The following is a 56,115-nucleotide window of genomic DNA, read 5'->3' as shown; positions in this document are numbered from 1 at the left end:
TCTGAAAGCAGGTTTTGATGACCGGAACGTAATGCGCGATCCGCCCATTGCGCCAGCAGCGTTGCCCAACTGTCCGGCAGGCTCTGCGAAGGGCTGTCCGGCACGCTGGTTTCGAACAACTCGCCTGGCAAATCCTGAATCAACACTTCCTGGCCTGCGGCCATAACCGTTAACCAGCGGCAGGTGTTTTCCAGCTGGCGGACGTTACCCGGCCATGCCAGACGCGTTAACGCGGTTTCGGTTTCCGGGTGCAGTTGTTTCGTTTCCACGCCCAGTTCACGGGCGGCGACTTGCAAAAAGTGGCGTGCTAAACGCGGAATATCTTCCCGGCGTTCACGCAGCGGCGGCAAATGAACGCGGATCACATTCAGGCGGTGAAACAGATCCTCACGGAATTTGCCCTCCTGAACGCGCTGTTCCAGGTTCTGGTGTGTGGCTGCGATAATACGGACATCGACCTTCACTGGCGCATAGCCGCCAACGCGATAAAACTGGCCATCGGCCAGCACGCGCAGCAACCGAGTCTGCACATCCAGCGGCATGTCGCCTATTTCGTCCAGAAACAGTGTCCCACCATCGGCTTGCTCAAAACGTCCCTGACGAATTGTATTCGCGCCGGTAAACGCCCCTTTTTCGTGACCAAACAGTTCCGATTCAATCAAATCCTTCGGAATGGCGGCCATATTGAGGGCGATAAACGGCGCTTTCACACGCGGACTGTGGCGATGCAGCGCATGAGCCACCAGTTCTTTACCGGTCCCCGATTCACCATTAATCAATACGCTGATCGACGAGCGCGACAGGCGACCGATAATGCGAAACACATCCTGCATCGCCGGTGCTTCACCGATGATGTCAGTTGTCGGGCCGCTGGCCTGCACATTGCGCGGCTGCTGCTGTTCCTGATAATGGCTGATAGCGCGCTCAACAAGCGCAACGGCTTCGTCGATATCAAACGGTTTAGGCAGATAATCGAATGCCCCTTGCTGATACGCGCTTACCGCCGCATCAAGATCGGAATGCGCGGTCATAATGATGACCGGGAGCATCGGATGGCGCTGTTTGATCTGTTTCAGTAACGCAAGACCATCCATCCCTGGCATACGAATATCCGAAAGCAGTACATCCGGGGTTTTGGTGGTGAGTGCGTCTAGCACTTCATTGGCACTTTCAAACGTTGTACAACTCAAGCCAGCTCCGGTGAGCGCGCGTTCCAGCACCCAACGGATGGAGCTATCGTCATCAACGATCCAGACTATCCCTCGTTGCATAAACACCTCTACTTCCGAATAGGCAGAAATACCGAGAATTCGGTATGGCCTGGCCAACTGGTAAATTCAATTTTGCCAGAATGTTGATCAATCAAACTGCGTGCGATAGATAACCCCAGCCCGGTACCGCCTTCGCGTCCGCTCACCATCGGATAGAACAACGTATCCTGCAGGTGCGACGGAATACCCGGGCCGTTATCTTCCACATCTATTCTCGCCGCGAGGCGATAACGCACACCGTGCAGCGTCAGCTGGAAGGCAGTACGGGTGCGCAGAATAATTTCGCCCCCTTCCGGCCCCAGCGCCTGCAAAGCGTTACGCACAATATTCAGTAAAACCTGCTCGATTTGGTCGGGATCGTGCGCGAGCTCCGGCAAACTTGGATCGTAATCACGGGTTAAGGTGACATTCTCCGGTAGCTCCATCGATACCAGTTTCACTACACGCTCAGCCACTTTGTGAATACTTTCGGTAACGTGCATCCCCGGTTGTTGCGGCCCTAACAGGCGATCAACCAGGTTACGCAAGCGGTCAGCCTGCTCGATGATCACTTTGGTGTATTCCAGTAACGCTGGATCGGGTAGGGCTTTGCTCAGCAACTGCGCCGCGCCGCGTAAACCGCCAAGCGGGTTTTTAATTTCATGCGCCAGACCGCGTACCAGATCGCGTGCCGCAACTTGTTGCGCATGCTGGAGCTGCTCCTGGCTGAGACGGCGCTGGTTATCCATCGGCGCCATTTCAAGCAGAATCAAACCATCCGGCAGACGCTGCGCCGTCAGCGAAAGAATGTGCGAGCGCCCGTCAATAACGAGGGTCACTTCGTTATCGGTAAACCCCTGCCCGGCATGCAAACTTTCCCGCATCAAATCGATGTTCAGTGAAAAGTAACTCAGCAGTTCGGGGAGCGGTGTGCCGAATAACTTACGAGAGCTTTGCGCCAGCAGTTGCTGTGCCGCAGGGTTGGCATAATGTACCGCCAGGTCGTCATCAACCAGCAAGATGCTGTTGATCAAAGAATTGAGGATCTGCCCAGCATCGGGCAGCACGCCGCTTGCCATTTAGCAGTCTCCCGGAGGTGTGCACCAATTTAGTGCAGTATAGCGTTTTATTGATAAAAAGCGCGTTAGATCAGGTTGTTGGTGGAGAAAAAAGCCCATCCAGGGATGGGCTAAAAGTTCCACGGCAACTAAAAATCCTCTGGCATCTTTCTCACCGTAGCGGCGTTGGCTGCCCTCATTAGCCCGAATCACTTATAGACTAAGCTCATCGGGACTCATTCGGTTGCCACCTTGCTGCGACAAGACTTCTACCGAGTCTTAATTATTAAACGCTGTAGTACAGTTCGAACTCTACCGGGTGCGGCGTCATGCGAACGCGGTCGTTCTCTTCAATACGCAGCGCGATGTAAGCATCGATAGCGTCGTCGGTGAACACGCCACCAGCAGTCAGGAACTCGCGGTCAGCATCCAGCGCGTTGAGCGCTTCTTCCAGAGAGCCTGCAACCTGCGGGATCTCTTTCGCTTCTTCAGCCGGCAGGTCATACAGGTTTTTGTCCATCGCTTCGCCCGGATGGATTTTGTTTTTAATGCCATCCAGACCGGCCATCAGCAGCGCTGCGAAGCACAGGTACGGGTTAGCAGCCGGATCCGGGAAGCGAACTTCGATACGGCGCGCTTTCGGAGAAGCCACCACCGGAATACGGATAGAAGCAGAACGGTTACGTGCAGAGTAAGCCAGCATTACCGGCGCTTCATAACCCGGGACCAGACGCTTGTAAGAGTTGGTGGTCGGGTTAGACAGGGCGTTGATCGCTTTTGCGTGTTTGATTACGCCGCCAATGTAGTACAGCGCCATTTCAGACAGGCCAGCGTATTTGTCGCCAGAGAACAGGTTCGTGCCGTTCTTGGACAGAGACATGTGGCAGTGCATACCGGAACCGTTATCACCGAACATCGGTTTCGGCATAAAGGTCGCGGTTTTGCCGAAGCGGTGGGCAACGTTGTGCACCACATATTTGTAAATCTGAATTTCGTCCGCTTTTTTGGTCATGGTGTTGAAGCGGGTAGCCACTTCGTTCTGACCAGCCGTTGCCACTTCGTGGTGGTGAGCTTCAACAACCAGGCCCATCTCTTCCATCACCAGACACATGGTGGAACGCAGATCCTGTGATGAATCAACCGGCGGAACCGGGAAGTAACCGCCTTTCACTGCCGGACGGTGACCTTTGTTACCACCCTCGTATTTGGTGGAGGTGTTCCATGCGCCTTCGATATCGTCGATAGCGACGCTGGAACCGGAGATGGAGCTGCCGAAACGTACGTCGTCGAACAGGAAGAATTCCGGCTCTGGCCCAAACAGAACGGTGTCTGCCAGACCGGTGGAGCGCAGGTACTCTTCAGCGCGTTTAGCGATGGAGCGCGGGTCACGATCGTAGCCCTGCATGGTGCCTGGTTCGAGGATATCGCAACGAATGATCAGCGTAGACTCTTCGTAGAACGGGTCAATGACAGCGGTAGTCGCGTCCGGCATCAGCACCATGTCTGATTCGTTGATGCCTTTCCAGCCACCAATCGAAGAACCATCAAACATTTTACCTTCTTCAAAGAAGTCGGCGTTTACCTGATGGGCTGGGATAGTGACGTGCTGTTCTTTACCTTTGGTATCGGTGAAGCGCAGATCGACAAACTTCACTTCGTGCTCATTCAGCATCGTCAAAACGTGTTCAGCGGACATACTTAAACTCTCCCGGATTTGTCATTGTCGTCGTGGTAACGAGGTCTTCTAATTACTACGTAAGCTGGCGTAGTTATCGTACAATCGTTAAAGCGAAATCTATGCCAACTTTTAAATGCCCCTAAAAAGGCGTTATCATGCACGGTATAGTGCAAAAGGGCTGCACCATGATGGTTATGTTGCACCAATATAGTGCCTTTATGTGAACATTGGGCACTATATTGGTGCAATTTTCGTTAAATGCCCCTTTTAACGCTCCGTGAAAGCGATCACAAAGCAACTCTGCAATACTTGTTTGCGGAGGATGTTTGTGATCCTGTTTAGTCCTTCGATTAATACGTGTACAATAACGCGCTATTTCTAATGCCTGAGGCAAAGTTGTGATCGAAAATCTGCGTAACATCGCCATCATTGCTCACGTTGACCATGGTAAAACGACCCTGGTTGACAAGCTGCTGCAGCAATCCGGTACGTTCGACGAACGTGCTGAAACTCAAGAGCGTGTGATGGACTCCAACGATTTGGAGAAAGAGCGTGGGATTACCATCCTCGCTAAAAACACCGCTATCAAATGGAATGATTACCGTATCAACATCGTTGATACCCCAGGGCACGCCGACTTCGGTGGTGAAGTTGAGCGTGTGATGTCCATGGTCGATTCCGTGCTGCTGGTGGTTGACGCATTTGACGGCCCTATGCCGCAAACGCGTTTCGTGACCAAAAAAGCATTTGCCCATGGCCTGAAACCGATTGTGGTAATCAACAAAGTTGACCGTCCTGGTGCGCGTCCGGACTGGGTTGTCGATCAGGTATTCGACCTGTTCGTTAACCTGGACGCGACCGACGAGCAGCTGGACTTCCCGATCGTTTACGCTTCTGCGCTGAACGGTATCGCGGGTATGGACCACGAAGACATGGCTGAAGACATGACCCCGCTGTACCAGGCGATTGTTGACCATGTACCTGCTCCGAACGTCGATCTCGACGGCACTTTCCAGATGCAGATTTCCCAGCTCGACTACAACAACTATGTTGGTGTAATCGGCATCGGTCGTATCAAGCGCGGTAAAGTAAAACCGAACCAGCAAGTCACTATCATTGATAGCGAAGGCAAAACCCGCAACGGTAAAGTCGGCAAAGTGCTGACCCACCTGGGGCTGGAGCGTATCGATAGTGAGATCGCAGAAGCCGGCGACATCATCGCGATCACCGGTCTGGGCGAGCTGAACATCTCCGACACCATCTGCGATCCGCAGAACGTCGAAGCGCTGCCGGCACTGTCTGTTGATGAACCGACCGTAACTATGTTCTTCAACGTCAACACCTCTCCGTTCTGTGGTAAAGAAGGTAAGTACGTGACTTCACGTCAGATCCTCGACCGCCTGAACAAAGAGTTGGTGCACAACGTTGCGCTGCGCGTTGAAGAGACCGAAGACGCTGACGCATTCCGCGTTTCCGGCCGTGGTGAGCTGCACTTGTCCGTGCTTATCGAGAACATGCGTCGTGAAGGTTTCGAAATGGCGGTTTCCCGTCCGAAAGTTATCTTCCGCGAAATCGATGGCCGCAAACAAGAGCCGTTCGAAAACGTCACGCTGGACGTTGAAGAGCAGCACCAGGGTTCTGTGATGCAGGCGCTGGGCGAGCGTAAAGGCGATCTGAAAAACATGAATCCGGACGGCAAAGGCCGCGTACGTCTCGACTACGTGATCCCAAGCCGTGGTCTGATCGGCTTCCGTTCAGAGTTCATGACCATGACTTCCGGTACCGGTCTGCTGTACTCCACCTTCAGCCACTACGACGATGTTCGTCCGGGTGAAGTGGGCCAGCGTAACAACGGTGTGCTGATCTCCAACGGTCAGGGTAAAGCGGTTGCGTTCGCACTGTTCGGCCTGCAGGATCGCGGTAAGTTGTTCCTCGGTCACGGCGCGGAAGTTTACGAAGGCCAGATCATCGGTATTCACAGCCGTTCTAACGACCTGACGGTAAACTGCCTGACCGGTAAGAAACTGACCAACATGCGTGCGTCTGGTACAGACGAAGCTACGGTTCTGGTTCCGCCGATCAAGATGACCCTGGAGCAAGCTCTGGAATTCATCGATGACGACGAACTGGTAGAAGTGACCCCGCTCTCTATCCGTATTCGTAAACGTCACCTGACGGAAAACGACCGTAAACGCGCAATGCGCGGAGCGAAAGAAGAGTAATCGCTCTTTATTTACTTGTGAAAAAGCCGCTGATTTTCAGCGGCTTTTTTTATGTCTGTATCTTCTTCGCGTGAAGCCGCGAACTATTCAAGTCAGAACTTTCCCGCTACAGTTAACTCTCCACGGCTGGCAAGGAGAGAGAAATGCTCTATATCTTTGATTTAGGTAACGTGATTGTCGACATCGACTTCAATCGGGTGCTGGGTGTCTGGAGCGATTTTAGCCGTGTGCCGCTGGCGACCTTAAAGCAGAATTTCACCATGGGCGAGCCGTTTCATCAGCACGAACGAGGGGAAATCAGCGACGAAGATTTCGCGAAAGCGCTGTGTCATGAAATGGAACTACCGCTCAGCTACGAGCAGTTTTCTACCGGCTGGCAGGCCGTGTTTGTCGCGCTGCGCAAAGAGGTCGTCGACATCATGCACAAACTGCGTGAGCAGGGGCATCGGGTCGTCGTGTTATCGAATACTAACCGTCTGCACACCACGTACTGGCCGGAGCAATATCCGGAAATTCAGGCGGCGGCTGACCATATTTATCTTTCCCAGGAGATGGGGATGCGTAAGCCCGAAGCGCGAATTTATCAGCAAGTGCTGGCGCTCGAAGGTTTCTCTGCCGAAGATAGCGTCTTTTTCGACGACAATGCGGATAACATCGCCGGTGCGGAACAACTGGGCATAACCAGTATTCTGGTGACGGATAAAACGACCATCCCGGACTATTTCGCGAAACAGCTATGCTAAAAAATCTGCGGCATCATGCAAAACATCGCACGCGCCCGCTTGTTGCCTGGTTGCGGTTGCTATGGCGGCGCATTGATGAAGACCATATGACGACGCTGGCGGGGAATCTCGCCTACGTCTCTTTGCTTTCGCTGGTGCCGCTGATCGCCGTGGTGTTTGCATTATTCGCTGTTTTTCCTATGTTTTCTGAAATTAGCGTCCAGTTGCGCCACTTTGTGTTTGCCAATTTCATTCCCACCACCGGCGATGTGATTCAGAACTACATTGAGCAGTTTGTGGCGAACTCCACCAAAATGACGGCGGTTGGCGCATGCGGGCTGGTGGTGACATCGCTGCTGCTGATGTACTCCATCGATTCGGCGCTAAACACCATCTGGCGCAGTACGCGTGTACGCCCGCATGTTTATTCATTTGCCGTCTACTGGATGATCCTGACGCTCGGCCCGCTGCTGGCGGGTGCCAGCCTGGCGATAAGCTCCTACTTGCTGTCGCTGCGCTGGGCCAGCGAGCTTGATAGCGTGATTGATGATGTGCTGCGCATATTTCCGCTGATCCTGTCGTGGCTCTCTTTTTGGTTGCTGTACAGCATTGTGCCGACAACCCGCGTGCCGAACCGCGATGCGATTGTCGGCGCGTTTGTCGCCGCACTGCTGTTTGAGTTCGGTAAAAAGATTTTTGGTCTCTACATCACCATGTTTCCGTCTTACCAGCTCATTTATGGCGTGCTGGCTGTCATCCCCATTTTGTTCCTCTGGGTCTACTGGACCTGGTGTATCGTCTTGCTTGGCGCAGAAATAACTGTCACTCTCGGTGAATACCGAAAACTCAAAATAGCCGCACAGCAAGAAGAAGCAGACCAACCATGATTGCATTAATTCAACGTGTTTCCCGCGCGAGCGTTAGCGTGGCGGGTGAGGTGACGGGCGAAATCGGCCCTGGACTTTTGGTGTTGTTGGGCGTCGAAAGAGAAGACGATGAACAAAAAGCGAACCGCCTGTGCGAGCGCGTGCTGGGGTATCGTATTTTTGGCGACGCGGAAGGGAAGATGAATCTTAACGTCCAGCAGGCTGGTGGGAGTGTGCTGGTGGTGTCGCAATTTACGCTGGCGGCGGATACAGAACGTGGCATGCGTCCGGGGTTTTCCCGTGGCGCTGCGCCGGAAAAAGCCGAGGCGCTGTACCACTATTTTGTTGAACGTTGCCGCAGCCAGCAAATGGAAACGCAAACCGGGCGATTCGCTGCCGATATGCAGGTTTCGCTGGTCAACGACGGCCCCGTCACGTTCTGGTTGCAAGTATGAGCCAGCTTGCGGCGTGGCCCCTGGTTACAAGAGAGAGTGCTGCTATGTACCACCTTCGCGTACCGCAAACGGAAGAAGAGTTAGAGCTCTATTACCAGTTCCGCTGGGAAATGCTGCGTAAACCGCTGCATCAACCGAAAGGTTCCGAGCGTGATGGCTGGGATGCGATGGCACATCATCAGATGGTTGTCGACGAAGAGGGCAACATTGTCGCTATCGGTCGGTTGTATATCAACGCGGATAACGAAGGGTCGATTCGCTTTATGGCGGTCCATCCGGACGTGCAGGAAAAAGGCCTTGGCACATTGATGGCGATGACGCTGGAGTCCGTGGCCCGCCAGGAAGGGGTGAAGCGCGTGACCTGTAGCGCCCGTGAGGATGCGGTGGCGTTCTTCGCGAAACTCGGGTTCGTCAATGAAGGGGAAATCACCGCGCCGCAAACCACGCCGGTACGCCACTTTTTGATGATCAAACCGATCGCCACGCTCGATGATATTCTGCATCGCGGCGACTGGTGCGGGCAGTTGCAGCAGGCCTGGTATCAGCATATCCCGCTGAGTGAAAAGATGGGTGTGCGTATTCAGCAGTACACCGGGCAGAAATTTATCACCACCATGCCGGAAACCGGCAACCAGAATCCGCACCACACGCTGTTCGCCGGTAGCCTGTTTTCCCTGGCGACGCTCACCGGTTGGGGGCTGATCTGGCTGATGCTGCGTGAGCGTCATCTCGGCGGCACCATCATCCTTGCCGATGCGCATATTCGCTATAGCACGCCGATCACCGGTAAACCAAGCGCGATTGCCGATCTTGGCTCGCTAAGCGGTGATTTGGACCGTCTGGCGCGCGGGCGCAAAGCGCGCGTTCAGCTACAGGTTGAGCTGTTTGGTGAAGATAAGCAGGGTGCGATCTTCGAAGGCATTTATATCGTCTTGCCCGCCAAACCCTTCGGCTCGTTCGAAGAGGGCGGTAACGAGGAAGAGTAAGCCGCTGCGCGCCTGACGATACAGGCGCGCAACGTCCTGCGAACCACCCCTACTGCGCGAAGAAAAACCACGCGATTTTGATCAACCCATCCTGCACTTCATAGACGGCCATATTTTCAATGACCGACTCGCCGATGCCGTAGATTTTTTCGTGATCGAACACCTTATTGCCCATCACCGTGCGCGAGAGCAACTCGGCGCGTAATGCCGGGTTGTTAAAGCGATGCGCAGCATAAAAGGCACGTAATGCTTCGAGCCCTTGCAGCGACGGCTCAGTGGATGGCAAGCGATACGCGATAAAATCGTCGCTAAAACAGGCGGTAAACGCCTCAATATCATGGGCATTGTAAGCAGCAAACTGCTTTTCCACAGGACTTACGACAGACATCGGCTCTCCTTTTTTCACGCGGTTATATCCTGGCCACCCGTGCGGCCACGTCTCGTATCGCATCTTTTGCGCTTTGGCTGATCCCGGCGAGCTGGAAGAAGCCATGGATCACGCCCTGATATTGTGAACAAGTGCAGGTAACGCCCTGCTCGGTCATGTGCTTAAACAGTGCTTCGCCCTCATCACATAACGGGTCGAACTCTGCGGTAATGATGTGTACCGGCGGCAGACCGGAAAAATCATCGCGCCACAGCGGGCTGACATCCGGCAACAGGCGATCGGTATCGCCAAGATACATTTCATAGCCTGAAAGCAGCGCCTCGCGGGTAATCACATAATCGGAACCGTTAAAGGTATAGCTATCAAAATAGGCGGTGGCATCGAGCATCGGGTAAATCAACACCAGTTGCGCCGGTTGCCATGTCGCCGCAGCTTTCAGCCGTAGCGCCGTCACCAGCGCCAGGTGACCGCCTGCGCTATCCCCCGCAAGCGTGATACGTTTTCTGTCGACACCGAGTTTTTCGGCGTTTTTCCACACGATATCGGCACCAGATTGCGCATCATCATGTGCGGCAGGCCAGCGATGTTCTGGCGCTAACCGATATTGCACAGCAACAACCCGGCAGCCACTATAAAAGGCCAACTGACGCAATTGCTTATCGTGCGTGTCGAAGCCGCCGCTAATAAAACAGCCGCCGTGGTAGTAAATCAACGCGGGAAGATCACCGCTGGCGTTCTGCGGCGAAAACAGACGAAACGTCATGCCTTCAAGCGTTATATCTTCAACCTGAACGCGCGTTTCCGTTTCCCCTGCCAGCACGGTGCTGGCGACATATCCACTGCGCCGGTCATCAATACTCTTCGCCCGAGCTGACGGGCGACCGGCGGCAATAAAGTCGCTCACCAGACCGGCAATACCTTTTTCCAGTGCCATTCCGCTAACCTTTATCTGTATAAATATCCAGCCTTTATAGCCTGGTTTAACCTGAATGGGAACGGTGATTTTTAACGCCAGCAGGCGTGAGAAGAGGGCAGGGGAAAGTGAAAACGGCTGATAACCCTTGCCTGGAAGGCAAGGGCTGGAGGCGATTATTCCCCTTCGCCGGGGAATAAAAACGGGTTGATGGAGCTGCGGGCGAAGCCTTCCTGCTCCATGCGGGCATCTAACACCAGCGAGGCCAAATCGTCCGCGACCGGCTCGACGTTCGGGTCTTTTTCCTGATACAGGATCTTCAGGTAAGTGCCGCAGTCGCCGCAGCTTTCCGCTTTGATTGCTGCCTGCTCGTTATCCAGCGACCAGTAGTGTAAATCGCGGGTCTGCTCGCAGTTGCTGCATTTGACGCGCACCACATGCCACTCGGTTTCACACAGGTTGCAGTGCAGATAGCGCAACCCTTGCGTCGTGCCAATATGCACCATGCTGGAGACCGGCATTGATCCGCACACCGGGCAGAACTGGCGCTGTTCACCATATTCCGCGCGTGCTTTGCCGGGGATCAGGCTGGCCATTTGCGCCCAGTAGAGCGACAGCGCAGCCCAGATAAAAGGCGCTTTATCGCTGCTAACGGAGGCGAAATCAGCGGCAAACAGCGCGCTGGCCATCGCTTCCAGTTCCTGCGCAGAGGCCTTTTCCAGATTCTCAATGACCGCCAGCGCCGGGCCGCTCATCTCCGGCTTCAGCTCGGCGATCAGCGAATGCAGCAGTTTGTGCCAGTGCGCATCGCGCGGCAGCACATGAATGTCCAGCGGCGGTTTGCCCTGTTCAGCGGCCTCTTTAATGCGCGCAGTCAGGTCGATGTGCAGGGGGTGGTCGTAAAGCACCACTTCCTGGGCATGGGCGATAAGCGCAGCAAAACGCAGATAATCACCCAGCGGGTTACTCTCTGCCAGCTCACGCAAACGCTCTGCGCGGCGGTTATAGAGATTTTTCAGTCTGGGGAATAATAACGGCGGAATAACTTCCGCCGTGCGTTTATCGCTCTTCTCCAGCTCATCTTGCGGGATTATGCGAATACTCATTCAGTCGATTTTTCCGTTGTCTTGCGAACTTCCCGGTACCAGCGCGGGTGATGTTTCTTCGCCCACGAACTGGTAACCCAGCCTTCCACCATTGCGGTTATCGTGCCTTTTACCCACAGGGCGGCGTAAATGTGCACCATAATAACCACAATTAACGCGACCGCGGCAAATGAATGCACCATCAACGCTAATCGGATCACCGGAATGGGAAACGCTGGCGCGAAGTAAGGGCGCCAGATAACCACGCCGCTTACCAGTAGCAACACCAGGAAAATAATCGCCGCCCAGAAAACACATTTCTGACCGAAATTATAGCGCCCGGTGTCACCCACTTCCTCATTGACGACGATCTTACGAATATTCTTCGCCCAAAAGATATCATCCCTATTGATGAGGTTATGGTGCCAGTAGCGGAAAAACATGATTATAAACGACGCGAACATCACCACGCCGACAAACGGATGGAGAATGCGCGCCAGCTGCGGCGTACCCAGAATCCCCATCAACCAGTTGAAGGAGGGGAAGAAAAACCCCAGCCCGCTCACCGCCGCCAGCACGAAGCAGAAGGCGGTGACCCAGTGGTTGATGCGCTCTGGCGCCGTGTAGCGCACGATGGTGTCACGTTTTTTCATTTGCGCACCTCGTCTTTCTCTTCATGCAGGTTATCGTCTTCCTCTTCTGCGCGGTTCGGACCGACACCGACATAATGGAAGATGCTGGCAGCGAAGGTCGCGGCAAAGCCGACCGCCGCAAGAGGTTTCCAGATACCTTTCCAGAACTTCACGGTAGAGCTGATTTCCGGGTTCTCCGGCAGACCGTGATACAGATTCGGCTTGTCGGCATGATGCAGCACATACATCACGTGCGTACCGCCAACGCCTGCCGGATCGTACAGGCCCGCGTTGTCGTAACCACGGGTTTTCAGTTCCGCCACGCGCTCGCCGGCCAGCGTTTTCATATCCTCTTTAGAGCCAAAGTGGATAGCGCCGGTCGGGCAGGTTTTCACACACGCCGGTTCCTGGCCCACGGTCACGCGGTCAACACACAGCGTACATTTGTAGACGCGGTTGTCTTCCGGGTTCATGCGCGGCACGTCGAACGGACAGCCGGCGATGCAGTAACCGCAGCCGATGCACTGTTCGGACTGGAAGTCGACAATGCCGTTGGCATACTGAATGATAGCCCCTTCTGACGGGCATGCTTTCAGACAGCCTGGATCGGCGCAGTGCATGCAGCCATCTTTACGGATCAGCCACTCCAGTTTGTCGTTCTGTTCCACTTCCGAGAAGCGCATGACCGTCCACGATTTGGCGGTCAAATCCGCCGGGTTGTCGTACACCCCGACGTTATGCCCCACCTCATCACGAATGTCGTTCCACTCGGAACAGGCCACCTGACAGGCTTTACAGCCAATACAGGTGGTGACGTCGATAAGCTTCGCCACTTCCTGCTGGTGATCCCGCGCCTGCGGCGCGGGAGTGAAACCATTAGTCGCGGAACGACGGATGATGTCTTGCGATTGATAAGCCATAAGTCGTCTCCGTTACACCTTTTCCACATTCACCAGGAACGCCTTAAACTCCGGCGTTTGGGTGTTCGCATCGCCGACAAACGGCGTTAACGTGTTGGCGATAAAGCCTTTCTTCGCCACACCTTCATAACCCCAGTGGATAGGAATACCGATGGTATCGACTTCCTTACCGTGCACGTTGAGCGTGCGAATACGTTTGGTCACCACCGCCTTGGCTTTGATATAGCCACGGTTGGAGGAGACGCGTACCGTATCGCCTTGCGTGATGCCCAGCTTGTTCGCCAGTTTCTCGCCAATTTCCACAAACTGCTCCGGCTGCGCGATTGCGTTAAGCAGCGCGTGCTTGGTCCAGTAGTGGAAGTGCTCGGTTAAACGGTAAGTGGTACCGACATACGGGAACTTATCCGCTTTACCCATCGCTTCCAGATCGCCTTTAAACACGCGGGCGGCCGGGTTGGAAACCACTTTCGGGTGCAGCGGGTTGGTGCCCAGCGGCGTTTCAAACGGCTCGTAATGTTCCGGGAACGGCCCTTCTGCCATCTTATCGAGCGCGAACAAGCGGCCCATGCCTTCCTGCTGCATGATAAACGGCCCAACATTGCTGCCAGGTGCGGCAGCGCTGTAGTCCGGAATATCCACCCCGCCCCATTTCGCACCGTCCCATTTCAGCAACTGACGCTTCGGATCCCACGGGTTGCCCTGCGGATCAGCGGAGGCGCGGTTATAGAGAATGCGGCGGTTAAGCGGCCATGCCCATGCCCAGCCCAGCGTATTGCCGAGGCCCGATGGGTCGGCGTTATCGCGGTTCGCCATCTGGTTGCCTTTCGGCGTCCAGCTCCCGGCGAAAATCCAGCAACCGCTTGCGGTGGTGCCGTCATCGCGCAGGTGAGCGAAGGTGCTCAGTTGCTCGCCTTTCTTCGCCAGCACGGTGCCGGTTGCCGGATCGATAATATCCGCCAGCGCTTTACCGTTGCTTTCCATGGCCACTTCTTCCGGCGACGGGTTTTCCGGCGTCGAGTAGTTCCAGGTCATGTTCAGCACCTGTTCCGGGTTGGCGCCGCCTTCTGCCGCGTACATTTTACGCATGCGCAGGAAGATGCCCGCCAGGATCTCGCCGTCGTTCAGCGCATCGCCCGGGGCGTCCGCGCCTTTCCAGTGCCACTGCAACCAGCGACCCGAGTTAACGATAGAACCGTTCTCTTCCGCGAAGCAGGTCGATGGCAGACGGAACACCTCGGTCTGAATTTTCGACGGATCGACGTCGTTAAATTCGCCGTGGTTCTGCCAGAAATTCGAGGTTTCGGTATTGAGCGGGTCAATGGTCACCAGGAACTTCAGTTTCGACAGTGAGGCGACAACTTTATTTTTGTTCGGGAACGACGCTACCGGGTTAAAGCCCTGGCAGATATAGCCGTTGACCTTGCCCTGGTTCATCATGTCGAAGTACTGCAGGACGTCGTAACCCTTGTCCCACTTCGGCAGCCAGTCAAAGCCCCAGCTATTTTCCGCTGTCGCTTTGTCGCCAAAGAAGGATTTCATCATCGAAACGAAGAATTTCGGGTAGTTGCCCCAGTAGTTCACCTGGCCTTCCAGCAACGGTTTTGGCGTATTGGCGGTCAGATAGGTCTGGAGATCGGTCTGTTTTTCATTTGGCAGCGTCATATAGCCCGGCAGGCTTTGTGACAGCAGGCCAAGATCCGTCAGCCCCTGGATGTTGGAGTGACCGCGCAGGGCGTTCACGCCGCCGCCTGCCATCCCCATGTTGCCCAGCAGCAGCTGAATCATCGCCATGGTGCGGATGTTCTGCGCGCCAACGGAGTGCTGCGTCCAGCCAAGCGCATACAGGAAGGACGCGGTTTTATCACGGGCGCTGGTTTCGGCGATGTATTCACACACCTTCAGGAAATCCGCTTTTGGCGTCCCGCAGATGTCTTCCACCACGTCCGGCGTATAGCGGGAGACGTGCGCTTTCAGCAGGTTCCATACGCAACGCGGATGGGTGAGCGTGGTATCGCGTTTGGCGAAACCTTTCTCATCCAGTTCGTAGTTCCAGCTGGTTTTGTCGTATTTACGTTTTTCCGCGTCATAGCCGGTGAACAGGCCATCTTCGAAGCCAAAATCTTCACGCACGATAAGCGTGGCGTTGGTATAGGCCTCGGTGTATTCGCGCTGATATTTTTCGTTGGTCATCAGGTACAGCAACACGCCTGACAGGAAGGCGATGTCAGTACCGGAACGAATCGGCGCATAGAAATCCGCAACAGAGGCGGTACGCGTAAAGCGCGGATCGATAACAATCAGCTTCGCGCCATTGTGGATCTTGGCTTCCATCGCCCAGCGGAATCCCACCGGATGCGCTTCTGCCGCGTTCCCCCCCATCACAACGATAAGGTTGGCGTTTTTCATGTCGACCCAGTGGTTGGTCATCGCACCGCGACCAAAAGATGGAGCAAGACTTGCTACCGTTGGTCCGTGTCAGACACGCGCCTGGTTGTCGACGGCTAACATGCCGAGTGCGCGGGTGAATTTTTGCGTTAAATAGCCGGTTTCATTACTGGATGCGGATGCGCACAGCATCCCGGTGCTCAGCCAGCGGTTGACGGTCGTCCCTTCTGCGTTTTGCGCAATATAGTTGGCGTCACGATCCGCTTTCATTAATTTGGCGATGCGGGTAAAGGCTTCATCCCACGAAATTTGTTGCCACTTATCCGAGCCTGGTGCGCGGTATTCCGGGTATTTCAGGCGGCTTTCAGAGTGGATGAAATCCACCAGACCTGCGCCTTTCGGGCACAGCGCCCCACGGTTTACCGGATGATCGGGGTCACCCTCAATATGGAAGATTGACGCTTTGGCGTTTTTTGCTCCATCGCCGAGGCTGTACATCAACAGCCCACAGCCGACGGAACAATATGTGCAGGTATTCCGGGTTTCGCGGGTGCGCAGCAGCTTATACTGCCGTGTTTCCGCGAGCGCAACACTCGGGGCAAAGCCCAGCGCCGCTGCCGTGGTTCCTGCCATACCGCCAGCGCAGATCTTAAAGAACTGCCTTCTGCTGACCTGCATGGTTTGCTCCTGGTTCGACATTACTCTTATCGTTTTTTTCTTTGCGGTGCTTTTCGCAAAGGTTCAGAATTGCTGCTAATCCCTCATATCCAGGGGGATTAGCAACGAAGAATACCACAATGTAGGTATGCTTATTCTGACGTGAAGGATTCAGAACTGCTGCTATTCCCTCTTTTCCCCAAGGGATATGCGCGGAGAATACCATAATGTCGATACGCTTGTTCGATAACGGTTAAGACAAAGTGAACGATTTGCAGACAAAAAAGCACAAAAATGCAACATCAGTCACAGGAGCCCGCGAGGTTAGCCTGTGGAAACGCGTTGATTTGCAACATGCCGTGCCGGATATGCTGGCGGAAGAAGTGCCTGTCGCGCTGGTGTACAACGGCATTTCGCATGTGGTGATGATGGCATCACCCAAGGATCTTGAACTCTTCGCGATCGGCTTCTCCTTATCCGAAGGGATTATCGAAAACGCATCAGACATTTACGGGATGGATGTGGTCCCCTCCTGCAACGGCCTTGAAGTGCAAATTGAGCTCTCTAGCCGCCGTTTTATGGGCTTAAAAGAGCGGCGACGCGCGCTGGCCGGGCGCACCGGTTGCGGCGTATGTGGTGTCGAGCAGCTCAATGACATTGGCAAGCCCATCGCGCCGCTGCCTTTTACCCAAACCTTTGATTTACAGGCGCTGGATGCCGGTCTGGCGCACTTAACCGATTTTCAGCCTGTCGGGCAGCTCACCGGCTGCACGCACGCCGCCGCCTGGATGCTGCCATCCGGTGAGTTAGCGGGGGGGCATGAAGATGTCGGGCGTCATGTGGCGCTGGATAAGCTGCTTGGTCATCGCGCCCGTGAAGCGCAAGCCTGGGCGAGCGGTGCGGTGCTGGTTTCCAGTCGCGCCAGCTATGAGATGGTGCAAAAGTCGGCCATGTGCGGTGTCGAAATCCTGTTTGCCGTCTCCGCCGCCACAACGCTGGCGGTGGAAGTGGCGCAGCGCTGTAACCTGACGCTGGTGGGTTTTTGCAAGCCAGGCAGGGCAACAATCTATACCCATCCGCAGCGATTAATGGGTGTATAGATTAGTCAAAAAAATTGAATTTTGAGAACAAATCCTTCCGCTTTTTGTTGTGAGTAAACAGGACTACTCTTTATTTCATCGAGGCACGGTGCCTCACTCCAACAAATTAACGTAAGGGTTTATATCATGAAAAGCATCAAAACTTTTGTCGCAGTTATCGCCCTGGCTACTTCTTTTGGTTCTTTCGCTGCCCAGTCCGTGACCGCAACTGATTTAACGCTGAGCGGTGCTGAAGCAAAAATTGCGGCACAGGCTCAACAGGCTGGCGCATCTTCTTACCAGATCACTGAAGCGTATACCGGCAACCAGGTTCACATGACCGCCGAACTGAACAAATAAGTCACGTTTTCCTGTCGAAAGAGCGCCTGCGGGCGCTTTTTTTTGCTTTTTAGCCAGCCTGCCGGGTGAGCCGCCAGTACGACACCAGCGTACTGAGAATGAAGGCGCTCTCCATGGCAACCGCCACGGGCGATCCGATCACCATATTATTCACCAGCCAGCAGCCGCTACCGCAGAGGGTGAGCCGCCGCATACTTTTTGCCGCCGGGTGAAAAGCGGCGCTGGTCATCAGCAGGCTACCGAGCAGCGGTAAAACATCGGTGGGTTGCTGCCAGCTTAGCGCGCTGCACAGGCAGGTTGCGACAATAAACCCATTTTTCATTTTCCGCGCGGTCGTCATGATGGCGGTGAGATAACGGCATGCGGCCAGCGCCATCAAACTTGCGGCTACGGGCGCGTTCAGCAAGCAGAAATGTACCGCCAGCAGGCTGGTGGAGGCGGCAAGTATCGCCAGGGTTATCCGCCGGCGGGCAAACTGAAACGCCAGCAAATCAAAAATGAAAGAAAAGCCAGCCAGCATTTGCGACAGCCAAAAAGCGCTCATCATCGTTTCCTCTACGGCGTGATGGCGGCGATGGTAGCGGCCTGGCGGCGGGCTTTCGTTAACCTTTGTTAAGACGCGCGCGGATGCGCGACAGGCTCACCGGTGAGATGCCGATATAACTGGCGAGATCTTTTTGCGTTAATTGTGCTTCCCATGCGGGAAAATGGGTTTGCACATAGCGATAGCGTTGCTCCGGGTTATTGAGCAAAAACATCTGTTCCTTCTTCTCTTTAAAGATCAGTTGCTGGCGCAGGAGCGCTATTTTTGCCACCTGATGTTCTTCTTTTTCCAGTAAACGCAGCGGTACTTCGCTGAGCACGCCTGGCGTCAGCATTTGCAGGCTGTAATCCGCCACGCTACCGGTTAGCCAACTGAGATAGAGAAAACAGCACTCACCGGGAAAATAAAACTCCTTTACGCGCTCGCTCCCTTCCGGCGAATGCCAGACCGCACGCGCAATACCTTCGTGCAGCACAAACATTTTTTGCTGGAGATCACCCTGTCTGAGCAGGGTTGTCGTCGGGCGGATTTGCACTGTTTTCTGACCGACAAGGAGGGGGGCTAACCAATCAGCTATCATGCAGATCTCTATTGTTCATTAATTTTGACAAAGAATGGCAAATCATTCCGCTTTTTGTTGCGAGCAAACAGGACTACTCTTTAATTCATCGAGGCACGGTGCCTCACTACAACAAATTAACGTAAGGGTTTATATCATGAAAAGCATCAAAACTTTTGTCGCAGTTATCGCCCTGGCTACTTCTTTTGGTTCTTTCGCTGCCCAGTCCGTGACCGCAACTGATTTAACGCTGAGCGGTGCTGAAGCAAAAATTGCGGCACAGGCTCAACAGGCTGGCGCATCTTCTTACCAGATCACTGAAGCGTATACCGGCAACCAGGTTCACATGACCGCCGAACTGAACAAATAAGTCACGTTTTCCTGTCGAAAGAGCGCCTGCGGGCGCTTTTTTTATTTCTGCGATGGGATGATAGCGTATTATCGGGGATGTAATTGTGTTCAGTAATTACCCAAAGTGTTTTAAAAATATCCCTATCTTATTGAAATGCCCGATGGCATATAAGAAATGTCGTCGGGCATTATTATTATGGGTGAGTTAAATTCACATTCTTATTATTACAGTGCGTTATCAATAATAATATTACGCGGTAAGCGAATTATTAATTATATGTGTAGTTAACAATAATCTGGCTTGACTGGCCATTGACTGTCACCATTCTACCGGTGCCATTTACGCGGGCATATAAACTGAACGGTTGGTTCGGTGCGAGATTATAAGGTGTGAAGTCAATATTACCTGAACGTGCATCAGAAATATCCCTACAGTTGTTACCGTTGTTATAGCATAAATAAACCTGCATTCCAGCCGGGTAGGAACTGTAAGCCCAGGTGTAATAAACCATGCCAACTTTACCAGTTGAAGGTGTTCCGGCTGTAATCGGGAACGTCTTGTTATACCATTGGTTTTTTACTGAGATTGATGGTGCAAGCATTGAGCCGATGGACGTGCCGCCCGTTGCAAATGCGCTTGAAGAGATAAACATTAAACCTGATAAAGCCAGCAGGATCGATTTCCGTTTCATTTAAAGCCTCATTAAAGAGTAAGCTAACTAATATCCATGATATTTAACTTAAATCATGGGAATTATTGAGTTGCCCTGCGTGAATACAAGGCAACTCAATAATTCTTATTTGTCAGCCATAATTTCCTTTTGCCCGTGGAAAACTAGATAATATATTTATTTTTGTCAACGTTTATTATTTAAATTAAGCGAGGCTTAATTGCTGTTTAATATTTAAATATCCGGGGTAAAGTATACGGAATACCTATCGGCGGATGTGGTTAATTCTTTAGGTGTCAATTTTGGTAGGTTTGGTTGAAATGAATCCATGGCAAAAAAGCTAAAGCTTTCGTTTTTCTGGCCGTTAATATTGATATGTAGTTCACACCATATCCGTGTTCTTCAGGATGAATTATTGGCAAACATGGAACGGTTGCACGACTCAGGGATAAGCGAAACTCACCACACGACATCTGGCGCTGACTTGATACGCCTGGATTCGGTGACCTATTCCTACGCCACCGGTACAGCGCGGCAGACTATCCTGCACAACATTTCGTTATCTATCCCCGCCGGGCAAAGTTGCGCCATTGTTGGCGCGTCTGGCTCGGGGAAAAGCACACTGCTCAATCTGCTGGGATTGCTTGATACGCCCACTTCCGGGCGCGTGATGTTTCATGGCGAAGATATGTCCCGCTGTGGCGCAGACGCCCGCGCGACGGCGCGTAATCACATCATTGGTTTTGTCTTTCAGAGCTTCAATTTACTGCCCCGGCTTACCGCGCTGGACAATGTTGCTTTGCCGCTGCTCTACCGCGGCGTGCTGCGCCATGAGGCCCAGGACGCTGCCCGCAAACAGCTTCAGCGCGTTGGTTTAAGCGATCGCGCGCATCACCGTCCTGCGGATTTATCCGGCGGGCAGCGCCAGCGTGTGGCCATTGCCCGAGCGCTGGTTGGTGAACCGGCTTTGCTGCTTGCCGACGAACCTACCGGTAATCTTGATAGCCAAAACGCTGCTGACATTATTGACTTGTTGCTGGCATTGAATCGCGACAGCGGCACCACGCTGGTGCTGGTAACGCATGACAATTCCATTGCCCGCCGCATGTCGCGCTGTATTCAGGTGGCTGACGGGCGGATCAGCGAGGCAACGCATGTCTGATGTGCGTCTGCCCGCTGCAGTCCGCGTGTCTCAGCCTTCACGCTACGGAATGCCGTGGCTGCAACTTTTGCTGGAGTCGCTGGATAACCTGCGGCTGCTGGGTCGCCGCGCGGTGCTGGCGCTATTAGGTATCGCGGTGGGTTGCGCGGCGGTGGTGGCGTTGCTCAACATTGGCTACAACGCCGAACGTGAGGCGATGAGCATCTTTCGCGGTATGGGCAGTGAGCTGCTGGTGGCCAATATTCAGCAGCCTGTCGGTTCCGGCCGAAAACCACTGGTTGCGCCGGCCGATCTGGATATCGATACCTTGCATCAACGCATCCCGGAAATTGACGCCGCCTCTGCGCTCGTCCCCAGTAACACGCAAGCACGTCTTAATGGCCGAACGGCGGCGGCAACGCTGGTCGGAATCGGCGCTGAACTGCCTTCTGTTCTGCGGTTGCAACTGGAACAGGGTCGCTTTTTGAGCCGCTTTGATGCGCAGAGCACCTACGCCGTTCTCGGGGCGAATGTCGCCGCACAATGGGCTCAGCCCGACCGCCCTGTACTACTCGGCGACCGCATCCAGATTGGCGGTTATCTCTTTGAGATAGTCGGTATTCTGCGCCCGCAAGGGCCAAACCCGATCATTCCGGTCTCCGTGGATGATGCCATTTTGCTGCCGATTACCGGTATGCGCCGGGTAATCAGTTTTCCGCAAATAACGGGCGTAGCGGTGCGCAGCCGCAGTGGTGAAGAACTTGATCGCATCGCGCCCCGGCTACAGGCGTGGCTCAGCGAAAAGATGCCCGGCTTCGAGGTCAATGTGCAGGTTCCTCAGCAGTTGCTGGAAGGCATTGAGCAGCAGTCGCGCCTGTTTTCCTGGTTGCTCGCCGGACTTGGCGGCATCTCGCTGTTGGTCGGCGGGGTGGGCGTGATGAATGTGATGGTGATGAATGTGTCGGAGCGTCGGCGGGAGATTGGTGTGCGCATGGCGCTGGGCGCGCGTCCGCGCGATATCGCGATGCTCTTTTTGCTGGAAGCGATTGTCTTAGCCACCGTTGGCGCGCTGCTTGGCGCGGCGGCGGGGTTGGCGGCGGCGTGGCTGTTTGTCTGGTTTTCCGGCTGGTCTGATTTTGCCTTATCCGCCGCTGCGTTGCCGCTGGGCATTGGCAGCGCCATTGTTATCGGGCTGTTTTTTGGCTTATCTCCCGCACTGGCGGCGTCCCGGCTGGAGCCGGTGGAGGCGCTGCGCGATGCGTAAACATGTCTGGCTGTGGTTACTGGCAAGCCTGATTGTTTGCCCGGCGCGTGCTGAAATGCCGGTGAACCCTTCCCATGCCACGCGAGACGGCGAGACGGCGCGTATTGCCCTGAAAGGCGACAGTATCGATCTCACACTGAGCGATGCCATCTATCTCGGGCTGCGTGATAACCGCGCTATTCGTAGCGCGTATCTCGACAGGGTTGCGCAGAAATTTGACCTGCGCGTGGCCGAAGATCGCTTCACGCCAAAACTGGTGCTCTCCGGCAATTATCTCTCCACGCGTAACCAGGACGACCGCTACCGGCAGGGAAACCTGACGCCGGGTTCCACGCTGCTCACCCCGTACGGCACGCGCGTTAGCCTCGGCTGGACATATCAGCACACCGACGCCAACGTGGCGGGGTTATCCCACAACGACGGGGCGAACTTTTCTGTTATTCAGCCGTTGCTGCGCGGCGCGGGTAAAGATATTGCCACCGCGCCGGTTCGCCTTGCGCAGATGACCGAGCAAATCAACCGCCTGAATTTGAAGTCCACCGTTTCGCAGACGATCACCCAAATTATCACCGCTTACCGCGATCTGTTGCTGGCGCAGGAGCAGTTAAAGATTGCTGAGGATTCGCTGGCGCGGGCGCGCCAGTTGGTGGAAGTGAACCAGGCGATGATCAGCGCCGGGCGCATGGCGGAGTTTGAAATTGTGCAAACCGAAGCCGAAGTGGCCTCACAAGAGCTGTCGCATGAAGAGGCGCGAAACCGGGTGGATATGGCGCGGCTGGCGCTGTTGCAACTGCTGGCGTTGGATCTGCATGCGCCAATCGTCGCGACCGAAGCGCTACAGGCAAAGCCTGTCGAGGTGCAGGCCGATCGCGCACTGAAACAGGCGGAGGCGTCGCAGCCCGCTTATCTGGCGCAGCTGCTTGTTGGCGAACAGGCTGCGATTAACCTCTCCGTCGCCCGTAATGACCGGCTGTGGGATGTTTCGCTGGTTGGCGGCGCGACACAGCAGCGTAACCGTGCGGCGCGAGGTGATGGCGTGCGCAACTGGGATAACTATGTTGGGGTTCAGGTGGAGATCCCTATCGGCGACATGACCGCCCGGCAGGCAGAAGTGCAAGCGCAGGTTAATGTGAAGAACCAGCAAATCCAGCTGGCGGAAGCGCACCAGCAGCTTGACCGTGACGTAACCAACGCCGTGCGCGATATGGGCACCCGCTGGCGGCAGTTTGAGATAGCCCAACGCGCGCGGGATTTGTCACGCCGCAAACTGGAAATTGAACGGGAAAAACTGACCGCTGGCCGCTCCAGCAACTTCCAGGTGCTGAGTTTTGAAAACGATCTTCGCAACGCGGAAAACGCCAGGCTAAATGCGCTTATCAGCTATTTGAATGCGCAGGCCGGGCTCGATCAAACGCTGGGAACCACGCTGCAAAGTTGGGATATTTCGCTCAATGATTAAGTTTCTTATGCAAAAGCAACGCCTGCTTTTACTGCTGACACTTGCGGTAGTGGCTGGCGGCTCGCTCTTATGGTGGGTTGTCGCACGCGAACCGGAGAGTGGCGCTGCGCAGGAGATCTGGCTGCCGGTTCAGCCGCAGCGGCTTGAAAACCAACTGGGGCTGGTGGGGCGTATCCAGGCGGCCCGCCAGCAAACCCTTGCCGCGCCGTTTGACGGAGTGATCCGCGAAATCGCGGTTCACGAAGGGAAACGCGTTGAAAAGGGGCAAGTGCTGATAGTGCTCGATCCCGGACAGATTGAGATCCAACTTCGCCAGGCGCAGGCGGAGCTTTTGAAAGCGCAAAAAGAGGTGGCGCTGTTTCGCAACTGGAGCAGCAGCCCGGATGTTTCGCGCGCCAGACGCCTGGTGCAGACTGCGCGCGCGACGCTTTCCAATACGCAGGCCAATCTTCGCGATACTACTGCGCTTTTTAAGCGCGGGATTGTCGCCCGTATGGAAGTCGATGCGCTGGCGCAGCAGGCACAAGCGCAGCAGCAGGATCTGGCTGCCGCGCAGGAAGAGTTACAAACGATGGAAGCGCGGGGTAAAGGCGAGGACAGCAAAATTGCCGATATGGAACTGACAAATGCGCAGGCCCGCTACGCTGCGCTGAAGGCGCAGGTGGAACGGCAAACGTTACGTGCGCCCTATGCCGGTTTTATCATGCGCCCGGTCGCAACGGATAGCGGTAAACCGGTTACCCTCCAGCCGGGTTTGTCGGTGAGCCAGGGCGCGGCGTTATTGACGGTGACGGGGCTGGACACGATGCAGGTAGTGACCCGCGTCGAGGAAGCGGATCTCCACCAGTTAAAAGAGGGGATGCCGGTCAACATCACCGGAGAAGGGTTTGCCGGAAAAACGCTCAGCGGGCAGATCCGTGAAATTGGCGTTCAGAGCAGCGCGGCAGAGACGCAGGGCGCTTATTACGATGTCACTGTGTCGGTAGATACGCCGCTGGCGGATTTACAGCAAGATATTCGGCTGGGAATGAGCGCCCGGCTGGCGGTGATCACCTGGCAGAACGAACACGGTATTGCGGTGCCCGCTCAGGCGTTACATATCGATCCGCAATCCGGGGCGAGCTGGGTGCTCTGGCGAGCCTCGTCCGGTGAGACGCCGCGCAAAGTGGTGGTCACCATCGGGCAGACGGTGGCGCAGGGGGTGGAAATCCACGGGATTGACGCGGGGGAAGTGCGCGTTGAAATGGGCGCGCAGGACGGCTCGGCTAACCCGGTTTCCGTGAGTATCCATTAACGCGCCCGTTTCTTATGCGATTCCGGCAAGGCGCAGCAGCGCGGTGACAGCTGCGGCGGAGAGGATCACCACAATCAGCGGCATTTTTCGCCAGGCGAGAAACAGCGCGAAAAGCACGCCCAGTACGCGCGCCATGCCAGCGAAATGCCCGCCTTCATAGAGCATTGATGCCAGCGCGACCGCGAAAAGTAGGGTGGTAGCCGCATCCGACAGCAGTGCCTGCGAATGCTCGGAAAGCGCCAGCCGGCTGCCGAGTTTTGCGCCGCCAAGGCGCATCAAATAGGTGCCGATAGAAAGGATGGCGATACCGCCAATAATAAGCGCGACGCTGGCCATTATTTCTTCCTCGTCAGTAAGCCAAGTAAAGAGAGCAGCACCGGTAATCCCACCGGCGCAAAAGGAACGGCGGCGAGCGACAATACCGCGCCGCTCGAGGCGCGAATCAGCGTGGTGCGCTTTTTCAGCGCCGGCAATACCAGCGCCAGCAAAATTGCCGGGAAAACCGCATCCAGACCGATGGTTTCCGGTGCGGGCAGCAATTTACCCACCGCCGCCCCTATCAGTACGCCAGCGGGCCACAATAGCGCGACACCCAAACCGCACAGCCAGTAAGCGGCTTTACGCTGCTCAGCGGTGGATTGCGATAAGCCGAACACGACGCTTTCATCATTCATGATGTGGCAGCCGAGAAAACTGGCCGCACGTTGACCTACCAGCTCACGCACCGTGACGCCAAAAGGGATATGGCGAGCGTTAACTAACAGACCCGCCAGAGCCGCAGCCAGCGGATTGCCGCCGCTGGCGACAATACCGATAAACATAAACTCGGATGCGCCAGCCAGCACCAGGGTGGAGAGCGCCAGCGGCACCCATAAAGGAAAGCCGTAAGCCATGGCCAGCGATCCATACGAGACGCCGACAACGCCCACGGCCAGGCAGACCAGAAAAATAGCTTTTACAGTGTCGCCCTTCAGCGAGGCGAAGTGTCTGGTGAACATCTCTCTTTACCCATATCGAACGTTTATCCATTATAATGAACACACCAGAATCGTTTTTCAACAAGAACGATTCGTTCGATTAAATGAACAATGGGGTGTTTATGACACAGCCAATTAGCATCATTGCCAAAAGTCTGGTGCGTGAGCGACTGCGAACCGGGCTTTCGCTGGCGGAGATTGCCCGCCGGGCGGGTATCGCCAAATCCACGCTTTCACAACTGGAAGCGGGTAACGGTAATCCTAGTCTGGAAACGCTCTGGGCGCTGTGCGTCGCGCTGGACATTCCCTTTGCGCGCCTGCTGGAACCGCAAAAACCCACCACACAGGTTATTCGCCGTGGCGAAGGCACGAAAGTGATTGCCGAAGAGGCAAATTACCAGGCGATATTGCTTGCTGCCTGCCCGCCCGGCGCACGACGCGATATCTATCTATTGCTGACTCAGCCAGGCGCCGATCGGATCTCGCATCCTCACCCGACAGGTTCAGTGGAGCACATTATTGTGACACAAGGGCGGGCGCTGGTCGGGCTGACGGAAGCGCCAGAAGAGTTAGGCGAAGGGGATTACATTTGTTATCCGGCGGACAGAGAACATATCTTTAAAGCACTCGAAGCCGATACACAGGCTATTCTGGTGGCTGAACAAAATTAATCCGCTTTAATTCCACCCGGCAATAATAAAAACGGATAAAGATAACAGAGAGTGGAACAATTTAATTGTTCCCTTTGCGCTTTGTGTTTTATTTGGGATTTTTCACTTCATTTTTTCTGGTGAATATTCTGATTAAATACCTATTTTAATTAATTAATTGATCTTTTTAAGGCGTTAATTAATTACGTATCGCGCTGTTTTTTATGGCTTTTTATTTATTGGTGTATTGCTTTTGTGAATATTAAAAGCAATGTTATCAATTGCTTGTATGTTATAGCCTGGTTCCATTTAATGCTCTCTTTTAATACCTTTACATAAATTTTATCCCAGTGTAATTTACTCGCGAAATCAAAATGATTGGATATATATCAATCATATTCATTGGAGTTGTTAATATAAGGAGCGAGGCGAGTTTATGCACAAGTTAGTAAATATTTTTGCCGCAACAGCTATTTTGTCATTGAGCAGTTCTGCTTTTGCCGCGACATCAAATAACACCGTGCGTTTTATGGGTGAAGTTAGCGAACAGACCTGTGATATTAATATCAATGGTAGCAGCACATCTCCGATTGTACTTTTACCTACCGTCAGTGACAGTCAATTAGCGTCTTCCGGTTCAACGACAGGTGATACGCCGTTCACCGTAACGCTTTCTGGCTGTGGCGGCACGCAAGCATCCAATGCCGGAATTGTTTTTGTTGCCAACGATATTGATGGTACGAATTTGAAAAATACCGCGACCACTTCAGCAGCAACGAATGTTGCGATTCAGCTGATGGACGGTTCGAATGCGATGGACTTTACGGGAAATAAAGCCCAAACCTCGACGCAATCTGTCGGCGGGGCCAATACTACCGTAACCTATGACCTGGCAGCACGTTATTACGCGACCGGGCAGGCAACGCCTGGCGCTGTTGAAGCACAAGCGCAATTTGCTGTGACTTATCAATAATCTTTCTTAAAGCGCTGCATTATGCAGCGCTTCTATGCGGCTTATATCTGTATGTCGAAATATATATCACTGACAGCATTATTATTTTTTATTATCGGAAATGCTTGCGCCAGTGTGACGATGGTCGGGACGCGCATTATTTATCCTGCTGACATAAAAGAAAAGGGATTAGCTTTTACTAATACGGGTAATGAACCTGTTTTAGTGCAAGTCTGGGCGGATAAAAATAATCCTCAGTCGACACCGGAAACGGCTGATGCGCCGTTTCTTGTGATGCCGTCGATTTTCCGTATTAATCCAGCTACTGAACACACATTACGGCTGAAATTTACCGGAGCACAACTTCCTCAGGATCGAGAATCTCTTTTTTGGTTGAATTTTCTGCAATATCCGGCAAAGAAAACATCTGAACGTGGGCAGAACAGTTTAACCATGCTGATAAAAAGCCGACTGAAAATTTTTTACCGCCCCGACGGGGTTACAGGAGATGCTAACCATTCTCTCGACAATGTAAAAGTGACATTACATGGTCAAATTGTCGAAGTGAATAATACGAGTGCTTACCATATTTCTGTGATTAGCGCTTTTACTGAAGAACGGGAAAAGAAACATCCAATAAACTTCAAGGGAATGATGGCGCCACGCTCCATTACGCAGTGGACCCTCCCGACTGCTGGTGGGGATAAATTAACGATTAATGCATTAAATGATTATGGTGGAGTATTTAGCAAATCGTATTCTTTAGTTAAATAAATCTTCCGCTCGGAAATATAAAACATTATTCAACTCGGATGGTACTGATGCATCTGCGCTCCTCATGCTTTCGTATTCTCATAGGGTTTATTTCTGTTGTATCGTTGACGGCATCGGCGAAAGATAATGAATTTTATTTTGACGCGTCCTTGTTAAGGGGAAGTGGGTTATCTAATGAAGATCTCCTGCGCTTAAATAAGGATGAACTAATTACGCCGGGCCGACATTCTCTCGATATTTATCTTAATGGGAAATTTACTACCCACCGCGAGATTGAATTTTCCCGCCGCGGTAAAAAAATCGAACCGTGTCTACCCCATGATTTATTAACAACGTTGGGTTTTAATGCGTTGTCGGACGACGCTGCGCCATCCTGTTATTGGCCAGATGATAAGGTATTGAACGGTATCACCCGTAAAGATGACATGGCGCAATTGCGGATGGATTTCACCGCGCCGCAGGCGTTATTGAAATCGGTTCCCCGTGGCAGCGTAAGCGAAGCAAGCCTCAGCGCCGGGGAAAGCATGTTATTTCTCAACTATATGGCTAACCAGTATCATGTTAAGTCGCGCCAGGGTAATACCGACGGCATGGATTCAACCTGGCTGAGTTTCAATGGCGGTATTAATTTGGGGCTATGGCGTTATCGCCAGCAATCCAATTTTAGCTACAGCAAATATAACGGCAGCCGCTGGAGCACCAGCCGCCGTTATATCCAGCGTGCGATTTATCCGTTACGCAGTGAAGTCTTGATCGGCGAAGGCTACACCAACGGGCAATTCTTCTCCGGCATGAGTTTTCGCGGCTTCCAGATCTCATCGGATACGCGAATGCTGCCGAATTCCCAGCGAGGCTATGCGCCCGTCGTGCGTGGGATTGCCAAAACCAATGCCAAAGTGACCATCCTGCAAGGCAAAACCACGCTATACGAAACCACGGTTGCCCCCGGTCCGTTCACCATAAATGATCTCTATCCCACCAACTTTGCCGGGGATTTAACCGTCGTTGTCAGCGAGGCTGACGGCAGTGAAAACACCTTTAGCGTGCCTTTCTCCGCGCTGGCTGAATCCATGCGTTCAGGCGCTTCCGATTACGTTTTCACCGTGGGGCGAGCGCGCGATGTTGGCGATAACAATGTCTTTAGCGAAGCGGTCTGGCGTCAGGGGCTGACCAACGCGCTCACCCTCAACCTCGGCAATCAGCTTGCCGCGGGTTATATGAGCTATTCATTGGGGGCGGTTTACAGCAGCGTGGTCGGGGCATTTGGTCTGAACAGTATGTTCTCACGCGCGAATATGGGCAGCGAAGGTAACAAGAGCGGCTGGACGCTGCGCGCGAACTACAGCAAATTTATTCCGCGTACCGGCACCTCATTTACGCTGGCGGGTTATCGGTATTCAACGGAAGGTTATTCTGAACTTTATGACGCCCTGGGTTCGCGTGAAGCGCGCAATCATGGGCAAAAATGGCAGTCATTAAGCTGGAAACAACGCAGCCGCATTGAGATTTCCGCCGGTCAGCGCATTGGCATGCTGGGGGATATCACCCTCTCTGCATCATCCCAGGATTACCGTGACGGTAAAAAGCGCGACAAACAACTTCAGTTCAACTGGAGTAAAACCTTCAACCATGGCATCTCGCTGAATCTGGGGGTTGCGAGGACGTATAACGTCGTGCCTGGCATGAACAGTACCCCATGGCAAAACAACGGTAACGAACATACGATTTTCCTGCGTGATCGCATTCAGACCATGTGGTCGCTCTCTGTTTCCGTGCCGCTTGGCAATACACGCTATGCCCCGATTTTGTCGGCCAGCGCGAACCGATCAAACAGTAGTAATAGCCGCGATGGTGGCTATCAATCGACGCTAAGCGGGGTGTATGGCGAGAAGAACCCATTGAACTACAACCTGAATTACTCGACTGATAGCAAAGGTGAGCAATCTGTTTGGGGGGGCGGACTCCAGCGCAGTTTCCCGTATGCCAATACGGGTCTTTCATGGTCCTCCTCGAAAAATTACTGGCAAGTTTCAGGCTCGCTTCAGGGTGCCCTGGTGGCGCATAGAGGTGGCGTGACGCTCGGTCACTGGGTGGGAGACAGTTTTGTGTTGGTTGATGCACCTGGCGCCAAAGGTGCGGAAGTGATTGGTGGGCAGGGAGCGCGTATTGATTCCTTTGGTTATGCGATTGCGCCGTCGCTGGGGGCTTATCAGTTCAACAACATCGGTCTCGATCCCCGCAATATGAGCGAAGATGTGGAACTGCAAACGTCACTCCAGCGTGTTGCACCTTATGCGGGCGCGACGGTGCGGGTTCGTTTTAACACGCTGAGCGGCCAGGCCATGCTTATCACCGCGCAGCCGCAGCACAATACACCGATCCCCATGGGTTCCTCTGTCTATGACAGCTACGGCAATTACGTCGGCATGGTCGGTCAGGCTAATCAAATTTACCTGCGTTCGAGTGACGATAACGGAACGTTGCGCGTTCAGTGGGGAAATAACGCTCAGGAAATCTGCCATATCTCGTGGCGTATTACGCCGCCACGCAAACCTCTGCTTCTGATGAGCTTGCCATGTCGTTAAGCAACGGAGTTTTTATGCCATTTATACGCATCATTTTGCTGAATATTCTTTTATTAACCAGTTTGTCCGCGAACGCGCTGTGTAAAAAAGGCCCGGATTTTGTCCGTACCGAATTAGATGACTATGGCCTTGGCCTGGCGATGGGAACTATTAACGTTTCCAGCCTTGAAATCCAACCGATAGGTTCCCCTCTGGGCTCCAATATCGTGACGTTCTCGCAGAACCCGCGTTACAAAGGCCCGGATAGCGTGTTGTGGGTGTGCGATATTGCAGATAAAGACAATATCTTCGAAATCATCGCCACTAACGGCGACGATCGTAACAGCGGTTTTTATGATTTAGGGAAAGACGATGGTTTTCCCAACTACTTCGGCACGCTGTTTGCGCATGTTGCGTTACGGTTGACGCATCTGAATTCAGGCACGGTGTTTACGCGCCAATATCAGCGTATCCCGATGAAAAATTACCTGGTCTCACCGGATGGTACGCAGATCTATATTCGGGTTAAAGATTTTAGCCCTATCCGCGCGGATCTGATTCGGGTGAGCGGGACAACCTCTACAGGCGCGCCCTTTAATTATTGCGGTCGTGCGTCGCAATTAACCTCCGGCAGTTATAGCTGCAACCAGCCCAACGGTTATGTCTCTTTTTGCTCGCCGGGCAGCCCAGATGCGTACTGTGATTCTGGCGATTCTGCTTACACCTTTGATGGCTGGTATTTAGATAACTGGATGGCCATTAATATGGGCATTTCTACGGGTCACCCCGCCAACCTGGTATCGATACCCACCTGTGTGGCGAAAAGCGTCACGCCGGTGGTGTTTTTCCCCACCATTTCCGTGAGCGATCTGAACAACGGCCAAACCGCTCAGAGCAACTTTAACGTGCACATTCTCTGTGAAGGTCAGTCGACAAGCGGTGAAACACAGGGGATGACGGCAATGGGACTGCAAGTGCCCTATGAAAGTTATCTGACTGCGCAGCAGCTTAATCTGGTGAATGCGTCAGGCGGGGTGAGCCATCTGCTTTCCGAAAAATATGGTCAAGCGGGTTACGCCAGCGGAGTGGGAATTCAGATAGCCAACAGCAATGACGGTGTGCTGCGTAATTTTATTGGCTGGTCTCGCTGCCAGGCCGCAACCTGCCAACCCGGCGGCAATGGCGGCTGGTACCCGGTGCGTGATGGCGCGACGCAAGTGACGAATAACGGCTCAACCGCGATCAACGAATATGTGGTGAATTTCAATGCTTATCTGACGCGTATCGCGGGCGAAACGGTCACGGCAGGTAAGGTTGATGCCAGTGCTGAAGTGCTGGTGAAAGTCCAATGAGAACCCGACTTGCCATCGCGCTGCTCACCGCTTTGTTGATGGCCGCCTTTTCCACCCGCGGCGGGCTTATCGCCGCCTCGACGCGGGTGATTTTTAACGAAGGACAGACCCAGCAAAGCCTGATGCTGGTCAACACCAACAGCTGGCCGGTGATGGTGCAAACCTGGGTCGATAACGGCGAAGCGGATGTCGATGCGCCCGCCCGCTTTAAAGCGCCGTTTGTGGCGGTTCCGACGCTGTTTTCACTCGAACCTAAAGGGATGCAGGGGTTGCGGCTGTTGTATAACCAGCAAATGCTGCCAAAGGATCGGGAGTCAGTTTTTTGGCTCAACCTTTATGAGATGCCGCCAAAATCATCCACCTCAGCGCCAGACGCACGCAGTGTGATCCTGACGATGAACACACAAATGAAAATCTTCTGGCGGCCAAAAGGGCTTGGCGCGCCGGTGGATATGGCGAAAAAAATCCGTTTCAGTGTGACGAACAGCGGCAAAAGCATGGAGATTGTCTGCCATAACGCCTCGCCGTGGCATGTCTCATTTGCCGGATTATCGTTACTCCACGGCGAAAAAACCTACACCGTGGAGCAGCAGCCGGACATGATGGTGGCGCCCTACGGCGAGAAGCGATACACCGTGGTTGCAAAAGACCTGCAGCCCACGGTTTTACCGCTGCGTATCCAGGCCAAATTGATTGATGATAGCGGCCTGGTTGCCGAACAGACATTTCCCGTTCGTTAATCCCCCTCCGCTGCGAAGGGGGCTAACCGCTTACTCCAGGTAGAACACTTCTTTTAATTCTGTGCTGACCGGGCTGTTGTCCGGGTTAGCGGGCATTACATCACGCATATATTTCCACCAGCGCTGGCACACTTCCGTATTCGCGACCGCGTTCCAGCGCGCTTCCGATTCAATCTCAACGGTGGCGAACAACAGGTTGCGCTGTTTATCGAGAAAAATGGCGTAATGGTGCGCCCCGCCTGCTTTCAGCGCTGCTTCCAGCTCCGGCCAGATCGGGTTGTGGCGGCGTTCATACTCTTCGTGTGCATCGGGATTTACCTGCATCACAAAGGCTTTACGGATCATAATGCCTCCAGATAAAGCTCGCGGACTTCGTCCCGGCTGGCGGTTCGCGGGTTGCACGGTGCGCACGGATCGGCGAGCGCTTTATCCAGCCAGCCTTCGATATCCGCTTTGGTAACGCCGAGTTTGCTGAAACCAGAAGGAATACCGACGCGCGCGCTCAGGGCGCGGATCGCATTGATGGCTTCCATGCTGGCGGTTTCATCGCTCATTCCTTTGGTGTCGACACCCATCGCCTGCGCCACGCGGGCAAAACGGGCGACGGCGTTCGGGCGGTTAAAGTTTTCGATGACTGGCAACAAGATGGCATTGCATACGCCGTGCGGCAAATTGTGCGTGGCACCCGGCTGGTGCGCTAACGCATGAACCAGACCAAGCCCGGCGCTGTTAAAGGCCATGCCGGCAAGATACTGGCCGTACGCCATTTGCTCACGCGCTTCGAGGTTGTGGCCGTCATCAACCGCCTTTGGCAGCCACAGGTTAATTAAGCGAATCGCTTCCAGCGCGTTGGCGTCGGTCAACGGGTGCGCGCCCACTGAGACATACGCTTCAACGGCGTGGGTCAGCGCATCCATGCCGGTTGCGGCGGTAACAGAAGCGGGGATCTCCAGCATCACGCTGGCGTCATCCACGGCTATATCGGGAATAATGTTCGGGTCGATAATCACTTCTTTCACCTGCCGCGCGGAATCAATGATTACCGCGTTACTGGTCATCTCCGCCGCCGTCCCGGCGGTGGTATTGATGGCGACCAGCGGCACACCGGGGTTTTTCACTTTGCCGACGCCGGAATAGGCGGTCGATGGGCCAGGGTTAGCGGTGAGGATTTTCACCCCTTTGGCGGTATCGATCGGGCTGCCGCCGCCGAAGGCGATAATGTAATCGCAGGCGGCGTTTTGATACGCCGCATAGCCTTGTTGTACCAGCGCTTCCGTTGGGTTCGGGAACACGTCATCAAACAGGTGATACGGCATGTGATGCGCTTTCAGCGCGGCAAACAGGCTGTCCAGCAGACCCAGTTTGACCAGTTGCCCGTCGGTGACAATCAGCGCTTTTCCCCACTGTTTGTTCGCCACCATCTTGACCATATCGCCGATAGCGCCCGCGCCATGCAGGCTGATTTTGGGTAGTGCTAACATAAAGCTCATACATAACTCCTTTATTTTCTTTGATTTTTACCGGCGACGAAACGCCCTGTTGCCGGAGGGATTCATAAACGCCTGCGCTGCATCATGCGGCGGGTGATGATCGGCAGCGAAATCACCACAATCAGCATCGCGCCGACGATAATCGACATCACAATGCCCGGCACATTGAGCAGGCTCAGGCCAAAGGTCACCAGCCCCATCAGGAAGGCGGCGATAATCACGCCGACCATGCTGCCGGAACCGCCAAGAATGTTGACGCCGCCGAGCACCGCCATCGTTACCACCGACAGCTCCCAGCCCAGCGCAATCGTCGGGCGCGTGCTGCCCAAACGCGATGTCAGCAGCACCGAGGCCAGACCCGCCATCAGCCCCACCAGCGCGAAGAGGATCAGGTTGTGGCGCTTCACATTGATACCGGAATACCACGCGCCGGTCGGGTTATTGCCGATGGCGTACGTACGGCGGCCAAAGTTGGTTTTGTGCAGCAGAAAAGCGAACAGCAGCGCCAGCACGATGAACAAGGCAAACTCAAACGACAGTGCGCCCCACACGTAGCCCTGACCAAACCACGCAAAACTCGCAGGCCAGGTGTTAAGCGCCTGATCGCCGAGCAGAATGTAAGTAATGCCGCGATACAGGCTCATGGTGCCGATGGTGATCACAATTGAAGAGAGGTTAAAGCGAGTCACCAGAATGCCGTTGAACAACCCGCACAGCAGCCCAACGCTCAAGCCGACGCACACCAGCAGCGGCGTATCCATACCCGCCTGGGCGCAAAAGCCCATCGCCGTTGAGCTGAGCGCGATGGTGGCGGCGACAGAGAGGTCAATTTCGCGGGCAATGATCAGCATCGCCATCGGCAACACGATGATCGCTTTTTCGGTGAAGTTGAATGTCGCGTCGGAAAGATTCCAGATGTTGAGAAAATAGGGCGATGCGAGGGCGTTCACCACAAACACTGCCAGCGTCACCGCCAGTAAAAACCCTTCCCAGCACAACAAGCGCTTAAAGAACGGTGTCGCGGCAGGGGTATTTTTCACGGGCTCAGAAGTCAATATTTTGCTCATGGTTTCACCGCCTGTTTTTGTCGTGCCAGCGCCGCGTCACGCAGGATCAGGCGGCCTTTGCGTTTGTTACCGCGCTCGTTGAGCAGTACCGCAATCACAATCACCGTGCCGGAAATCGCCATCTGCCAGAACGGCGAAATGCCAATTACCGGCAGTGCGTTATTGATAACGCCGAGGAATAGCGCGCCGAATAAACAGCCGAGCACGCGCCCGGTGCCGCCCATGGTGCTGATGCCGCCAATCACACAGGCGGCAACCACTTGCAGTTCGAACCCGTTAGCCACGTCGACATAAGCCACGGCAAAACGCGAGATCCACAAGTAGCCGCAAAAGCCCGCCAGTGCGCCAGAAAGGCAGAAGCTGACAAACTGCATCTTCCCGGCGTTGATACCGGTGTAATACGCCGCCGTGGCGTTGCCGCCCGCGGTATAGAGCGCTCGTCCGGTGCGGCTGTAACGCAGGAAGTAGCCCACCAGCAGCAATATGGCGATGGCGCACCAGCTCAGTACCGGCAAACCCAGCACTGAAGTTCGCGGCAGGCCGAGAAAATCCGCGCCCATCTGGTTCGAGTTCACCCAGCCGCCGCCTGAGAGCAAAAAGATAATCCCGCGATAAATGCTCATAGTGCCAAGCGTGACGACAATTGCCGGGATACCCAATTTCCATACCAGCAGACCATTGATGATGCCCATCACCAGCCCGAGCACCGTTGCCAGTAGCAGCAACGACCAGACAGGCACATCCGGGTGATGGAAATTAATCAGCGCGACAATCATGCCGGTCAGCGCCAGGTTGGCGGCCATCGACAGGTCGATGCCTTTGGTGAGCAGCACCATCATTTGCCCGAGGGCGAGAATGATCAGAATGGCGGTGTCGTTGAACATCTCCACCAGGTTGCCAGGGCTGATAAACGAGGGGACACGGCTGCCGATAGCCAGCACCAGCAGCACAATCACGCCGCCGAGCAGCGCTTCGCGATGTTTAAGCAGTTGTTGCCACATTATGCTGCCTCCTTCCCGGCACCGCTGGCGGCGCTGACGATGGTTTCCGCCGTCGCTTCACCGGCCTGGTACTCGGCGACCATCAGCCCTTCGTGCATGACGATCACCCGATCGGCCATGCCCATCACTTCCGGCAATTCAGAAGAGACCATAATCACCGCCAGCCCGTGGGCTACCAGTTCCGACATAAACTGGTGTACGGCGGCTTTCGAACCGATATCGATGCCTTTTGTTGGTTCATCGAGGATGATTACGTCCGGATGGGTGGCGAGCCATTTGCCGATCACCACTTTTTGCTGATTGCCGCCGGAGAGGGTTTCCACCGCCTGCTTCCAGCTAAAGGCTTTCACCTGCAAACGGCGGGCGTACTCATCCGCCAGCGCCCACTCTTTGGCCTCGTTAAGCACGCCGTTGCTATTGAGTTTGCTGAGCTGCGGCAGGCTGATGTTCTGGGCAATCGACAGCTCAATGATCGCGCCCTGTTTTTGCCGCTCTTCCGGTACGCAAACAATCCCGGCGTTGATAGCGTCCGCAGGCTGGCGGAAATGCACCGTTCGCCCGTTAAGGATGATCTCGCCAGAAGAGGGGCGCGACACGCCGGAAAGTGCCTGCATCAGTTCCGTGCGTCCGGCACCTACCAGGCCGTAAAAGCCGAGGATTTCGCCTTTGCGCAGCGAAAAGTTGATATGGGCAAATTCCGTGGGATGGCATAAATCGCGCACTTCCAGCACGGTTTCGCCGGGTGTGCAGGCCACTTTCGGCCAGCTCTGGTTAATGGCGCGCCCGACCATCATCGCCACCATCCGCTCTTCGGTGATGTCATTAATGGCGCCGGAATCGACATACACTCCGTCGCGCAAAATGGTGTAGTGATCCGCCAGCTCAAAAATTTCATCAAACTTGTGCGAGATAAACAGGATCGCTTTGCCTTCCTGCTTCAGACGTTCAACGATTTGGTAGAACTCCAGGATCTCATGCTGCGAGAGCGCGGCGGTCGGTTCGTCCAGAATCACCACCTGCGCTTCAAAGGAGAGCGCACGGGCAATCGCCACCATGTGGCGCTGGGCGATACTCAATGTTTTCAGCGTCGCGCGCGGATCAATTTGCACCTCCAGTCGGGTGAGGATCGCCTGTGCTTGCTGGTGCATGGCGGGCCAGTCGAGTTTTTTCAACAGCCCTTTATACAGATACTGCCCAACGAAGATATTTTCGGTGACCGATAACTCGTCAAACAGCACTGTTTCCTGGTGAATAGCGGTGATCCCCACTTTATGCGCCGACTCGGGCGTGGGGAGCGAAATGGGGATCGCTTTGTAGAGTATTTCGCCCTCTTCAGGCTGGTAAATACCGGTCATCACTTTGACCAGCGTGGATTTGCCCGCGCCGTTTTCACCGATCAACGCGGTGACTTTACCGGGCCAGAGATCGAGCTGTACGTTCTCAAGGGCGCGCACACCGGGAAAAACTTTGGTGATGCCCTTGAGCGACAGCAGAGGGGTGGATGCCGTCATGATAGTTCTCCAGTTTTTGCCCTCTCCCGCAAAAGAGGGCAGGAAGGGATCAGAAAATCTTCGAGAACTTATCAATGTTGCTGGCATCGTAGACAAACGGCTCAGCCATCGCGCCGTTACCGTCGGCGTCGAGTTTCACCTTGCCGAGTTTGCCCATGCTGGCTTCGTCTTTGGTCGCCGTGCCTTTCACCAGATCATCCGCTAAATAGGTGGCGGCATAACCGAGGTCGATCGGGTTCCAGATGGCGAAACTTTTGCTCGCGCCGGACTTAATCGCGCCCGCCATTTCAGACGGCAGCCCTAAACCGGTGACATACACTTTGCCAATCTTGCCCTGGTCTTTTACCGCTTGCGCCGCCGCGACAATGCCGACCGACGATGGCGAAACAATCACTTTCAGGTCCGGATACGATTTCAGCAGGCCGACCGCTTCGCGGTAGCTCTTATCGGAGAGATCGTCGCCATAAGCGACAGTCACCAGGTTAATCGACGGGTACTTCGGCAATACCTTTTTCATCTCCGCAATCCAGATATTCTGGTTGGTGGAGGTGGGCGTGGCGCTAAGAATCGCCACATCGCCTTTTTCAACATTCAGCGCTTTTAGCGCATCGGCGGCCAGTTTGACGTTGGTTTCGCCAATCAGCGCGTTATTCGAGGGGTTGAGGTGGATCTGGCGTCCGGCTTTCGCCACGCCGGAATCCCACGACACCACTTTAATGCCGCGCTGCATCGCTTTTTTCAGCACCGGCACCACGGCATCGGGATCGTTGGCGGAGATGGCGATCGCATCCACCCCCTGGGCGATCAACCCGTTAAGTACTTCGATCTGCGCTTCGGCCGTGGTGGTGGTCGGGCCGGTGTAGATCACTTTGACATCTCCTAGCTCTTTGGCTGCCTCCTGTGCGCCGGTGTTTGCTGCTTCAAAAAAGCCATTACCTAAAGATTTCGCCACGAGGGCGATTTTTACTTCAGCTAAAGCGGAACCGGACAACGCCAGCATGGCAACGGTGAGGATTAAGCTTGCTTTTGTTTTCATTGCTTTTACTCCACGAGAGTTAGTGTTTGTAGGGCTTGCAGGTGAGGATTCGCCCCGTCTCAGTGAGCGGGGCGCGATGTTGTTATGGGTACAGATCTAATGCCGATTGCAGCGGCGTCACGCCAAAGCGTTTACCCAGCGCAATCAACTCTTGCTGCGTGATGGTCTGTTTCATACCGCCCATCGAATAGATTTTTACCAGCACCTCGGCGGATTTCTCGGCGGTGTCGATCAGACCAAACGCTTCATCCAGCGTCGGGCCGCTACCGAACACGCCGTGGAAAGGCCACAGCACCAGCGAATGTTTCTGCATATCTTTGGCGGTCGCCTGGCCGATTTCATCCGTGCCTGGCACCATCCACGGCAGAATGCCAACGCCATCCGGGAACACCACCAGACACTCGGTACTGCCTTCCCACAGTTTGCGGGTAATCAAATCGGCGGAGTTTTCCAGCACGTAGGTCAGCGCAATCAGATTGGTGGCATGGCAGTGCATGATCACGCGGTCTTTGCCGCCGGTGGCTTTGATGCGTTCGCAGTGCGACAAAAAGTGCGCCGGTAGCTCTGACGTCGGAACCGCTTCATGTTCCAGTCCCCACAGAATGTGGTAACCCGCGCCGTCGCTGTCGACTTTCACTACGCCTAAATTTGCTGCCGGATCGAGCTGCACGTTACGGAAAAATTTGCCGGAGCCGGTGACGATAAACGGCGTGTTAGCCAGCAGCGGCATCGGCTGGCTCAGGGCGATATAGCGTGGTTTCTGGTGAAAATCAGCGGCGAACGATGTGATGTCCGCCTCATCCAGGCGCAGCGTCAGGTTGCCGCCGTTGCGTTCATCCCAGCCTTTCAGCCAGGCGTCCGAGGTGGCCTTGATCATCCCCTGGACGAACCAGGAATCGGTAATGGTCTGCATAGTCTTCTGTTTCCCGTTTATTGCCCGGTAGCGCTGCGCTTACCGGGCTGATGAATGCGCAGCGATTAGCCACGTTTGCTTAATACGTCTTTCTCATAGGCCCGCACGCTTTCCAGCCACTGGCTACCGGCTGGCGTATCGTGGCGCTGGCAGTACATTTCCCACACCGCCTGCCACGGCAGGGATTTCTGCTCTTCGAGCAGCGCCAGGCGCGCGGTGTAATCACCGTCCGCTTCCAGTTTGCGCAGTTGCTCAACCGGCTCGAGCAGCGCCCGCAGCAGCGCTTTTTTCATGTTGCGCGTACCAATCACCCACGCGGCGATGCGGTTGATGGAGGCGTCGAAGAAGTCGAGCCCGATATGGACGCGATCGAACAGTTTGTGGCGGATAATTTCGCTGGCGATGGCCTGGGTTTCGTCATCCAGCAGCACCACGTGGTCGCTGTCCCAGCGTACCGGGCGGCTGACATGCAGCAGCAGACGCGGCACATAGAGCATGGCGGCGGAGATTTTGTCGGAGATAACCTCCGTTGGGTGGAAGTGTCCGGCATCGAGGCACAGCGCGGTCTGACGGCTGGTGGCGTAACCCATATAGAACTCGTTGGAGCCGACGGTGTAGCTCTCAGCGCCGATGCCGAATAACTTACTTTCCACGGCGTCGATATGGTGCGCCGGGTTCAGTTTTTCGCTGATCACCTCATCCAGCGCATTGAGCAGGCGCTGGCGCGGCGCAAGACGGTCAACGGTGACATCTTTCATGCCGTCCGGGATCCAGATATTCATTACCGACGGTGTACCCAGTTGTTCGCCAAAATAAGCGGAAACGCGGCGGCTGGCTTTCACGTGGTCGATCCAGAACTGACGGATCTCGTCGTTAGCGTGGGAAAGCGTGAAGCCATCGGCGCTCAGCGGGTGCGAGAAGCAGGACGGGTTGAAGTCCAGCCCCAGATTGTTGGCTTTTGCCCATTGCACCCAGTTTTTGAAGTGTTCGGGTTTGATTTCATTACGCGCGACCGGCGTTTCGGCTTCGTGATAAATCGCATGCAGGTTCAGGCGTTTCGGACCTGGGATCAGGCTCAGCGCTTGTTCCAGATCGGCGCGTAATTCCGTGGCGTTGCGCGCTTTGCCCGGATAATTGCCGGTAGCCTGAATGCCGCCGGTCAGGCTGCCTTCCGGGTTTTCGAAACCGGCAACGTCATCGCCCTGCCAGCAGTGCATGGAAACCGGCAGCCTGTCGAGCTGGCGCAGCGCCTCCTCGACATCAATCCCCACAGCGGCGAAACGCTGTTTAGCAATGTCCCAGGCTTGTTCAAGTTGAGTGGTCATGCGCAAAGCTCCTTTGTCTGTCGTTTTTGCTGAAAGCGCGCGACATAGCGGGCGATTTCATTATCAGGATTAGGGGTAAACGTAATCAGTGAGTGGTTAGCTGTGACCAGCTGGCGAAAGTCATCGACGTTGCTTAACTCATCCAGCGTCATCAGTTGCACGCCAATATTGCCCAGCGTCGAGGCTTCCACCGGCCCGGCGACCACCGGCAGCCCGCAGGCATCGGCGCAGAGCTGGTTCAGTAACTGGTTCTGGCAGCCGCCGCCGACAATATGCAGGCGGGTAAACGGCTTACCACGCAGGAAAGCCAGTTCGCTCAGCACATCGGCATACAACAGCGCGAGGCTATCGAAGATGCAGCGCGCCAGTTCGGCAGCGTTTTGCGGTACGGGTTGACCCGCTTCCCGGCAGGCGGCCTGGATTTCGGCGCTCATGTTGTCCGGGTTGATAAAGCGATCGTCGTTCGGGTTAATCACGCAGCGGCAGGTAGGGAGCTGCTCAGTGAGGGCGATTAACGCCGGCAAATCGGTGATGTTTTGCTCTTTCAGCACGCGTTGCAGCAGCCACAACCCCATGATGTTTTTCAGCACCCGGTAACGGCCTTCGGCACCGCCTTCGTTGGTGATATTGGCGGCGAGCGCCTCATCGCTGGTGTGCGGGGTTTTGCTCTCAAAGCCCATCAGTGACCAGGTGCCGGAAGAGAGATACGCCGCGTCGGGATTTTCCAGCGGTGCGGCGATAACCGCGCTGGCGGTATCGTGGCTGGCGACAGCGACGACCGGAATGGCATTCCCCTGCGGGCAGATCCAGTTGCCGATAACGTTGCCAGGATGGGTTGGCGTGCCAAACCAGCGAACCGGAACGCCTGCCCAGTTCAGCAGGGATTCATCCCAGTTATCGGTGTTGATATTGACCAGTTGGGTGGTGGTGGCGTTGGTGTATTCCCAGTTGAGATTGCCGGTCAGGCGGTAGCTGAAGTAATCCGGGATCAGCAGTGCGTGGTCGGCCTGTTCCAGCAGGTGCGGTTGCTGTTCTGCCAGTGCGCGCAACTGGTACAGGGTGTTGAAGGGTAAAAACTGAATACCGCTGCGGCGATAGATATCGGCTTTGCCGGGGTTTTGCAGCGCGCGGTGCATCACGCCATCGGTGCGATTATCGCGGTAGGCAATCGGCAGCCCGACGCGCTGGCCTTCACGATTAACCAGGATGTAATCGACGCCCCAGGTATCAATGCCGATGCTGTCTGGTTGTATGCCTTCGGCGCACACCTTATTCAGGCCGAGGCGGATTTCGGCTTCCAGGCTGTCGATATCCCAGCAATCAAAGCCGTCCACTTTTTGCAGACAGTTTACAAAACGGTGCATTTCGCGAAGCGAAAGCGTGCGGTTCTGGCGGTCGTAGCGCGCCAGCATGACGCGTCCGCTGGAGGCGCCTAAATCAACCGCAACACAATGGCGAAAAGTCATGATCGGGTCCTTCTTAGAGTCATTGCGGACAGTCTAAAAAGGGTGCGGCAGTCGTACCTTCTTGCTACTGACAGTGGCGATTTCGCGCTGGCAAGAAAGCAAAGATGAACGTGAGAGAGTTCACAGTTTCCAGTAATCGCGAGGTTTTCAGCCATTGTGACCCTCACCACATTTCCCGATCTTTCCGGCCGTTTCTTGAAAAAACGGCAGGCTATGCGCAAATCGGCGTCGAAAATTTAAGGTGAGGTGGAAAACCCTTAATTACTATTTTGAGAACATTTCTCAAGACCGGGGCCATCATGACCGTACTGCATAGCGTGGATTTTTTTCCGACAGGTAAATCACCCGTTGCCATTGAACCGCGATTGCCCCAGGCCGCGTTTCCGGAACATCATCATGATTTTCATGAAATTGTGATTGTTGAACACGGTACGGGGATTCATGTGTTCAATGGTCAGCCGTACACCATCAGCGGCGGCACGGTCTGTTTTGTGCGCGATCATGACCGCCATTTGTATGAACATACCGATAATCTCTGTTTGACCAATGTGCTGTACCGCTCGCCGGATGCGTTCCAGTTCCTTGCCGGGTTGAACCAGTTGCTGCCGCAGGAGCAGGACGGGCATTACCCGTCGCACTGGCGGGTAAGCCAGCACACGCTGGGGCAGGTGCGCGGCATCATTAGCCAGATGGAAGAGATGGGCAGTGAAGTGGCAACGCATGACATTGCCAACCGCGAGATCCTGTTTATGCAGTTGCTAGTGTTATTGCGTAAAAGCAGCCAGCAGGAAGATGCGGGCAACAGCGATGCGCGGCTGAACCAGCTTATGCTGTGGCTGGAAGATCACTTCGCGGAGGACATTTGCTGGGAGTCGCTGGCAGAACAGTTCAGCTTGTCGTTGCGTACGCTGCATCGTCAGCTTAAACAGTCCACCGGCATGACGCCGCAGCGCTATTTAAACCGCCTGCGGTTGATTAAAGCGCGCCATATGTTACGTCACAGCGACGAGAGCGTGACGGATATCGCTTTTCGCTGCGGGTTCGGCGACAGTAACCACTTTTCGACGCTGTTTCGCCGCGAGTTTGACTGGTCACCGCGCGATATCCGCCAGGGGCGCGACACGCTGCTTCAGTAACGAGAAGGTTATCACCGATTTTTAGCCGGGCTTCCGTTAATAATGTCAGGTTGTTCACGGCAGAGGTGGCGTTGTGGCTGGTGAGTTAATTCTTCGTAAAGCAGACTTTTTTCCGCGCGCCGGACAGGCGGTCGTGGTGGCCGATCGCTACCCGCAAAATGTCTTTGCGGAACATACGCATGAGTTCTGCGAACTGGTGATGGTGTGGCGCGGCAATGGGTTGCATGTGCTTAATGACCGGCCTTACCGCATTACGCGCGGCGATCTGTTTTATATCCGCGCCGAAGATTGCCACTCTTACGCCTCGGTTAATGACCTGGTGTTGCAGAATATTATCTACTGCCCGGACCGGCTGACGCTGAATCTTGACTGGGCGGCGCATATTCCGGGGCTTAACGGCGCGCCGTCCAACCCGCACTGGCGCATTGGTAGCAGCGGTATGGCGCAGGCGCGGCAGGTGATTACGCAACTGGAACATGAGAGCGCGAAGGACGATCCGCTGGCCAATCTGATGGCGGAAACCCTGTTTGCTCAACTGGTGATGACCCTAAAACGCCACCGTTTCGCCACCGATAACCTTGCCGCGACCCACAGCGAAACGCTGCTGGATAAGCTCATCACCGCGCTTTCCGGCAGCCTGAATCGCAGCTTTGTGCTGGAGCATTTTTGTGAACAGGAACAGTGCAGCGAGCGGGCGCTGCGCCAGCAGTTTCGTACTCAAACCGGGATGACCATCAACCACTATTTGCGCCAGTTGCGCATTTGCCACGCCCAATTTTTGTTGCAGCACTCCGAGCAGATGATCAGTGAAATCGCCATGCAGTGTGGCTTTGAGGACAGTAACTACTTTTCGGTGGTATTTAGCCGTGAGGTAGGGATGACGCCAGGTCAGTGGCGTCATCGTAGCCGGGTTGCTACCTGATTAGCTCGCCATGCCGAGGCCGACGATATTGGCCGCGACAATGATCACCACGCAGCCGAGACTCAGCACACTCACCGGTTGCCGTCCGGCATTCTTCCACTCTTTCAGCACCAGACCGACCAGCCCGCCGCACAGCACATAGAAGCTCATATGCAGCATCCAGCTAATGTAGTCATACTGCCCCGGAATGCTGGCGTGACCCCAGGCGTAGAAGAAGAATTGCAGATACCACATCAGGCCACCCAGTGCCGAAAGCAGGATATTGCTGATAAGCAGCCCTTTTGCCAGCGAGAAGTCGGCTTTTAGTGACAGATCTTTCACTTTTGCCAGCCGGATAAAGCAGAAGCTCAGGTTCACCAGCGCACCACCGCCCATGATCACCACGTAGCTTGGCAATGCGGTATAGAGCGGATCGATACCCAGCGCGGCGGCGGCGTCGTGCATCGGTTTGGCGGCGTTCATCGCAAAAGACATCCCGGCAGAGAACACGCCGCACATTACCGCCAGCGCTAGCCCTTTTTTCAGGTTGAACTCTTCGGCTTTGATGCCCATTTTGCGCTCTTTCAACTGACCGGCGCGGGTAACAATGCCAACACCAATCAGCGCCACCAGCACACCCAGCAAGGTCATTCGCCCGCCTTCGGTGTTGATCAGCACATCGAAGTGGCCGTTGAGGATCGGCGTCATCAATGTTCCGACAATCAGCGTAATACCAATGGCGATGCCAATACCCATCGACATGCCTAAGTAGCGCATGGTCAGGCCATAGTTGATGTTACCGATGCCCCACATTGCGCCGAAAAGAAACACCGGCAGCAGCGTTGAGGCGCTAAACGAACTGAAATAAGCCCAAAAATCAGGCAATAACAGCGCGCTGATAGTCCAGGGAAGGATCAACCACGAGACGATGCCGCCGATTGACCACATCGTTTCCCAGGACCACTTTCTTACCTTTTTAAACGGGGCATAGAAACAGGCTGCACTGGCCGCACCTATCAAATGCCAAAAAATACCCATCGTAATCGCGTTACTCATTTCACAATCCTCTTTGTTTTTATCGCCGGGATACGAGCAGCCGACCCGATGAGTGTAAAAATCGGTCAGAAGATTAACCTTGAGGCGTTTGCCGCGTTGCGTTGCAGGCTGGCAATGAGCACGTGATGAGGGTGAGCGGCTTCACAATTTCAATAACATAACCAAAAGTTATAACCTTATTAAAACTACGGCATTGATAAACATTTTCAATATCATTTAATTAACTATAATGAACCAACTGCTTACGCGGCGTTAACACAATAGCCGCTTACCCTTAATGGAGATGAATATGAGCTATACACTGCCCGCTCTGCCGTATGCATACGATGCCCTCGAACCGCATTTCGACAAGCAGACGATGGAAATCCATCACACTAAACATCACCAGACTTACGTGAACAACGCAAACGCCGCGCTGGAAAGCTTGCCGGAGTTCGCGAGCCTGCCGGTTGAAGAGCTGATCACCAAACTGGACCAGCTGCCAGCCGACAAAAAAACCGTACTGCGTAACAACGCAGGCGGCCACGCTAACCACAGCCTGTTCTGGAAAGGCCTGAAAAAAGGCACCACCTTGCAGGGCGATCTGAAAGCCGCTATCGAGCGTGATTTCGGTTCCGTGGACAATTTCAAAGCTGAATTCGAAAAAGCAGCGGCGACTCGCTTTGGTTCCGGCTGGGCATGGCTGGTGCTGAAAGGCGACAAACTGGCTGTGGTTTCTACCGCTAACCAGGATTCCCCGCTGATGGGGGAAGCGATCTCTGGCGCGTCCGGTTTCCCGATTCTGGGCCTGGATGTGTGGGAACACGCTTACTACCTGAAATTCCAGAACCGCCGCCCGGACTACATTAAAGAGTTCTGGAACGTGGTGAACTGGGACGAAGCTGCTGCGCGTTTCGCTGCGAAAAAATAAGCCGCTTTCGTCACGCCGTAGAGCGTGAGTCGAAGCCCCGCCAGGCGTTGCCGGCGGGGCTTTTTTATTCCTTTTTGCCTGCCAGAAACCAAAAGGAACGCTGATCCTAAAATAATGAAATAATGTTTTGTTATGGTTGTTTGATCACTTTTCTCGCATCAATCCGGGTCTACCCTCTCTTCATCCGCGCGGCTGTTGTTCCGTTCAACCGGAGTGCCTGCGCCATAAAAATCGAACGGTTTTTACAGGTGAAGATATGCAAATCAAGCGCGCAATAGAGAAAATCCCTGGCGGGATGATGCTGGTTCCATTGTTCATCGGTGCTCTGTGCCACACTTTTGCGCCCGGCGCAGGGAAATACTTCGGTTCATTCACTAACGGCATGATTACCGGCACGGTGCCGATCCTTGCGGTGTGGTTTTTTTGCATGGGCGCGTCGATCAAACTGAGCGCGACCGGTACGGTGCTGCGCAAATCCGGCACGCTGGTGGTGACGAAAATCGTGATCGCCTGGGTGGTGGCGGCTATCGCGTCGCGGTTGATTCCGGAACATGGCGTGGAAGCGGGTTTTTTTGCCGGCTTATCGACGCTGGCGCTGGTGGCATCGATGGATATGACCAACGGCGGGTTGTACGCCTCCATCATGCAGCAGTACGGCACCAAAGAGGAGGCCGGGGCATTTGTGCTGATGTCGCTGGAATCCGGCCCATTGATGACGATGATTATTCTCGGCACAGCCGGTATCGCTTCTTTTGAACCGCATGTGTTTGTTGGTGCGGTGCTGCCATTCCTTGTGGGGTTTGCGCTGGGTAATCTCGACCCGGAACTGCGCGAGTTCTTCAGCAAGGCGGTGCAGACGTTGATTCCGTTCTTCGCTTTCGCGCTTGGCAACACCATCGATTTAAGCGTGATTGCGCAAACCGGGCTGCTGGGGATTTTGCTGGGCGTCGCGGTGATTGTGATCACCGGGATCCCGCTGATTATTGCCGACAAACTGATTGGCGGCGGTGACGGAACAGCGGGTCTGGCGGCTTCCAGTTCGGCTGGCGCTGCGGTGGCAACGCCGGTGCTGATTGCTGAAATGGTGCCAGACTTCAAAGCGATGGCGCCAGCGGCGACGGCGCTGGTGGCGACATCGGTGATCGTTACCTCGATCCTGGTGCCGATTTTGACGTCTGTCTGGTCACGAAAAGTGAAAGGGGCGGAAGCGGACATGTCGCTACGTAACACCGTGAAATAACGAAATGAGGCCGACCTTTACAGGTCGGCTTTTGCATTAGCGGATAGCAAAAACGGTGTCGATAATGTTGCACTGATCTTCATTGAGGGTGCCGCCGAAGTTACGGGCGACGGGGGTGCAGTAACCAAACTTGCGCGAGACCACGGTTTTGATGGTGGTAACAAAATCGTCGCCGATGCTGTAGATGGCCATAAATTTGCCGATCTCTTGCTGCACCTGATGCAGGGTTGCCAAATCACTTTGTCGCCACGCCTCCCGCGCTTTAACGAACAGCTCCGGCATCACGTTGTTTAAGCCTGAAATCACGCCAGCGCCGCCCGCCAGCAAAGTAGGAATGAAATACTCGTCGTAACCGCACAACACTGAGAAATCATCGCGCACGTTCCTGGTTGCCAGAATCATATTGCGGGTGTGCGACTGGCAATCAACGGTGTCTTTAATGCCGGCAAAATCGGGGAATTCGGCGGCCAGCGCCGCGACCAGCTCGGGTGTTAAATCACAGCCGGTGCGCGCCGGGAAGTTATAGGCAAACCATTTGCCGCTGATCGCTTTGCCCAGCGCGCGAAAGTAGCTTAAAAGCTGGTTGCTGGTTTGCCCATAGTAATAAGGCGGCAGCACCATCACGGCTTCATAGCCGGTGCGGTAGGCTTCATCAGCCATCCACAGGATGTCGTTAAAACAGGTGGAAGAGACGTTAGCCACCATCGAAATGGGCGACATTCCGCGCGCTTCACGAATCAACATTATTCGTTCATCCAGTGTGAAGGAGGCGAACTCGCCGATACTGCCCATCAGCAATACCACGTCGATTTTCGCCGCCGTCAGGCGGGTAAGATGCTGTTTTAATCCATTGAGATCGATGTTGCCTTCACTGTCCATCGGCGTGATGGAAGGACACCAGACGCCGGAAAAGGGGGTTGTTTGCGTCACGTCACTGCCTCCTCGATTAATGAAATCATGTTTCAAAAGCGTAAGGTAAGTGATAGCACGGCACAGCGGCGCGCATGTGCATGAATGTCTCATTTTTGCTGGTTTGGTCTGAGCTCAATTGTGGTGTAATACCGTGATGAACGAAGCCTGTTGGAGGGAATATGCAACATCCGGTTGAAGTGTTTGTAGGAAAAATAAAGGATTATCAGGGCAGCCGACCGAGCGCCATCGCAAAATTGCAGGTTGAAGGCGAACTCACGCTAACCGAAACCGGTATCGCCGGGGACGAGCAGGCGGAGAAAAGTTACCACGGCGGGACAGATCGCGCGTTGTGCCACTACCCGCGAGAACACTATGCTCACTGGGCGCAGATGTTTCCGCAGCAGGCGGCCTTATTTTGCGCGCCCGCATTTGGCGAGAATCTTTCCACCAGCGGTCTGACAGAAAAAAACGTCTTTATCGGCGATATTTTTCGCTGGGGCGACGCGCTGATCCAGGTGACGCAACCGCGTTCGCCCTGTTTCAAACTCAATTTCCACTTTGGCATCAGCGACATGTCAACGCAAATGCAGTCCAGCGGCCGTACTGGCTGGCTTTATCGGGTGATTGCGGGCGGCAATGTATCGGCGGAAGCGCCACTGGAGTTGGTTTCACGTGTGAGCGATGTCAGCGTCTATGACGCGGCGGCGATAGCCTGGTTTCAGCCGTTTGATGATGAGCAATATCATCGCTTGCTGTCGGCCGCCGGGTTGTCGGCGAGCTGGACACGTACGATGCAAAAGCGGCGTTTGAGCGGCAAGATTGAAGATAATTCACGCAGGTTGTTGGGGAAATAAAACGCCCCCTCCGGTGAGCGGAGAGGGCGAGTTATTAAGCGCGTTTATATAACGGCAGCCATATCGTCAGGCGTAACCCGCCGAGCGGGCTGTCGTCTGCTTTTACCCAGCCGCGATGCTGCTGAATAGCGGTTTCGACAATCGCCAGGCCAAGGCCCGTGCCGCCGGACTCGCGATCGCGCGCTTCGTCGGTACGGTAGAACGGGCGGAAAATCTGTTCCCTGTCTTCCGGGCTGACGCCGGGGCCGTCATCGTCCACGTTAATGGTGATGCCGTCTTTATCCACCGCGAAACTGACTTCGATTTTGCTGTGTGAGTAGCGCAGCGCATTGCGCACGATGTTTTCGACCGCACTTTCCAGCGCGCTCGGGTTACCGTACAGCGGCCACGGGCCCGGCGGGAAGTTGACGGTCAGGGATTTACCCATCTGCTCCGCTTCAAACGCTGCGTTATCCAGCACCTCATTCCACATTTGATTGGCTTTCACCGTTTCGCTGACCAGCGCGTTTTTCTGCTGATTGCGCGACATGACCAGCAGATCGTTGATCATGCTGTCCAGCCGCTGCGCTTCGGTTTCAATGCGTTCCAGCTCTTTGCTTTCGCCGCTGCGGCGACGCAGCAGGGCGGTGCCGAGCTGTAAGCGTGTGAGCGGTGTACGCAGTTCGTGCGAGATGTCGGAAAGCAGGCGCTGCTGCGCGGTCATCATGCGTTCGAGCGCCGTCACCATCTGGTTGAAACTGGCGCCGGCGGCCAGAAACTCCTGCGGCCCGGATTCCAGTTCCGGATGCTGCCGCAAGTTGCCTTGCGCCACTTCATCCGCCGCATTTTTCAACTTACGCGCCGGTTTCGCCAGGCTCCACGCCAGCCACAACAGCAGCGGCGAGCTGATCAGCATGGTGACAATCAGCAACAATAACGGGCGGTCAAACAACAGGTTGATAAAGTCAGATTGCGAACTGCTGGCGGGACGAATCAGATAGAGCTGGTAATTGTCTTCCCCGTCACGCACGGAGAAGGGCCCTACCATTTCGACCCGGCCATATTTTTTCTTCTGCGGATGGTCGGAGTTGTCCGCCTGGCCGATGAAGTTACGGATGATCTGCATCTCGTTGCGTTCGGCGCCAATGACGCGCCCTTCGCTGGTCACCAGCAGCAGACGTTGACCCGGCGGCGCCCATTTGTCGATGGCGCGGAAAAGCCTGCGCCACCACATCAGGTCGTTCGGCGGGTCGTTCGACAGTTCCGCTTCAACATGCTGTTCAATCATCACGCCCTGCCGCTGCTCGCTGTCCAGCAACTCCGTCATCTGACGGGAGTCCAGCTTCGGCACCATCAACACCAGCATCAATACCAGCGCCAGCGTTAACCAGAAAATGGCAAAGATGCGGGCGGTCAAACTTCCTATCATGAAGCGGACACCATCAGATAACCTCGGCCGCGCAAGGTTTTAAACCACGGATGCCCATCTTTACGCTCCGGCAGTTTGCGGCGCAGATTGGAAATGTGCATATCAATAGCGCGGTCGAACGGCGTTAAACGTTTACCCAGCACTTCCTGGCTCAGATGTTCACGCGATACTACCTGACCTAAATGTTGAGCCAGCAAGTACAGCAGGGTGAATTCGGTGCCGGTCAGTTCCAGCGCCTGGCCTTCAAAGCTGGCTTCCTGACGACCCGGATTAAGACTCAGCGCGTCCACTTCAAGGGTAGGCGAGCCGTTATCGGTGCTTTGCTGCTGTTCGCTCCAGTGCGAGCGGCGCAAGATTGCGCGAATACGCGCGACTAATTCACGATCGTTAAACGGTTTTGGCAAATAGTCATCCGCGCCCAGCTCAAGGCCAAGAACGCGATCGAGTTCGCTGCCGCGTGCGGTCAGCATAATGACCGGTGTCTGGTGTGTCTGGCGTAGCTCTTTAAGTGTGTCGATGCCGTTTTTCTTCGGCATCATGACATCAAGCAAAAGCAGGTCGATGCTGTCGTCGAGGAGGTCGAGCGCCTGCTCCCCGTCATGGGCAACGAGCACATTGAAACCTTCCATGTCGAGTAGCTCCTTTAACAAGGAAGTAAGCTCTCGGTCATCATCTACTAAAAGGATTTTATTCATTGTTTAAATACCTCCGAGGCAGAAATTACGTCATCGAGACTTGCTAATCCATGACTTTACGTTGTTTTACACCCCCTGACGCATGTTTGCAGCCTGAATCGTAGACTGATTATCGTTGAATCGTGAGACGAAAAGGTTACTGGAGTAAATGATGCGCATCGTTACCGCTGCCGTCATGGCCTCAACGCTGGCGTTTAGCACCGTTAGCCAGGCTGCTGACGTCGTAACAGGCGATAACTGGCACCCGATTGATGGGTTTGCACAGCGTAGTGTTCAGAGCCATATGTTCGACGGTATTAATTTAACCGAACATCAGCGTCAGCAGATGCGGGATTTAATGAGACAGGCGCGGCACGACCAGCCTCCTGTTAATGTTAGCGAAATGGAGACAATGCATCGCCTTGTCACCGCAGAAAATTTTGATGAAAACGCTGTGCGCGCTCAGGCAGAAAAAATGGCGCAGGAGCAAGTCGCTCGTCAGGTTGAAATGGCGAAAGTCCGCAACCAGATGTACAACCTGCTGACGCCGGAGCAGCAAGCGGTTTTAAACCAGAAACACCAGCAACGGATGACGCAACTGCGCGAAGTGGCGCAGATGCAACAAAGTTCTCCGTCGATGGTTATGAGTAGCAGTAGTACCCGGCATTACCAGTAACAAACCCTGTTTTCCTTGCCATAGACACCATCCCTGTCTTCCCCCACACGATGTGGGGGTTTTTTTTGTCAGGTATTTCTGGAAATCCCTTCTAAATCAGTACCCGCTGCAACCGCATTAAGCGGCTACAACGGATTACTGACTTCAACGGCGTAGACAAAACGTAGACAACATTGTCACACCGCAACCCCACCGCCAAGCGGGTTTAACGTCACCGCATGTTGCAGATAATCCGGCGCGAGATGAGCATAAACCATCGTTTGCTGAATGCTCGCATGGCCAAGGATCTGCTGTAACGCGATGATGTTCCCGCCGTTCATCATAAACCAGCTGGCGAACGTGTGCCGTAGCACATGCGTTGCCTGCCCGCGCGGCAAGTCTGGTTTCACCTGCCGCAGCCGTTCACAGAAGTTTTCATAATCGACTTTGAACAATGGCCCGGCTTCCCGGGTCCTGATCTCCTTTTCCAGCGCTGCCGATATGGGAACCGTGCGGTTTTTCCCGTTTTTGGTTTTCAGGAACGTCACGCGACCGTGAATAATCTGTTCAGCGCGTAGCGTGCTGCCTTCACCCCAGCGCGCGCCGGTACTCAGGCAAAGCAATGCAACGCGGCGCTCGTCGCCGGTGAGCGTGTCAAGCAACTGGCCGATCTCAGGTTTGGTTAGATAGGTCATGGCCGCCGGGGTTTCTTTCAGCGGTTCAAGGCCTTTGAGGGGGTTTTCTTGCGTGAACTCTTCCAGCTTTATCAACGCGCTAAACATGCCGGAAAGGCGGTACATGTCGCGATTGATCGTGGACGCGCTAATGCCGTCCGCCAGGCGTAAGCCGCGATGCTGCGCCAGCGTGCGCTTGCTGAGACGGTTAACCGCTGGATCACCGAGCGCGGTTATCGTTTTCAGCAAATGCCGTTTTTCAATTTCGCCATTTTCCTGCGCCTGCCCGTACAGCAACCACCATGCATCAAGCAATTCGCCTAATGTCCGGCGATCTACGCTCGCGCCCAGCCACTCTTTCTTATCCGCGTTAGCCATCACGTAACGCGCAAAAAGCACGGCCTCGTGTTTCTTCTCAAACCGCCTGCGGATGCGCTTTCCGTTGCGCCCGCGAGGCCAAATGTCTACCTGATATTGACCACCTTCGAGCTTCTTAATCGACATAGCGAAGCCCTCCGGTACTGCTACAGATCGAATGGCTTTCTATCCATTCGATGAATGCATAATGAAGTGTTAACCAGTCTTGCGGCCTGAGCGGTGAGAAATTTCTCTGCTTTGCCCATCAGGGGAGAGAACCGGTTCAATCTGTCCGGCTTCAGGTATGGTGGTATCAGTCATTAACCAGAGCGTATATTTTGCAAAGCGAGGATGTTGGGTGATTTTCAATAATATCTCGCTGCCGACTCCCTCTCTCCTTCCCATTTCATAGTGTTTTTGCGTGCCTGAAGGAATACCTGTCAATTCAAAGAATTGCGTCCTCGATAAACCTTCTGCATCCCTTATCGCACGAATTTTTTGCCCAATAGCAGTTGACTGGGTCTCATTTGATACCATATGCTTCTCCTTGTTGGGTCTCAATTGATACCATTGAAACAAGCAAACGGCGCGCACAGTACCCCTGAACGAGTTGTAAGCCGCCGAACACCAAAGGAGATTATTGCACATGCAGAGGGAACATCAGGAGAGTTACATTCAGCTTAAACATCCGATTGATGCAGTACCCGCTGCAAAATTTGCAGAAATGATCGGCAAGACGGCTAAGGCTGTGACCAATATGGTTGGCGAAGGGAAGTTGCCGGTCATTCCAATGAAGAACCCGGACGCGCTAACAGGACGCGCAGAAAACTGGGTATACCTGCCTGAGTTCAACCGCGCAATGCGTGATGCCTTCTACAACCGCCCCAAAGAACAGCGCGACGCCTGGCTGCTCTGGATTGGGCTGTGAGGGTTAGCTATGTGCCTTTTATTATCACCTCAGCTTTCCACCGGGCAGCGGGCAACGTTTTACGGACGTCACCGGCTTCACCATCCGGGAAATATAGAAAATAATTATTTAGTCGATATGCAAAAAGGGCTCGTTATTAAAACCGAACGCGGTGAATTTATAATGACGAATAAAAAAATTATCAATAAAGCAATTAAATCTATTTCACACGATGTTGATAGTCAGCAATTAAAAAAGGGGAAATAGGAATGACTATATCTTCTAAGTTAATTAAGTTAGGTCGCCACGCTTATTTATATCGCGGGTTCACGATTCAGGAATGTCCGCGCAATCCTTTCACGCAGAGAGCGTCTTACACTATTTCCAGCGGCGGGAATCACTACGGGCGTGATTTCGCGCTTGCCGACGCGATCAGAACCGTTGATAACATTTGCCGGGGTGGCAGCTATGCAAAGTGAATGCCCGTCGATGGCAAGCCTGCTGCACCACGGCTGCAAAGTGACGCACTTCAAAAACTCACGCGGCTGGATTGAAACGCCAGACGGAAGATTTTTTAAACCCGAACCGGCGCGCGTGCAATTTATCAAGGAAAGGAATAAGCCGTTTATTTATGCCGGGAAAATAAAAAAGGGGGCTTTACGCACGCTGCTCGAATTATTTAAAAAGGCGTTCTAACCCAATCACTTTTTAACCATCATTTTTGTATTACCGTCATTTTTAAATATGACGGCGGTTAAACTCATCTGATTAAGAGGGATGCACCGTGACCGTACTGTCAAAACGCGACCAGCTTAATTTTATTTTGCATAAATTGATTCCGGCCATCGTCGAAGAGGGGATGACCATCAAAACCCGGCACGATGGCGAAGTGACTTTTAAAGCCACCGATCCCGCCGTCATGGAATTTATCGACGCAACCCGCACACGCATCAGCAACCAGTTGCAACGCGCTGCCGCGCCTTCCTCGCCATATGGAGCATGACGACATGCAAATGAGAAATAGCGAAAAGCGGAAATTTCAGGTGGCGAGCCCATCCCTCAGCCGCCTGCCGGAGCACACACGCAAAGAAGAGCGCCTGCGCTGCGGCGATGTGACTGCCAACTCGCTGGCGCTTCTTGCAACGCATATCAGCGACAGCGCGCTGAACAGCACAGAGACCGCTGAGCTGCTGCGCGCCACGGCTGAGGCTATCCGCAACAAAGTCAGGGAGCCGATCTGATGGAAATCGCCGTTTTGCTGGCTGGCGTGCTCCTGTGCGGCATCAGCATCGCGCTGATCTGCTGGATGGAAAAACACAGGGGCTGACCATGCCGGACGCCATCGACTTAGTGCAACAACGCGGGCTGGAAGAGCGGGAGCGGCAAATCATCATAGCCCGCCGCCGCCCGGTGGCCGCGTCCCGTTTTATGTGCGAATGCGGCGGCGGTTCCATACCGGCAGCGCGCCGCGTAGCGGTTCCCGGTGTTGTCATGTGCGTGACGTGCCAGGGCATTTACGAAGAGTACCGCAAACATTTCAAAGGATGATTTATCAACACGGAACACGTTAAACAACCGCGTTTTTTATTTTGGCCATCGGGGATGACGGCGAAGAGCGCCTGCGCGTGCCGGTGAATGATCCGGGTGCGTAAGCCTGGTCGCTGCATCACATCA

Annotated in this window: 60 protein-coding genes (1 of these 60 cut by a window edge); 31 read left to right on the top strand and 29 right to left on the bottom strand. The window is 54.4% G+C overall.

The window, feature by feature from the left end; genetic code table 11:
- The 3 genes from glnG to glnA all read right to left on the bottom strand — a co-directional run.
- On the bottom strand, positions 1–1,271 hold the 5' portion of the coding sequence (gene glnG / locus RT644_RS20660; protein WP_020455888.1) for a nitrogen regulation protein NR(I). It extends 139 nt beyond the left edge of the window; 1,271 of the gene's 1,410 nt are visible here — the first part of the coding sequence; it begins with the start codon at positions 1,269–1,271; the stop codon falls past the left edge of the window.
- 8 nt (positions 1,272–1,279) lie between these two features.
- Positions 1,280–2,329, bottom strand: coding sequence for a nitrogen regulation protein NR(II) (gene glnL, locus RT644_RS20655; RefSeq protein ID WP_017460101.1), 1,050 nt, complete (start codon positions 2,327–2,329; stop codon positions 1,280–1,282).
- Positions 2,330–2,594: 265 nt separating this feature from the next.
- Entirely contained in the window at positions 2,595–4,004 is a 1,410-nt protein-coding gene (gene glnA, locus RT644_RS20650) for a glutamate--ammonia ligase (protein WP_017460102.1), read from the bottom strand.
- A 380-nt stretch (positions 4,005–4,384) separates the two neighbouring features.
- On the opposite strand from glnA, the gene typA reads away from it, so the two are divergent.
- From typA to fabY, 5 genes are all read left to right on the top strand, one after another.
- Positions 4,385–6,208, top strand: a complete 1,824-nt coding sequence (gene typA / locus RT644_RS20645; protein ID WP_017460103.1) for a ribosome-dependent GTPase TypA — start codon at positions 4,385–4,387, stop codon at positions 6,206–6,208.
- Positions 6,209–6,351: 143 nt separating this feature from the next.
- Positions 6,352–6,951 (top strand): glucose-1-phosphatase, encoded by a 600-nt coding sequence (yihX, locus tag RT644_RS20640; RefSeq protein WP_097407385.1) that lies wholly within the window; start codon positions 6,352–6,354, stop codon positions 6,949–6,951.
- A complete protein-coding gene (locus RT644_RS20635) occupies positions 6,945–7,817 on the top strand; it encodes a virulence factor BrkB family protein (protein WP_020455891.1) in 873 nt (290 codons plus the stop codon). The genes yihX and RT644_RS20635 overlap by 7 nt, the downstream gene beginning before the upstream one ends.
- On the top strand, positions 7,814–8,251 hold the full coding sequence (dtd, locus tag RT644_RS20630; protein WP_017459695.1) for a D-aminoacyl-tRNA deacylase: 438 nt from the start codon (positions 7,814–7,816) through the stop codon (positions 8,249–8,251). Before RT644_RS20635 ends, dtd begins: the two co-directional genes overlap by 4 nt.
- A gap of 44 nt (positions 8,252–8,295) precedes the next feature.
- Positions 8,296–9,237: a fatty acid biosynthesis protein FabY gene (gene fabY, locus RT644_RS20625; RefSeq protein ID WP_020455892.1), complete on the top strand. Its 942-nt coding sequence runs from the start codon at positions 8,296–8,298 to the stop codon at positions 9,235–9,237.
- 49 nt (positions 9,238–9,286) lie between these two features.
- Here the strand turns inward: fabY and RT644_RS20620 are convergent, their stop codons facing one another.
- The 6 genes from RT644_RS20620 to fdnG form a co-directional block, all read right to left on the bottom strand.
- Positions 9,287–9,625 carry a nuclear transport factor 2 family protein gene (locus RT644_RS20620; RefSeq protein ID WP_045512415.1) on the bottom strand — a complete coding sequence of 113 codons (339 nt, stop codon included), beginning with the start codon at positions 9,623–9,625 and terminating at the stop codon, positions 9,287–9,289.
- Positions 9,626–9,647: 22 nt separating this feature from the next.
- Positions 9,648–10,559 carry an alpha/beta hydrolase gene (locus RT644_RS20615; RefSeq protein WP_313627897.1) on the bottom strand — a complete coding sequence of 304 codons (912 nt, stop codon included), beginning with the start codon at positions 10,557–10,559 and terminating at the stop codon, positions 9,648–9,650.
- Positions 10,560–10,714: 155 nt separating this feature from the next.
- The gene (fdhE, locus tag RT644_RS20610; RefSeq protein WP_020455895.1) at positions 10,715–11,644 is read right to left on the bottom strand and encodes a formate dehydrogenase accessory protein FdhE; all 930 of its coding nucleotides are present in this window, start codon (positions 11,642–11,644) and stop codon (positions 10,715–10,717) included.
- Positions 11,641–12,276, bottom strand: coding sequence for a formate dehydrogenase cytochrome b556 subunit (fdoI, locus tag RT644_RS20605; RefSeq protein ID WP_017459690.1), 636 nt, complete (start codon positions 12,274–12,276; stop codon positions 11,641–11,643). The genes fdhE and fdoI overlap by 4 nt, the downstream gene beginning before the upstream one ends.
- Positions 12,273–13,175, bottom strand: coding sequence for a formate dehydrogenase subunit beta (gene fdxH, locus RT644_RS20600; protein ID WP_017459689.1), 903 nt, complete (start codon positions 13,173–13,175; stop codon positions 12,273–12,275). The genes fdoI and fdxH overlap by 4 nt, the downstream gene beginning before the upstream one ends.
- Positions 13,176–13,187: 12 nt before the next feature.
- A complete protein-coding gene (gene fdnG, locus RT644_RS20595; protein WP_147271697.1) occupies positions 13,188–16,238 on the bottom strand; it encodes a formate dehydrogenase-N subunit alpha in 3,051 nt (1,016 codons plus the stop codon).
- Positions 16,239–16,480: 242 nt separating this feature from the next.
- On the opposite strand from fdnG, the gene fdhD reads away from it, so the two are divergent.
- The gene (gene fdhD / locus RT644_RS20590; protein WP_313627894.1) at positions 16,481–17,317 is read left to right on the top strand and encodes a formate dehydrogenase accessory sulfurtransferase FdhD; all 837 of its coding nucleotides are present in this window, start codon (positions 16,481–16,483) and stop codon (positions 17,315–17,317) included.
- Between the two features lie 126 nt (positions 17,318–17,443).
- Positions 17,444–17,656, top strand: coding sequence for a YdgH/BhsA/McbA-like domain containing protein (locus RT644_RS20585; protein WP_017460122.1), 213 nt, complete (start codon positions 17,444–17,446; stop codon positions 17,654–17,656).
- A 49-nt stretch (positions 17,657–17,705) separates the two neighbouring features.
- On the opposite strand, the gene RT644_RS20580 is transcribed toward RT644_RS20585, so the two are convergent.
- Both RT644_RS20580 and RT644_RS20575 read right to left on the bottom strand, forming a co-directional pair.
- Positions 17,706–18,203, bottom strand: a complete 498-nt coding sequence (locus RT644_RS20580; protein WP_233500433.1) for a YgjV family protein — start codon at positions 18,201–18,203, stop codon at positions 17,706–17,708.
- Positions 18,204–18,258: 55 nt separating this feature from the next.
- Positions 18,259–18,780, bottom strand: coding sequence for a Crp/Fnr family transcriptional regulator (locus RT644_RS20575; protein WP_249880353.1), 522 nt, complete (start codon positions 18,778–18,780; stop codon positions 18,259–18,261).
- A 136-nt stretch (positions 18,781–18,916) separates the two neighbouring features.
- Between RT644_RS20575 and RT644_RS20570 the strand changes: the two genes are divergently transcribed.
- On the top strand, positions 18,917–19,129 hold the full coding sequence (locus RT644_RS20570; protein WP_017460122.1) for a YdgH/BhsA/McbA-like domain containing protein: 213 nt from the start codon (positions 18,917–18,919) through the stop codon (positions 19,127–19,129).
- A 250-nt stretch (positions 19,130–19,379) separates the two neighbouring features.
- On the opposite strand, the gene RT644_RS20565 is transcribed toward RT644_RS20570, so the two are convergent.
- Positions 19,380–19,802: a flagellar protein FlhE gene (locus RT644_RS20565; protein WP_082071798.1), complete on the bottom strand. Its 423-nt coding sequence runs from the start codon at positions 19,800–19,802 to the stop codon at positions 19,380–19,382.
- Positions 19,803–20,205: 403 nt separating this feature from the next.
- Between RT644_RS20565 and RT644_RS20560 the strand changes: the two genes are divergently transcribed.
- Genes RT644_RS20560 through RT644_RS20545 form a run of 4 tightly spaced genes read left to right on the top strand, consistent with a single transcriptional unit; the run spans position 20,206 to position 24,939 of the window.
- A complete protein-coding gene (locus tag RT644_RS20560; protein WP_313627914.1) occupies positions 20,206–20,943 on the top strand; it encodes an ABC transporter ATP-binding protein in 738 nt (245 codons plus the stop codon).
- Positions 20,936–22,186 (top strand): ABC transporter permease, encoded by a 1,251-nt coding sequence (locus RT644_RS20555; RefSeq protein ID WP_313627888.1) that lies wholly within the window; start codon positions 20,936–20,938, stop codon positions 22,184–22,186. The genes RT644_RS20560 and RT644_RS20555 overlap by 8 nt, the downstream gene beginning before the upstream one ends.
- Positions 22,179–23,645, top strand: coding sequence for a TolC family protein (locus tag RT644_RS20550; protein WP_313627886.1), 1,467 nt, complete (start codon positions 22,179–22,181; stop codon positions 23,643–23,645). The genes RT644_RS20555 and RT644_RS20550 overlap by 8 nt, the downstream gene beginning before the upstream one ends.
- Entirely contained in the window at positions 23,638–24,939 is a 1,302-nt protein-coding gene (locus RT644_RS20545) for an HlyD family efflux transporter periplasmic adaptor subunit (protein WP_313627885.1), read from the top strand. Before RT644_RS20550 ends, RT644_RS20545 begins: the two co-directional genes overlap by 8 nt.
- A gap of 12 nt (positions 24,940–24,951) precedes the next feature.
- Here the strand turns inward: RT644_RS20545 and RT644_RS20540 are convergent, their stop codons facing one another.
- The gene (locus tag RT644_RS20540; RefSeq protein WP_313627883.1) at positions 24,952–25,275 is read right to left on the bottom strand and encodes an AzlD domain-containing protein; all 324 of its coding nucleotides are present in this window, start codon (positions 25,273–25,275) and stop codon (positions 24,952–24,954) included.
- The gene (locus tag RT644_RS20535; RefSeq protein WP_313627881.1) at positions 25,275–25,937 is read right to left on the bottom strand and encodes an AzlC family ABC transporter permease; all 663 of its coding nucleotides are present in this window, start codon (positions 25,935–25,937) and stop codon (positions 25,275–25,277) included. The genes RT644_RS20540 and RT644_RS20535 overlap by 1 nt, the downstream gene beginning before the upstream one ends.
- 101 nt (positions 25,938–26,038) lie before the next feature.
- On the opposite strand from RT644_RS20535, the gene RT644_RS20530 reads away from it, so the two are divergent.
- The 6 genes from RT644_RS20530 (at position 26,039) to RT644_RS20505 (ending at position 32,948) form a co-directional block, all read left to right on the top strand.
- On the top strand, positions 26,039–26,587 hold the full coding sequence (locus RT644_RS20530) for a helix-turn-helix domain-containing protein (RefSeq protein ID WP_044489536.1): 549 nt from the start codon (positions 26,039–26,041) through the stop codon (positions 26,585–26,587).
- Positions 26,588–27,002: 415 nt separating this feature from the next.
- Positions 27,003–27,539, top strand: coding sequence for a fimbrial protein (locus RT644_RS20525; protein ID WP_020455906.1), 537 nt, complete (start codon positions 27,003–27,005; stop codon positions 27,537–27,539).
- Positions 27,540–27,560: 21 nt separating this feature from the next.
- Positions 27,561–28,292 (top strand): molecular chaperone, encoded by a 732-nt coding sequence (locus RT644_RS20520; RefSeq protein WP_313627878.1) that lies wholly within the window; start codon positions 27,561–27,563, stop codon positions 28,290–28,292.
- A 38-nt stretch (positions 28,293–28,330) separates the two neighbouring features.
- On the top strand, positions 28,331–30,877 hold the full coding sequence (locus RT644_RS20515) for a fimbria/pilus outer membrane usher protein (protein WP_313627876.1): 2,547 nt from the start codon (positions 28,331–28,333) through the stop codon (positions 30,875–30,877).
- A gap of 14 nt (positions 30,878–30,891) precedes the next feature.
- The gene (locus tag RT644_RS20510) at positions 30,892–32,208 is read left to right on the top strand and encodes a fimbrial protein (RefSeq protein WP_313627874.1); all 1,317 of its coding nucleotides are present in this window, start codon (positions 30,892–30,894) and stop codon (positions 32,206–32,208) included.
- Complete coding sequence (locus tag RT644_RS20505; protein ID WP_313627873.1) at positions 32,205–32,948, top strand: molecular chaperone; 744 nt, start codon at positions 32,205–32,207, stop codon at positions 32,946–32,948. Before RT644_RS20510 ends, RT644_RS20505 begins: the two co-directional genes overlap by 4 nt.
- A gap of 30 nt (positions 32,949–32,978) precedes the next feature.
- Here RT644_RS20505 and rhaM read toward each other — a convergent pair whose 3' ends face one another.
- From rhaM to rhaB, 9 genes are all read right to left on the bottom strand, one after another.
- Positions 32,979–33,293 (bottom strand): L-rhamnose mutarotase, encoded by a 315-nt coding sequence (gene rhaM / locus RT644_RS20500; protein ID WP_313627871.1) that lies wholly within the window; start codon positions 33,291–33,293, stop codon positions 32,979–32,981.
- Positions 33,290–34,438, bottom strand: coding sequence for a lactaldehyde reductase (gene fucO / locus RT644_RS20495; RefSeq protein ID WP_020455912.1), 1,149 nt, complete (start codon positions 34,436–34,438; stop codon positions 33,290–33,292). Before fucO ends, rhaM begins: the two co-directional genes overlap by 4 nt.
- 62 nt (positions 34,439–34,500) lie before the next feature.
- Positions 34,501–35,505, bottom strand: a complete 1,005-nt coding sequence (locus RT644_RS20490) for an ABC transporter permease (RefSeq protein WP_020455913.1) — start codon at positions 35,503–35,505, stop codon at positions 34,501–34,503.
- Positions 35,502–36,506 carry an ABC transporter permease gene (locus tag RT644_RS20485; RefSeq protein WP_313627868.1) on the bottom strand — a complete coding sequence of 335 codons (1,005 nt, stop codon included), beginning with the start codon at positions 36,504–36,506 and terminating at the stop codon, positions 35,502–35,504. Before RT644_RS20485 ends, RT644_RS20490 begins: the two co-directional genes overlap by 4 nt.
- Entirely contained in the window at positions 36,506–38,017 is a 1,512-nt protein-coding gene (locus RT644_RS20480; RefSeq protein WP_045512373.1) for a sugar ABC transporter ATP-binding protein, read from the bottom strand. Before RT644_RS20480 ends, RT644_RS20485 begins: the two co-directional genes overlap by 1 nt.
- Before the next feature lie 49 nt (positions 38,018–38,066).
- Entirely contained in the window at positions 38,067–39,053 is a 987-nt protein-coding gene (rhaS, locus tag RT644_RS20475; RefSeq protein WP_020455916.1) for a rhamnose ABC transporter substrate-binding protein, read from the bottom strand.
- An 82-nt stretch (positions 39,054–39,135) separates the two neighbouring features.
- The gene (gene rhaD / locus RT644_RS20470; RefSeq protein WP_020455917.1) at positions 39,136–39,966 is read right to left on the bottom strand and encodes a rhamnulose-1-phosphate aldolase; all 831 of its coding nucleotides are present in this window, start codon (positions 39,964–39,966) and stop codon (positions 39,136–39,138) included.
- Positions 39,967–40,031: 65 nt separating this feature from the next.
- Positions 40,032–41,291, bottom strand: coding sequence for an L-rhamnose isomerase (rhaA, locus tag RT644_RS20465; RefSeq protein ID WP_097407369.1), 1,260 nt, complete (start codon positions 41,289–41,291; stop codon positions 40,032–40,034).
- Positions 41,288–42,757, bottom strand: a complete 1,470-nt coding sequence (gene rhaB / locus RT644_RS20460) for a rhamnulokinase (RefSeq protein ID WP_313627865.1) — start codon at positions 42,755–42,757, stop codon at positions 41,288–41,290. Before rhaB ends, rhaA begins: the two co-directional genes overlap by 4 nt.
- Positions 42,758–43,056: 299 nt before the next feature.
- Between rhaB and rhaS (RT644_RS20455) the strand changes: the two genes are divergently transcribed.
- Entirely contained in the window at positions 43,057–43,893 is an 837-nt protein-coding gene (gene rhaS, locus RT644_RS20455; protein ID WP_160271433.1) for an HTH-type transcriptional activator RhaS, read from the top strand.
- Between the two features lie 73 nt (positions 43,894–43,966).
- On the top strand, positions 43,967–44,815 hold the full coding sequence (gene rhaR, locus RT644_RS20450; RefSeq protein WP_313627863.1) for an HTH-type transcriptional activator RhaR: 849 nt from the start codon (positions 43,967–43,969) through the stop codon (positions 44,813–44,815).
- On the opposite strand, the gene rhaT is transcribed toward rhaR, so the two are convergent.
- Positions 44,816–45,850, bottom strand: coding sequence for an L-rhamnose/proton symporter RhaT (gene rhaT / locus RT644_RS20445; RefSeq protein ID WP_045512363.1), 1,035 nt, complete (start codon positions 45,848–45,850; stop codon positions 44,816–44,818).
- A gap of 289 nt (positions 45,851–46,139) precedes the next feature.
- Between rhaT and sodA the strand changes: the two genes are divergently transcribed.
- Together sodA and kdgT are read left to right on the top strand one after the other, a co-directional pair.
- The gene (gene sodA / locus RT644_RS20440; RefSeq protein ID WP_020455923.1) at positions 46,140–46,760 is read left to right on the top strand and encodes a superoxide dismutase [Mn]; all 621 of its coding nucleotides are present in this window, start codon (positions 46,140–46,142) and stop codon (positions 46,758–46,760) included.
- A gap of 256 nt (positions 46,761–47,016) precedes the next feature.
- Entirely contained in the window at positions 47,017–48,000 is a 984-nt protein-coding gene (kdgT, locus tag RT644_RS20435) for a 2-keto-3-deoxygluconate transporter (protein ID WP_020455924.1), read from the top strand.
- Between the two features lie 36 nt (positions 48,001–48,036).
- Here the strand turns inward: kdgT and RT644_RS20430 are convergent, their stop codons facing one another.
- Positions 48,037–48,930 (bottom strand): dihydrodipicolinate synthase family protein, encoded by an 894-nt coding sequence (locus RT644_RS20430; protein ID WP_313627860.1) that lies wholly within the window; start codon positions 48,928–48,930, stop codon positions 48,037–48,039.
- Between the two features lie 161 nt (positions 48,931–49,091).
- Here RT644_RS20430 and yiiM point away from each other — a divergent pair, with 161 nt between their 5' ends.
- Positions 49,092–49,766, top strand: a complete 675-nt coding sequence (gene yiiM, locus RT644_RS20425) for a 6-hydroxyaminopurine reductase (RefSeq protein WP_313627858.1) — start codon at positions 49,092–49,094, stop codon at positions 49,764–49,766.
- A gap of 34 nt (positions 49,767–49,800) precedes the next feature.
- On the opposite strand, the gene cpxA is transcribed toward yiiM, so the two are convergent.
- Both cpxA and cpxR read right to left on the bottom strand, forming a co-directional pair.
- Positions 49,801–51,174 carry an envelope stress sensor histidine kinase CpxA gene (cpxA, locus tag RT644_RS20420; protein WP_045512355.1) on the bottom strand — a complete coding sequence of 458 codons (1,374 nt, stop codon included), beginning with the start codon at positions 51,172–51,174 and terminating at the stop codon, positions 49,801–49,803.
- Complete coding sequence (gene cpxR, locus RT644_RS20415; protein ID WP_044489537.1) at positions 51,171–51,869, bottom strand: envelope stress response regulator transcription factor CpxR; 699 nt, start codon at positions 51,867–51,869, stop codon at positions 51,171–51,173. Before cpxR ends, cpxA begins: the two co-directional genes overlap by 4 nt.
- Before the next feature lie 151 nt (positions 51,870–52,020).
- On the opposite strand from cpxR, the gene cpxP reads away from it, so the two are divergent.
- On the top strand, positions 52,021–52,524 hold the full coding sequence (cpxP, locus tag RT644_RS20410) for a cell-envelope stress modulator CpxP (RefSeq protein ID WP_020455929.1): 504 nt from the start codon (positions 52,021–52,023) through the stop codon (positions 52,522–52,524).
- A gap of 176 nt (positions 52,525–52,700) precedes the next feature.
- Here cpxP and RT644_RS20405 read toward each other — a convergent pair whose 3' ends face one another.
- A complete protein-coding gene (locus tag RT644_RS20405) occupies positions 52,701–53,681 on the bottom strand; it encodes a tyrosine-type recombinase/integrase (protein ID WP_313627855.1) in 981 nt (326 codons plus the stop codon).
- A 69-nt stretch (positions 53,682–53,750) separates the two neighbouring features.
- Positions 53,751–54,071, bottom strand: a complete 321-nt coding sequence (locus RT644_RS20400; protein WP_020455931.1) for a helix-turn-helix domain-containing protein — start codon at positions 54,069–54,071, stop codon at positions 53,751–53,753.
- Between the two features lie 109 nt (positions 54,072–54,180).
- On the opposite strand from RT644_RS20400, the gene RT644_RS20395 reads away from it, so the two are divergent.
- The 7 genes from RT644_RS20395 (at position 54,181) to RT644_RS20365 (ending at position 55,989) form a co-directional block, all read left to right on the top strand.
- The gene (locus RT644_RS20395) at positions 54,181–54,462 is read left to right on the top strand and encodes a Cox family DNA-binding protein (protein ID WP_020455932.1); all 282 of its coding nucleotides are present in this window, start codon (positions 54,181–54,183) and stop codon (positions 54,460–54,462) included.
- A 9-nt stretch (positions 54,463–54,471) separates the two neighbouring features.
- The gene (locus RT644_RS20390) at positions 54,472–54,708 is read left to right on the top strand and encodes a hypothetical protein (RefSeq protein WP_313627852.1); all 237 of its coding nucleotides are present in this window, start codon (positions 54,472–54,474) and stop codon (positions 54,706–54,708) included.
- A gap of 2 nt (positions 54,709–54,710) precedes the next feature.
- On the top strand, positions 54,711–54,920 hold the full coding sequence (locus tag RT644_RS20385) for a DUF4761 family protein (protein ID WP_233500432.1): 210 nt from the start codon (positions 54,711–54,713) through the stop codon (positions 54,918–54,920).
- Entirely contained in the window at positions 54,910–55,137 is a 228-nt protein-coding gene (locus RT644_RS20380; RefSeq protein ID WP_313627912.1) for a phage filamentation protein Fil family protein, read from the top strand. The genes RT644_RS20385 and RT644_RS20380 overlap by 11 nt, the downstream gene beginning before the upstream one ends.
- Positions 55,138–55,225: 88 nt before the next feature.
- On the top strand, positions 55,226–55,444 hold the full coding sequence (locus tag RT644_RS20375; protein ID WP_020455935.1) for a hypothetical protein: 219 nt from the start codon (positions 55,226–55,228) through the stop codon (positions 55,442–55,444).
- Positions 55,434–55,682 (top strand): DUF2732 family protein, encoded by a 249-nt coding sequence (locus tag RT644_RS20370; RefSeq protein ID WP_313627848.1) that lies wholly within the window; start codon positions 55,434–55,436, stop codon positions 55,680–55,682. Before RT644_RS20375 ends, RT644_RS20370 begins: the two co-directional genes overlap by 11 nt.
- 88 nt (positions 55,683–55,770) lie before the next feature.
- Positions 55,771–55,989 (top strand): TraR/DksA C4-type zinc finger protein, encoded by a 219-nt coding sequence (locus tag RT644_RS20365; RefSeq protein ID WP_313627910.1) that lies wholly within the window; start codon positions 55,771–55,773, stop codon positions 55,987–55,989.
- Positions 55,990–56,115 lie beyond the last annotated feature (126 nt).

This window comes from Kosakonia sp. (genome assembly GCF_032104925.1).
Lineage (GTDB): Bacteria > Pseudomonadota > Gammaproteobacteria > Enterobacterales > Enterobacteriaceae > Kosakonia.
This window is presented reverse-complemented; position numbering and strand designations above follow the sequence as displayed.

Bases quoted from the DNA above. Each gene is read 5' to 3' on its own strand.
- glnL (WP_017460101.1), bottom strand. From the start codon at position 2,329: ATGGCAAGCGGCGTGCTGCCCGATGCTGGGCAGATCCTCAATTCTTTG.
- glnA (WP_017460102.1), bottom strand. From the start codon at position 4,004: ATGTCCGCTGAACACGTTTTGACGATGCTGAATGAGCACGAAGTGAAG.
- yihX (WP_097407385.1), top strand. From the start codon at position 6,352: ATGCTCTATATCTTTGATTTAGGTAACGTGATTGTCGACATCGACTTC.
- RT644_RS20635 (WP_020455891.1), top strand. From the start codon at position 6,945: ATGCTAAAAAATCTGCGGCATCATGCAAAACATCGCACGCGCCCGCTT.
- dtd (WP_017459695.1), top strand. From the start codon at position 7,814: ATGATTGCATTAATTCAACGTGTTTCCCGCGCGAGCGTTAGCGTGGCG.
- fabY (WP_020455892.1), top strand. From the start codon at position 8,296: ATGTACCACCTTCGCGTACCGCAAACGGAAGAAGAGTTAGAGCTCTAT.
- RT644_RS20620 (WP_045512415.1), bottom strand. From the start codon at position 9,625: ATGTCTGTCGTAAGTCCTGTGGAAAAGCAGTTTGCTGCTTACAATGCC.
- RT644_RS20615 (WP_313627897.1), bottom strand. From the start codon at position 10,559: ATGGCACTGGAAAAAGGTATTGCCGGTCTGGTGAGCGACTTTATTGCC.
- fdhE (WP_020455895.1), bottom strand. From the start codon at position 11,644: ATGAGTATTCGCATAATCCCGCAAGATGAGCTGGAGAAGAGCGATAAA.
- fdoI (WP_017459690.1), bottom strand. From the start codon at position 12,276: ATGAAAAAACGTGACACCATCGTGCGCTACACGGCGCCAGAGCGCATC.
- fdxH (WP_017459689.1), bottom strand. From the start codon at position 13,175: ATGGCTTATCAATCGCAAGACATCATCCGTCGTTCCGCGACTAATGGT.
- RT644_RS20585 (WP_017460122.1), top strand. From the start codon at position 17,444: ATGAAAAGCATCAAAACTTTTGTCGCAGTTATCGCCCTGGCTACTTCT.
- RT644_RS20580 (WP_233500433.1), bottom strand. From the start codon at position 18,203: ATGATGAGCGCTTTTTGGCTGTCGCAAATGCTGGCTGGCTTTTCTTTC.
- RT644_RS20575 (WP_249880353.1), bottom strand. From the start codon at position 18,780: ATGATAGCTGATTGGTTAGCCCCCCTCCTTGTCGGTCAGAAAACAGTG.
- RT644_RS20570 (WP_017460122.1), top strand. From the start codon at position 18,917: ATGAAAAGCATCAAAACTTTTGTCGCAGTTATCGCCCTGGCTACTTCT.
- RT644_RS20565 (WP_082071798.1), bottom strand. From the start codon at position 19,802: ATGAAACGGAAATCGATCCTGCTGGCTTTATCAGGTTTAATGTTTATC.
- RT644_RS20560 (WP_313627914.1), top strand. From the start codon at position 20,206: ATGGAACGGTTGCACGACTCAGGGATAAGCGAAACTCACCACACGACA.
- RT644_RS20555 (WP_313627888.1), top strand. From the start codon at position 20,936: ATGTCTGATGTGCGTCTGCCCGCTGCAGTCCGCGTGTCTCAGCCTTCA.
- RT644_RS20550 (WP_313627886.1), top strand. From the start codon at position 22,179: ATGCGTAAACATGTCTGGCTGTGGTTACTGGCAAGCCTGATTGTTTGC.
- RT644_RS20545 (WP_313627885.1), top strand. From the start codon at position 23,638: ATGATTAAGTTTCTTATGCAAAAGCAACGCCTGCTTTTACTGCTGACA.
- RT644_RS20540 (WP_313627883.1), bottom strand. From the start codon at position 25,275: ATGGCCAGCGTCGCGCTTATTATTGGCGGTATCGCCATCCTTTCTATC.
- RT644_RS20535 (WP_313627881.1), bottom strand. From the start codon at position 25,937: ATGTTCACCAGACACTTCGCCTCGCTGAAGGGCGACACTGTAAAAGCT.
- RT644_RS20530 (WP_044489536.1), top strand. From the start codon at position 26,039: ATGACACAGCCAATTAGCATCATTGCCAAAAGTCTGGTGCGTGAGCGA.
- RT644_RS20525 (WP_020455906.1), top strand. From the start codon at position 27,003: ATGCACAAGTTAGTAAATATTTTTGCCGCAACAGCTATTTTGTCATTG.
- RT644_RS20520 (WP_313627878.1), top strand. From the start codon at position 27,561: ATGCAGCGCTTCTATGCGGCTTATATCTGTATGTCGAAATATATATCA.
- RT644_RS20515 (WP_313627876.1), top strand. From the start codon at position 28,331: ATGGTACTGATGCATCTGCGCTCCTCATGCTTTCGTATTCTCATAGGG.
- RT644_RS20510 (WP_313627874.1), top strand. From the start codon at position 30,892: ATGCCATTTATACGCATCATTTTGCTGAATATTCTTTTATTAACCAGT.
- RT644_RS20505 (WP_313627873.1), top strand. From the start codon at position 32,205: ATGAGAACCCGACTTGCCATCGCGCTGCTCACCGCTTTGTTGATGGCC.
- rhaM (WP_313627871.1), bottom strand. From the start codon at position 33,293: ATGATCCGTAAAGCCTTTGTGATGCAGGTAAATCCCGATGCACACGAA.
- fucO (WP_020455912.1), bottom strand. From the start codon at position 34,438: ATGAGCTTTATGTTAGCACTACCCAAAATCAGCCTGCATGGCGCGGGC.
- RT644_RS20490 (WP_020455913.1), bottom strand. From the start codon at position 35,505: ATGAGCAAAATATTGACTTCTGAGCCCGTGAAAAATACCCCTGCCGCG.
- RT644_RS20485 (WP_313627868.1), bottom strand. From the start codon at position 36,506: ATGTGGCAACAACTGCTTAAACATCGCGAAGCGCTGCTCGGCGGCGTG.
- RT644_RS20480 (WP_045512373.1), bottom strand. From the start codon at position 38,017: ATGACGGCATCCACCCCTCTGCTGTCGCTCAAGGGCATCACCAAAGTT.
- rhaS (WP_020455916.1), bottom strand. From the start codon at position 39,053: ATGAAAACAAAAGCAAGCTTAATCCTCACCGTTGCCATGCTGGCGTTG.
- rhaD (WP_020455917.1), bottom strand. From the start codon at position 39,966: ATGCAGACCATTACCGATTCCTGGTTCGTCCAGGGGATGATCAAGGCC.
- rhaA (WP_097407369.1), bottom strand. From the start codon at position 41,291: ATGACCACTCAACTTGAACAAGCCTGGGACATTGCTAAACAGCGTTTC.
- rhaB (WP_313627865.1), bottom strand. From the start codon at position 42,757: ATGACTTTTCGCCATTGTGTTGCGGTTGATTTAGGCGCCTCCAGCGGA.
- rhaS (WP_160271433.1), top strand. From the start codon at position 43,057: ATGACCGTACTGCATAGCGTGGATTTTTTTCCGACAGGTAAATCACCC.
- rhaT (WP_045512363.1), bottom strand. From the start codon at position 45,850: ATGAGTAACGCGATTACGATGGGTATTTTTTGGCATTTGATAGGTGCG.
- sodA (WP_020455923.1), top strand. From the start codon at position 46,140: ATGAGCTATACACTGCCCGCTCTGCCGTATGCATACGATGCCCTCGAA.
- kdgT (WP_020455924.1), top strand. From the start codon at position 47,017: ATGCAAATCAAGCGCGCAATAGAGAAAATCCCTGGCGGGATGATGCTG.
- yiiM (WP_313627858.1), top strand. From the start codon at position 49,092: ATGCAACATCCGGTTGAAGTGTTTGTAGGAAAAATAAAGGATTATCAG.
- cpxA (WP_045512355.1), bottom strand. From the start codon at position 51,174: ATGATAGGAAGTTTGACCGCCCGCATCTTTGCCATTTTCTGGTTAACG.
- cpxR (WP_044489537.1), bottom strand. From the start codon at position 51,869: ATGAATAAAATCCTTTTAGTAGATGATGACCGAGAGCTTACTTCCTTG.
- cpxP (WP_020455929.1), top strand. From the start codon at position 52,021: ATGCGCATCGTTACCGCTGCCGTCATGGCCTCAACGCTGGCGTTTAGC.
- RT644_RS20405 (WP_313627855.1), bottom strand. From the start codon at position 53,681: ATGTCGATTAAGAAGCTCGAAGGTGGTCAATATCAGGTAGACATTTGG.
- RT644_RS20400 (WP_020455931.1), bottom strand. From the start codon at position 54,071: ATGGTATCAAATGAGACCCAGTCAACTGCTATTGGGCAAAAAATTCGT.
- RT644_RS20395 (WP_020455932.1), top strand. From the start codon at position 54,181: ATGCAGAGGGAACATCAGGAGAGTTACATTCAGCTTAAACATCCGATT.
- RT644_RS20390 (WP_313627852.1), top strand. From the start codon at position 54,472: ATGTGCCTTTTATTATCACCTCAGCTTTCCACCGGGCAGCGGGCAACG.
- RT644_RS20385 (WP_233500432.1), top strand. From the start codon at position 54,711: ATGACTATATCTTCTAAGTTAATTAAGTTAGGTCGCCACGCTTATTTA.
- RT644_RS20380 (WP_313627912.1), top strand. From the start codon at position 54,910: ATGCAAAGTGAATGCCCGTCGATGGCAAGCCTGCTGCACCACGGCTGC.
- RT644_RS20370 (WP_313627848.1), top strand. From the start codon at position 55,434: ATGGAGCATGACGACATGCAAATGAGAAATAGCGAAAAGCGGAAATTT.
- RT644_RS20365 (WP_313627910.1), top strand. From the start codon at position 55,771: ATGCCGGACGCCATCGACTTAGTGCAACAACGCGGGCTGGAAGAGCGG.